Genomic DNA, 55492 nt, shown 5'->3' with positions numbered 1-55492 from the left:
AGCCGCAGGCCCACCGTCAGCATCGTCCGCCACGCGGACATCATCCCCGGCGCCGACGTGCTGCTCACGGGACTGGCGCCCCAGCAGTTCTCCTTCGCGCTGAGCGTGTCGGGCGAGGGGCGCCCGCTGCCCATCACCTTCCTGGGTCCCATCGGCCTTCGCTCCTCCGGGGGCTCCGAGCGGTGGCTCTGCGAGCTGAGGCCTGGCGCTGCCCTGCCCCGGCTGGCGGATGTGTACCCAGGCGCCGCCCATACTCCCTACGAGCCTCTGCCCGACGCGCCGAAGCGGGATCGGCTGCTGGAGGAGGGGGATGTGCACGGCCTGCTCGTCACACGCCGGGGTGGGCCGGGCCGGGAGCTCTATGAGGTCCACCGCTCGCACGCGGAGCTCGTGAGGGAGTGCCGGTTCGTGCTGGGGCCTCCAGAGGAGGTGGCGGCGCTCGTGCCGGAGGATCCGACGGTTTGGATGGTGGAGTGGGCCGTCAACGGCAACTACAACTACCTCGTGGGCCAACCGGGCAGCATCTCGTGTGTCTTCGGACGCTCCCTGCCGCCCATGCCGGGCGCCGCTCGGACGTATGAGCTGCTCCTGCATGGGCTCTCGGACTCGGATGCCAGCAACTGGCTGGAGCGGTTGGCCCACGTGGGGCTCACTCCTCGTGAGCGGCAGCCCATCCGGGCGCGCTGAATCGTGCTGCGAGCTGATGCGGCTGTGTCAGTCTCGGGGCCATGACGCCCTACGCCGTGCTCCCGCTGCCTGTGTTCGACTCCTACGCCGGTGGCGCGGGGGACACGGACGGAGCCGCGGGCGTCCAGCGTGTCCTCACGGAGCTGCGAGAGGACACGGCGCACGTGATGGCGCTCGCGGGAGCTACATCGGTGGCGGAGGTGACGGCGGAGCTCGTCTCGACGGAGCCCGGCAGGCCACGCGGGCGATCCGCATGAGCACTCCGCGCGAAGAATCGCCTGCCCAGCCCGGCGCTCAGCATCCCCTCGCCGAGGTGGCCCTCCTGTTCCTCCGGCTCGGCTTCACCGCCTTTGGCGGCCCGGCGGCCCACATCGCGATGATGGAGGACGAGGTGGTGCGGCGCCGGCAGTGGCTGCCGCGCGAGGAGTTCATCGATCTGCTCGGCGCCACCAACCTCATCCCCGGCCCGAACTCGACGGAGCTGGCCATCCACCTGGGACACCGCCGGGCTGGCTGGCCCGGGCTGCTCGTCGCGGGAGCCTGCTTCATCCTGCCGGCAGCGCTCATCGTTGGCACCATCGCCTGGGCCTATGTTCGCTTCGGAAGCCTCCCCGCGGCCGAGTCCCTGCTCTACGGAGTGAAGCCCGTCATTATCGCCATCGTCCTCCAGGCGCTGTGGGGCCTGGGCCGAGCGGCCATCAAGACACGGCCGCTGGCGGCGGTGGCCCTCGCGTCCGTGGGAGCCACCATCGCCGGGGTGCCGGAGCTGGCCGTCCTCTTCAGCGCGGGTGTGGCCATGGCGCTCGGGCGCTGGGCCCGGCGGCGAGCCCGAGCGGGAGGTGGCGGCAGCGCCTTGGGAGCAGCGCTCATGCTCGGGCCTCCCACCACCTGGCCGGCCCTGGCCACCGCCGCGGCGGGAGCGGCCGTGCCCTTCAGCCTCCAGGGACTGTTCCTCTTCTTCCTCAAGGTGGGCTCGGTCCTCTTCGGCAGCGGCTACGTGCTGCTCGCCTTCCTGCGCGCCGATCTGGTGACGCGGTGGGGCTGGCTCACCGAGGCGCAACTGCTGGACGCGGTGGCGGTGGGCCAGGTGACGCCGGGCCCCGTCTTCACCACGGCCACCTTCATCGGCTACGTCCTCGGAGGAGTCCCCGGCGCGGCGGCGGCCACCGTGGGCATCTTCCTTCCGGCCTTCTTCTTCGTGGCGGTGAGCGGCCCGCTCGTCCCGCGCCTGCGGCGCTCCTGGGTGGCGGGGGCCTTCCTCGATGGCGTCAACGTCGCCTCGCTCGCCCTCATGGCGGTGGTGACATGGGAGCTGGGACGCTCGGCGTTGGTGGACGTGTGGACCGTGGGCCTCGCCGTACTCAGCGCCGGGCTCCTGGTGCGCTACCGGCTCAACTCCGCGTGGCTGGTGCTCGGCGGCGGAGCGCTGGGGCTGGCGCTGAAGGCCGCCGGCCTCTCCTGACCGTCAGTCCCAGCCGCTGCCTCCCAGGGACACCTTCAAGGCCCCAGGCACCTTGGCGATGCCCTGGCCCAGCGTGGTGACGAAGTCTCGCACCGCCTTTACCCATGGCAGCTCCCCCAGCGCATCCAGCAGACCGCTGCGCTTCAGGTCCTCCCAGGCCACGGAGACGATGACGCGCCCGAGCCGCGCCCTGCCGACGATCTTCTGCATCCCCTCCGCGTCCGCCTGCTCGCACGCGCGCTGGAGAGACTCCACATCATCACGGGTGTCCTCCGAGAGGGCCTTGCGCTTCGCCAACGCCGCCAGCCGCGCCTTGCCCTTCTCCGGCAGCTTCGAGCTGCACTCCACGTAGGCGTGCAGGAGGTGGAGCTCCGGCTCATCGATGCCGGCCCGGTCCGCGGCCTCGAGGAACCGCCCCAGCGCCTGCTGGCCCTTCTCCCATGCCCCGCGCCCGAAGAAGCACAGCGCGAGCGAGCCCTGCGCGAGCACCTGCGTGGCCGCCTCGACCGAGCCGAGCTGCTCGGGTGAGAGCGACAGCTCCTTGCCCGTGAGCAGCTTCACTCCGGCAGCCGCCTGCGCCGGATCCGGCGCCAGGCCCAGCGCGTCGAGCCGCAGAGCCTCCTTCTCGGCCAGATCGCACATCCCGCTCATCGCCAGGGTGTAGGCCTTCAGCACGTAGAGCTCCGAGGTGAACCCCGGAATCTTCACCTGGGCCGGATCCATCCGCGAGCCCTCGTAGAGGATGAGCTCCGGAGGGATGGGGACTGGAGAATCCGGGTGCAGCTTCACCAGAGTCAGCGCCACGAAGAGCACCGCATGGTCCGTCGGGCGATCCAGGAGCGCCAGCAGCTCGGGCTCCACCCCGAGCGGCGTCAGCAACACTGGGAGTACGGGGGGCAGTGAATCCTTGTCCTCCTCGAGCAGCTGCTTGCCCACCGCGCGCATGTCCCAGAGCGCCTTGCCCAGCCCCGCCACGTCCTTGAGGGACAGCTTCGGCCCCTCCGGCGCCGCGCCCTCCTTGCCCTGCAACCCCTGCACCGTGTGCGTGGCTCCGGCCGCGACGGCGAGCAGCCGATCCTTCACCGCCTTCGCCTCCTCCGTGCCGGCCGTCTTCGTCACCGCCGCCTTCCCGGCCAGGTAGAGGTGGACCTTGAGGGAGTCCAGCGCGTCCTTCAGCTTCTCCTCGTCGGTCTTCTTCCCCCAGAACCCCAGGGCGACGGCGGGCAGGAGCAGCACCAGAAGAAGGGCCAGCGGCTTGCGGAGGGTCATCTCCCAGCCCATTCAACCACACCTGCCATGGCCGGCGCGGGCGGGCTCCCCAACCCTCCCCTGGGGGTCCGTCCCGCTCCCGGATCCTCCCTGGCAGGGGGGAGTTTGATTCCCAGCCCCATTGACTCCACTCGTCGTCCCCACAGACGATTCACTCCTGAACGGTCCAACCATCCGGGGGGACGTTCATCCAGCCAATCCGTGAAGAGGAAGACACCGAATGATGAGACGGGTGTTGATTTCGGGGTGCGCGCTCGCGCTCCTCTCATCCGAAGCGCTTGCCCAGGACTCGAGCACCGCGGTCCAGGCTCCCCAGACGCCTGCCGCCACGGCTCCCGCGCCTGAGACTCCCGCCACCGCGGCACCGGCCGAGGCCGCGCCCACTCCCCCCGCGGCTCCAGCGGCCGCACCCCCTGCGGCGCAGGCCTCCGCGGAGACAGTGAAGGCCGCCCCGGGCATGCGCATCCTGCGCGGCCGGACCTACGACAAGGCCTCCAACGAGCCCGTCCCGCTGGTGCGCGTCATCATCAAGGGCACGACGAAGGGCACCGAGACGGACCTGCAGGGCTACTTCACGCTGGAGATCCCCCAGGACACCGTGGTCCTCGACATCTCCAGCCAGGACTACAAGCAGCGCGACGTGCTGGTGCCCCCCTCGCAGAAGAGCGTCAACGTCCCCCTGGAGCCCAGCTTCACCGAGGAGATGGTCGTCGTTGGCCGCGCCTCCGAGGTGGCCCGCAAGAACCTGGCCAACTCCGTGGCCACGGTGAACGCCGAGTCCCTCAACCGCACCCCGGCCGCCACGGTGGACCAGGCCATCCAGGGCAAGGTGGCCGGCGCCAACATCCAGTCCAACTCGGGCGCGCCGGGCGGCGGCCTGCAGATGCGGATGCGCGGCGTGTCCACCATCAACGGGGAGTCCGCGCCGCTCTACGTCATTGACGGAGTGCTCGTCAGCGACGTGGCCATCGCCTCGGGCATCTTCGCCGTCACCGCGTCCACGGGCGGCTCCAACCCGCAGCCCACCCAGGACAACCAGGTCAACCGCGTCGCGGACCTGAACCCCAACGACATCGAGAGCATTGAGATCCTCAAGGGCGCCTCCGCCGCCGCCATCTACGGCTCCAAGGCCAGCAACGGCGTGGTGATCATCAACACCAAGCGCGGCAAGGCCGGCGACGGGCCGAAGGTCGACGTCACCCAGCGCGTGGGCATGTACACGCTGGCCAACAAGATCGGCTCGCGCCACTTCACCTCGGAGGACGAGGCGGTGGCGGTGTTCGGCGAGCGGGCGCGCCAGTACTACCAGGAGGGCAAGGTCTATGATCACGAGGCGGAGCTCTCCAGCCGCCGCAGCCCCTCCACGGAGACGGTGGCCACGGTGAGCGGCGCGTCCGGAGACACGCGCTACTTCGGCTCGGCGCTCATCAAGAACGACAACGGCATCATCTCCAACACCGGCTACCAGAAGCAGTCCTTCCGCCTCAACGTGGGGCAGAAGCTGGGCTCGCTGATCGACGTGAACGCCTCGGCCAACGTCATCCACACGCTGAGCGACCGCGGCCTCACCAACAACGACAACGCGGGCGTCACCTACCACATGGTGCTGCCCTTCACGCCCAACTTCTACAACCTGGAGCCCAACGCGGACGGCACCTACCCGGCCAACCCGTTCATCGGCAGCCTCGCCAACCCGCTGCAGACCGCGGCGCTGGTGAAGAACGACGAGAACGTGTGGCGCTTCATCGCCTCCGGGGACGCCACCCTCAACCTCTACAAGGACAAGAGCCGGGAGCTGAAGGTGCTGGCCAACTTCGGCATGGACCGGTTCCAGCAGCAGAACGACGTGCTCTTCCCGCCCGAGCTCGCCTTCGAGCCGGTGGATGACGGCCTGCCAGGCACGTCGCTGGCCGGCAGCAGCGAGGTGCGCAACCTCAACGGCGGCCTGAACGCCGTCTACAACCTCAGGCCCGAGGGCACCGGCATCACCGCCAACACCACGGCGGGCATCTCGCTCGAGGAGCGGAGCCTGGAGTCGCTCTACATCGTCAGCCGCAACCTCAACGCGGGCGAGCCCAACGTGGACTCGGGCACGCAGATCAACGTGCGGCAGAACCGCCAGCTGGTGCGCGACCGGGGCTACTACGTGCAGGAGGAGGCCATCCTCCTCAACGAGAAGCTGACGCTGATTGGCGCGCTGCGCGGCGAGCAGGGCAGCAACAACGGCGACCCCAACAAGCTGTTCATGTACCCGAAGCTGGCCACCGCCTACCGCGTGCCCTCGTTCAGCCCCGTGGTGGACGAGTTCAAGCTGCGCCTGGCCTACGGCGAGACGGGCAACCAGCCCAAGTACGGCCAGAAGTTCAGCCCGCTGCTGGCCACCAACAACATCGAAGGCTCCCCGGGCATCATCGGCAGCGGCATCACGGGTGATCCGAACATCCACCCCGAGCGCCAGCGCGAGGTGGAGGCCGGCCTGGACGCCATCTTCATGGGCGGCAACATCGTCACCGAGTTCTCCGTCTACCAGCGCAACATCAGCGACCTGCTGCTGCAGCGCGCCCTGGCGCCCTCCACGGGCTTCACCACCCAGTTCTTCAACGGCGGCTCCATGCGCAACCGCGGCGTGGAGCTGATGGTGCAGCTCAACCCGCTCAACGGCGGCGAGTTCGAGTGGGTCGCCAACACCACCTTCAGCCTCAACCGCAGCAAGATCACGGACCTGCCGGTGCCCTCGTTCCTCGTCGGCGGCTTCGGCACGGGCCTGGGCGCCTTCCGCATCGAGAAGGGCGCCAGCGCCACGCAGATCGTCGGCAACGCCGGCCTGAAGGAGGACGGCACCTGCTGCGTGGTGAAGAAGATCGGCGACAGCGAGCCGGACTTCCGCGTGGGCTTCTCCAACACCTTCCGCTACCGCGGCTGGAGCCTGTCCTTCCTGCTCGACTGGCAGCAGGGCAGCGACGTCATCAACCTGACGCGCTTCATCTATGATCTGGCGCAGAACTCGCCGGACTACGTGGGCGCGGGCGAGCAGCGGTTGAAGGACCAGGCCACCAACGCGGGGGTGTACGTGGAGGACGCCAGCTTCCTGAAGCTGCGCGAGATTACGCTCACCTACCAGCTGCCCGACTCGTGGGTGGCGCAGGTTCCCAAGGTGAAGAACGCGCGGCTGTCGTTCAGCGCTCGCAACGTGCTCACGCTCACCGGGTACTCGGGGCTGGATCCGGAGGTCAGCAACTTCGGCAACCAGGCCATCGCCCGCAACATCGATGTGGCTCCGTTCCCCCCGAGCCGCAGCTTCTGGACCTCCATCGACGTGGGGTTCTAACGCCATGAGGACTCGCTACATGAAGAAGACGCTGTTTGCGGCGCTCTGCGCCTCCACCCTGGGCCTCGGGGCGTGCGACCTCGGGGTGCCGGACCTGAACAACCCCAGCATCGACACACTCAAGGACCACCCCACGCCTTCGGGTGTGTACTCGGCCGCCACGGGGCTGCTGATTGGCGGCCGCAACGCCAAGGCCGCGCAGAACGGCTACGTGGCGCACCTGGGCATCCTCGGCCGCGAGTCGTACACCTTCGATGGCGCGGACCCGCGCTACGTGACGGAGATGCTGGCGGCGCCCTCGCTCGACCCGGGCAGCCCTGCGTTCGGGGGCAACCTCTGGGCGCAGCCCTACACCAACATCCGCAACGCCAACACGGTGCTGGCCGCGCTGGACAAGGTGGTGGGCGTGTCGGACGAGGACAAGAAGGCCATCCGCGGCTACGCCCTCACCCAGCAGGCGTTGGACTTCCTGGCCATCGTCTCCACGCGTGACGAGAACGGCGGCCCCATTGACGTGGGCGGGGACCCCAGCACCCTGGCGCCCATCGAGTCGAAGGAGCAGCTGCTGGCCCACATCGACGCGCTGCTCGACGAGGGGAAACCCCAGCTGGAGGGCGCCGGGGCGAAGTTCCCGTTCCCGCTCAGCAGCGGCTACGCGGGCTTCGACACGCCGAAGACCTTCCTCCAGTTCAACCGCGCGGTGAAGGCGCGGGTGGCCGTGTACCGCAAGGACTGGGCGGGGGCGCTGCAGGCCGTGAGCGAGTCGTTCCTGGACACCCAGAAGCCGCTCACGCTGGGCGTCTACTACGCCTACGGCACGGGCTCGGGCGACACCACCAACGGCCTGAACAGCCCCAACATCTACGCCCACCCCTCCATCGTCACGGACGCGGACAAGAAGGCGAACGGCGCGGTGGATGATCGGGTGACGCAGAAGATCCGGCAGGTGGACGCGCGCACGTACCAGGACCTCACGTCCAAGTACGCGTTCACCATGTACCAGACCAACTCGGCGCCGGTGCCCATCATCCGCAACGAGGAGCTGATCCTCCTGCGGGCCGAGGCGAACATCGGCCTGGGCAACGTCTCCGAGGCGGCGAAGGACATCAACTTCATCCGCACCACCTCGGGCGGGCTGGAGGCGCGCACGGACCTGGATGCGAACAACATCCTGGACGAGCTGCTCAAGCAGCGGCGCTACTCGCTGCTGTTCGAAGGCGGACACCGCTGGATCGACCTGCGCCGGTACGGGAAGCTGAACCAGCTGCCCCTCGATCTGCCGTCACACCACGTCCACGACATGTTCCCCATCCCCGTGGCGGAGACGGACGCGCGCCAGTAGCTCGAGGACCTGAGTCCTCTCCAGGGGCCCCCGCCGTGCCGCGCTCGCGGCCCGGTGTGGGGTCCCTTCTTTTTTGGGATTCAGCGGTGGCGCCGACACACGGATGAGCTTGCGCGAAGGAAGCGCCGCGTCACGGAGCCGCGAAACGCACACCCATGAAGGCGCTGGGGGCCAGTTGAGCCCGCGAGCGATCCACTGCTACGATGAAATGGAACTCATCTCGCAGGAGGTGTGAGGCGCGAACAGCTGTTTCGCGCCAGCTGGTCGCGCTCTGGTGTCAGCGAAGACAGCCCGAAGACGAGGCGCCACGCTCTCGTCGGATGTGTATCACCGGAACAGTGAAGCAAGTTGCTGTGAACCCCCCCACTCGAGCAACTGCGGATGAACCCTCGCGATTCCCGTGTCATCATCATCGATAACTACGACTCCTACGCCTACAACCTCTATCAAGCGTTTGGAGAGCTCACCGGCAATGCAGCCCTCGTGGTTCGTAACGACGCGATCACTGTCTCGCAATTGATCGCGCACCAGCCGACACATTTGATCCTCTCCCCCGGACCGGGCAACCCCGAGGATCCTGCCTACTTCGGCGTCTGCCGGGCCGCGCTCCTCGAGCTCGGCGCACGCATCCCGGTGCTGGGCGTCTGCCTGGGACACCAGGGCATCGGCGCCGCGTTCGGGGGCCGCATTGTCCGCGCGCCCCAGGCCATGCACGGCAAGGAGAGCCCCGTGTTTCACGACGGCTCGGCGCTGTTCACGGATATCTCCTCTCCGCTGGTGGCCATGCGCTACCACTCGCTGGTCATCGATCCGGCGACGGTCCCCGCGGTGCTCAAGGTGACCGCGCGGACCGAGGACGGAGTCATCATGGGCGTGGCGCACAAGACCTGGCCTGTCGTGGGGGTCCAGTTCCATCCGGAGTCGATCGGCACCGTCGAGGGCCTGCGGCTGCTGGGGAACTTCCTGCGCCACGGGGCCACCCGCAGCAGCTTCGCGGAGAGCGCGGCCCTGGTGGAGCACCCTCAAGCCGAGCGCGCGTACGCATGAAGCTCCTCATCGAGGTGGCTCGGACGCCACGGCAACTGGATGCCGCCTTCGCGCTGCGGTACCAGGTCTTCGTGGGCGAGGAGCACTACAATCTCGGCTCCGCACACTTGAACAACGAGCGCTACGTCGACGTCTGGGACACCCTGCCCACCACCTTCACCCTGGCGGCCAGCGTGGAGGGGAAGACCATTGGCACACTGCGCTGCGTGGTCGAGTCCGACCTGCCCATGCCGCACGGGGAGCATTACGTCTGGCATCGGGACAAGGTCCCCCCGGGCCGCGCGTGCCTGATGGGGCGGCTGGCCATCGACCCGGCCTTCCGCTCGCATGGGCTCGGCATCCTCCTGCAAGAGGTGGCGTGCAGCTACCTGCGCTCGCAGAACGTGCGGTACGTCTACGGCATCGCGAACCTGCGCTACAAGTCCTGGTGGGAGCGCCTGGGCTACGTGTGGATTGGCGAGCCCGTCCCCATGCCGGGAGTGGAGAAGATGGCCCTGCACGCGCACTACCTGGACCTGACGGGTCAGACGCCGGGGTTCTCCGCGCTGGACTACTGCGCGGCGCCCCAGGTGTTCACCGGCGAGCCCTCGTGGCTCCTGGCGGAGGAAGGCGATGTCCTCTGCGAGCAGGACGCGCCCGGTGACGCGGCGTGGGAGATCCTCGAGGGCGAGGTGGCCGTGCTGGACCGCTCCGGGAGCAAGGCGCGCGACCTCGCGCGGCTCTCGGTAGGCCAGGTGGTCGGCGAGCTGTCCCTGCTCTCCGGCGCTCCGCGCAGCGCCACGGTCCGTGTCGCGTCCAAGAAGCTGACCGCCGTACAGATCGACAAGAAGCGCTTGCAGGAGCGGCTCGCGGGCGATGCCTCGATGAGCAGCCGGCTGCTGCGCGACGTGGCCATGAAGCTGCGGCACTCCCCCCCGCGTGCCGAGGAACCCGCATGAGCGCCGCCCAGGAGTTCCGCGACGCTGTCCGTCGCTACGCGTTCGACTTCGAGCGCCCCGCGGGCGAGGACATGTGGTCGCCCCGGCTGGAGCAGATGGCGCGCCCGGAGCTGGAGCAGGTGCAGTCGCACAAGCTGGCGGCGGCGTACCGCTACCTGTACGAGAACAGCGCGTACTACCGGGAGCGGTTCCGCGCGGCGGGGCTGGGCCCCACCGACGTGCGGGGCCTGGCGGACCTGCGGCGGGTGCCCATCACCCGCAAGCACGACTGGATCCCCAGCATCGAGAGCCACCCGCCCTGGGGGACGTTCAGCCCCATCACGGACGAGCGGTGGGCCAGCGGCGCGGCGTGGATGATCTTCAGCACCTCGGGGACGACCCGCCGCCCGCGCGTGTTCCGGCACACCAGCTTCGACCGCGAGACGTGGAGCTGGATGTGCGCGCGCGCCCTGTGGTCCTACGGCGTCCGCCCGGGCCAGCTGGCGATGAACTGCTTCTATTACGGCTCCTCGGTGGCCGCGTGGGGCATGCACCACGGGCTGGAGCGGCTGGGCTGCGCGCTGGTGCCCGGCGGCCCGATGCCCACCGAGCGCAGGGCGTTCTTCATCGAGACGCTCCGGCCGCAGGTGCTGCTCGGCACGCCCTCGGGGCTGCTGTCCCTGGCCCGCCGGCTGACGGAGCTGCACGGCGATGCGCGGACCAAGGGCGTGCGCACGCTCGTCTGCGCGGGTGAGCCGGGCGCGGCGGTCCCAGCCACCCGGGCGCGCCTGGAGGAGGCCTGGGGCGCGGAGGTCCACGACGACTTTGGCTGCACCGAGGCCGCCCAGGCCCCGCTTGGCTTCACCTGCCGCCATGCCGTGCAGCCGGACGGGAAGATCGACGTGCACCTCATGGAGGACGCGCACATCGTCGAGGTGGTGGATCCAGTCACCTACGAGCCCGTCCCGGAGGGGCAGCGCGGCATCCTCGTGGTGTCGAACCTGTACTCCGAGGGCAGCCCGTACCTGCGCTTCGAGATCGGCGACTGGGTGGAGCTCACGCGGGCTCCGTGCCGCTGCGGACGCACGTTCGCGCGCGCGCGGGGCGGGCTGCTCGGGCGCGACGACCACTGCCTGAAGATCAAGGGCCTGCAGTTCTTCCCCGGGACCTTCGAGGACGTGCTGCGGGCGATCCCCGGCGTGGGAGACGAGTACCGCATCGAGGTCCTCACCGGGGATGGCGGCGCGGGTGGGCCGCCCGAGTCCTCCGTCCCCAACCACCGCCTCGAGCGGGATCACGTCCGGCTCGTCACCGAGCCGGCCTCGGGCGCCTCGTTGACCGTGGAGGAGATCACCGCGCGGCTCCGGGGGCTGCTGGGCATCCAGGTGGAGGTCCAGCTGCTGCCCACGGGCACCCTGCCGAGGACCGAGGGCAAGGGCCAGCGATTCTTCGACCGGCGAGCCGAGCGTACTCGCAAGGAGCAGTCATGAAGGGGGTAGAAGTAGTGGAGCTCGCCCGGCGCGTCGCGGAGGAGAGCCTGAAGCCTCGGGCCGCCGAGCACGACCGGACCGGAAACTTCCCCGTCGAGAACTTCCGCGATCTGGGGCGCTCGGGGCTGCTGGGCGTGTACGTGCCCACGGAGTACGGCGGCCTGGGGGCCTCGCACTACGACTTCGTCCGCGTCGTCGAGACGCTGGGCGCGGCGTGCGCGTCCACCGCCATGATGTACGTGATGCACCACAACCAGTACATCATGCTGGTGGAGCACGGCTCGAAGCAGCAGCGGGACTTCTTCCTGCCCAACATCGCGCGCGGCGAGTGCCTGGTGGGCTCGGCCACGACGGAGCCAGGGACGGGAGGCAACGCCGACCACTGCGTGAGCGCGCGGCGGCGCGACGGCGACTCGTTCGTGATCAACGCGACGAAGCCGGTGGTGTCCGGCTCGCGCTACGTGGACTGGGTCTTCCTGACCACGCGCGAGTCCGAGACGGCGCCGAGCAACTCCCTGTCCATGATGATCGTGCCGGGCGTGAAGGGCGAAGGCGTTGCGCCCTTCGGCGTCTGGGACTGCATCGGGATGCGGGCCACCGCCAGCTCGGGGCTCAAGTACGAGGGCTGCCGGGTGCCCGCGTGGCACCAGATCGGCGGCGACGTCTCGGATCTGCCGCGGGCCACGTCCATGGCCCCGGTGGCGGCCGTGGGCTTCTCCGCCGTCTGGCTCGGCATCGCGCGCGCGGCGTACGAAGTCACGGTCTCCCACCTCACGCAGCGGACGCATCAGTTCATCCGGGCCGACCGCTCCGACGTGCAGCAGACGCTGGCCCAGTACGACAGCGTGCAGCGCCAGGTGGCGGAGATGCGCACGAAGGTAGAGGCGGCCCGGGCGTTGATCCAGGCGGCGGCGCGGCGCATGGACGAGCTCAAGCCGGGCCCCCAGGCGCACATTCCGATCGAAAAGATGCCCGAGCTGCAGGACCTGCTCTGGAGCGCGCGCATCACCGCCAGCGAGGCGGCGGTGGATGTGTGCCGCGTGGGCCTGCGCGTGTGCGGGGTGTCGGGGCTGCGTGCAGGGCTCCTGCCGCTCGAGCGCCACATGCGTGACGCGCTCACGTCCCAGGTGATGGCGCCGGCCGAGGACCTGACCAAGCTGCTCCTGGGGCGCAAGTCGCTGGGAGTCCCGCTTCGCTAGGAGGGCGCATGGCACGCACCGCGGACGCGAAAGACCCGGCCGTGGCTCCGGCGCCCTCAGCGCCGGGAACGCCGGGGTGCGTCTGGCACAACGGGGTGTTCTCCGCGCCTGACGACGTCCGCGTCTCGCCCTTCGACTTCGGCTGGCTCTACGGCGACGGCCTCTTCGAGACGCTGCGGACCTATGGCCGCCGCCCGTTCCGGCTGGGCGCGCACCTGGCGCGGCTCGCGCGCTCCGCCGAGCAGCTGAGGTTCCCGCCGCTCCCGAGCGAGGCGGAGCTCGAGGCGGCGGTGCTCGGCGCCGTCGAGCGCGCCGGGCTCCCCGAGGCCTATCTCCGGATCACCGCGACGCGCGGCACGGGCAGCGCGGGCCTGGATCCGGCCGGGTGCAAGACGCCGACGGTGCTCGTCGCCGCGCTCACGCTGCGCACCTGGCCCGCCGCGCTCTACACGCAAGGCGCACGGCTGACCCTGCTCTGGCCGCGCGGCCACCAGGACTGGCCGCTGCCCACCATCAAGAGCACCAGCTACCAGCGCACGGTGATCGCCAAGGCGGAGCTGCGGCGGCGCGGCGTGGACGAGGGGATCTACCTCGACGAGGACGGCTGCGTGACCGAGGCCTCGGTCTCCAACCTCTTCATCGTGCGAGGAAAGACGGTGCTCACGCCTCCGGCCAGCCGCTGCCTGCCGGGCGTCACCCGGGCCGAGGTGCTCGACATTGCCCGCGAGGCGGGCCTGGATGCGCGCGAGGAACTCCTCCGGCCCGAGGATCTGCGCGCCGCCGATGAAGTCTTTCTCACCGGCTCCCTGGCGGAGCTCGTGCCCGCCGTGCAGCTCGACGGCCACGCCCTGGGCAGCGGACGGCCTGGGCCTGTGTGGGATCAACTGCGGAGCCTTTACCTCGCGCGCACGCGCATGTGACACTCACGGAGCATGGCCATGACTGATCTTCGCCGCGGATTCGTGATCGAAGAATTGCCGGACTTCGTCGAGCCGTGGAGCTTGCGCCATGTGTTCGACGGCGGCCCGATGGTGCTGCTGGAGAACCCTGGCGAACCGTCGACGCTCGGCCGCTACTCGTTCCTATGCGGGGATCCATTCCTCGTGTTCCAGGCCAAGCGCGCTCAGGTGCGTGTCGGCCCGCCGGGAGCGCTCCAGCCCGTCCCAGGCAACCCCCTGGACGTGCTCGGCGAGCTGATGCGCACGTACCGCGCCGAGCCGAACCCCCGCAGCTCCCAGCTGCCTCCGTTCCTCGGCGGCGCGGCGGGCTACCTGGGCTACGAGCTGCTCTACGCCGTCGAGCCCTCCGTGCCGGACCGGGGCGAGGACGATCTGGCCGTCCCGGACGCCTACCTGCTGTTCTGCACCAGCACGATCGCCGTGGATCTGATGAGGCAGCGCACGTGGCTGATCACCCAGGCGTTCGCGCCGACGGTGGAGCGGGCCCAGCAGCTCGCGGAGGAGGCCATGCGCTCGCTGTCGCAGCGGGCGAAGCAGCCTCCCCGCCCATCGGTCAATGCCCAAGAGGTGCGCCAGTGGGTGGCCGAGCGCCGCCGCAGCCGCTGGCGGCTCGACGAGGACGGGGTGCGCGCCGCGGGCTTCACGCCCTGCGTCACTCGCACGCAGTACCTCGAGAGCGTGCGCCGGGCGAAGGAGCACATCCTGGCCGGGGACATCTTCGAGATCTGCATGACCCAGCGCTTCGCGGCGCAGTGCGAGGGAGACGGCCAGCGGCTCTACGAGGTGCTGCGCTCCGTGAACCCGGCGCCCTTCGCCGCGTACCTACGCCTGCCCGAGCTCGAGGTGATGAGCGCGTCCATGGAGCGCTTCGTCTCGCTCAACCGTGAGGGCTGGGCGCAGACACGGCCCATCAAGGGCACGCGGCCTCGCGGAGCCACCCCGGAAGAGGATGCGCGGCTGCAGCGCGAGCTGGAGACCTCCATCAAGGATCGCGCCGAGAACGTGATGATCGTGGACCTGAGCCGCAACGATCTGGGCCGGGTCTGCCGCTTCGGCACCGTGCGCGCGCCGGAGCTGATGGCCGTCGAGCCGCACACGTTCACCTTCCAGCTCGTCTCCACGGTGGTGGGCCAGCTGAACCCGGGCCTGGGTCCGATTGATCTGATCCGGGCCGCGTTCCCAGGAGGCTCGATGACCGGCGCGCCCAAGGTCGAGGCGATGAAGATCATCGACTCGCTCGAGCCGGTGAAGCGCGGAGTGTACTCAGGTGCCATCGGCTACATCGACTTCGAGGGCGCCATGGACCTGAACATCGTGATCCGGACGTTCGTGAAGCGCGACGACGCGCTCACGTTCCACGTCGGCGGCGCGATCGTCACGGACTCCGATCCGGCGGAGGAGTACCAGGAGACGCTCGACAAGGCGCACGGGCTCATCACCGCATTCGAGATGGCCCAGCTGCTCACCTCGCGAGAGCAGTCTTCGAAGGCCGCCCGTCCCACCCCACCGTCCGCACCATTGATTGGCGAGAAGCCGGCCCTCGCCGCGTCCCCGTCCGGCAAGGAGTGACACCATGGGTAGTACCCGAGATCTGATCGCCAGCTTCCTCCAGGAGCGCGTGGACAAGCTGCTCCGCGCGGACATCCAGGTCGCCATCGACAATGGCACGGCGGACAAGGAGACCTACGCCGCGCTGCTGCGGCAGTTCTACATCTACGTCCGGGTCACCGTGCCCGCGCTGTACGTCACCTACTCGAAGCTGCCCGTGGACCACCCGAACGTCGAGAGCATGCGCGAGGCCGTGATGGGGGAGATCGGCCACGAGAAGCTGGTCCTGATGGACCTGGCGGCCATGGGGCTGCCGATGACTCCGAAGGAAGCGGACGCCATCGCCACGCCGGCCTCCCTGGCGATGGAGAGATTCCACATGATGGCGGCGGAGGCCGGGGTCATCCCGATGCGCTGCGTGGGGCTGCTGCTGGAGGCGTACTCCGCGCGGGGCAGCCCCAGCACCGTGAAGGGTATGGAGAAGGCGGGCATCCCCGTCTCGGCGCAGGAGTTCATGCGGCTGCACGCCGAGGAGGATGGCCCCCACACCGAGCGCGCCATTGATCTGCTCGCGGAGATGGCCACCACGCCGCAGGTGCTCCAGCAGATCTTCCACTGGCTGGACACCGAGGCGGTGCTCTTCGAGGCGTTCCTGCGGCAGGCCTGGGAGACCAGCCCCATGGGGCGCTCGAAGACGCGCTTGTAGCCGCCGCGGCGAGGTACCGGCCGCTGATGGCCGAGGACGCGGCACCGTGCGCGCCGCGTCCCGAGCCGAACCCGGCTAGCGCAGGTTGAACAAGGGAGGCAGCGGCGGCTCGCCCAGCGGCGGCGCCGTCGGGACGCCCTGGATCAGCTCGAACACCTGGTCGACGTCCTTGCGGATGAACGGGCCGTGGACCGACGCCAGGTTCTTGAAGCCCCGCTTCTGCAGCCCGGAGAAGGCCTCTCGGTAGAGGTTCTTGTCCAGCATCGGGATGGTGGTGAAGTTCGCCTGGTGCCACATGGTGAAGCCAGAGGCGAACGAGCCCGCGGGCTGCTCTTCGGAGAAGTTAGCGGGCGGGCCGAACTGCATCGCGCCAAACGTGTCGGACGCGAAGAGCGTCTTGGTCTTCTCGTCCGACAGCCAGAACGTCCAGGTGTCTTCGAGGAAGGCCTGCTCCGCGCGGAGCTTGCGGTCCCCCAGATCAATCTCCTGCCCCGGCCACACCACCGCGAAGCGCGGCGGCGCCAGGCTGTCCCACATGACGCCCTTGAGCATGTTGGTGAGGTTGCCCACGAGCTGCGCCTGCGGGGCCTCCTCCAGCATGAGCTTCAGCCCACCGTAGTGGTCGATGTCCATGTGGGTGATGAAGATGTAGTCGATGGTCTTCGGATCGATCACCGACTTGAGCGCCTTCAGCGCATCCTCGGCCTGCGGCGGAGCGCCGGTGTCGATGAGGATGGTCTTCTTGCTACCTTTGATCGCGTAGAAGTTGACCGGCAGCATGCCGATGCCGGCCTGATCATACGCGCCAGCGAAGTAGTAGGTCCCATCAGCTACCAGGTGCGGGGTGTACATTCATTCTCCTGAAGGAGGGGGAGGGGCGCATCATATACGTTTTCCGCTGGAACAACGGACGCAACGACGGCAGGGGTCGATCCTGACGATGGAAGGACGCAGCGCTGAAATCCTGGAGGCACGGGCCCTCGCGGAGGGCTCGCCCGTCATCGACGGAGACACGGCCACCTTCGTGTGGCGCGGGCGCAGGCCCGTCCTCGTCAACGGAGACTTCCATGACTGGCGCGGCGAGCCCCTCGGGCTGGAGCAGGTGTCACCCGGGCTGTGGGCTCGCACGCTGAGGCTGCCTCGGGAGGCCTATGTCGAGTACGCGCTCTTCGACTCGCAGGGACGGCGGGTGAAGGATCCGCTCAACCGCCGCCTCATCGACAACGGGGTTGGAGACTTCAACCACTTCTTCTCCATGCCCGAGCACAAGCCCACGCCGCTGGCTCGGCGGCCTCGGGACAAAGCCGCGCGGGGCCGCCTCTCTCGCCACCGGGTGGAGACCTCGGAGCTGGCCATCGGCGCTACGCGCGAGGTGGTGCTCTATGAGCCTCCCGTGGCCGGGCCTCACCCCCTGGTGGTGGTGTTCGACGGGACGGACTACCTGCGCCGCGCGAGCCTGGCCACGCTGCTGGACAACCTCATCCTCGAGCGCCGCATGCAGCCCGTGGCGCTGGCCATGGTGGCCAACGGCGGTCCGGCCCGGACCGTGGAGTACACCTGCAGCGAGGCCACGCTGGGCCTCCTGGTTGGCAAGGTGCTCCCGCTGGCCAGGCAGAAGCTGCAGCTCCAGGACGAGCGGTATAACCCCGGCGTTCATGGAGTGCTCGGCGCGTCCCTCGGCGGGCTGATGGCCCTCTACACCGGACTGCGCCTCCCCCAGATCTTCGGACGCGTGCTCAGCCAGTCCGGTGCCTTCGCCATCTCGGACAACGAGTTCGCCCTGGAGCACTACGAGTTCCCGGTGTTCGACCTGGCCCGGGGGGCCTCACGCCGGCAGCTCTCGGTGTGGATGGACTGCGGCGTCTTCGAGCGGCTGCTCGATGGCAACCGGCGCATGCTCCCCGTCCTCCAGGAGGCCGGGCACCGCGTCCACTATTGGGAGTACCCCGGCGGGCACAACTACTCGGCCTGGAGAGACGACGTGTGGCAGGGCCTCGAGTGGCTCTACCCGCCCACTTTCCAGCTTTAAGCTCCGCGGAGGGCCTGCTCGCGGACCGCGGGAGCGTGTACGCTGCGGGCTCGCTCCCGGGAGGCTCGATGGAACTGTCACCCTCGATGGTCGTGGAGGTGGCCAGCAACAGCGCCGCCGGGTTCGGCCTTCGCCTCGCGGCCCGTGTCATTGATCTGCTGTTCGGCGTGGGAGTCGTCGTGTCGGGTGGCGCGCTCGGCACCCTGGCGTTGCGAGTGCTCGCGGGCCACGGCTACCTCCAGGAGACGGTCCACGCCGTCCGCCTGACGAGCCCCGCGAGCATCGCGTGGAGCCTGCTCGGAGCGCTGCTGTGCTACGTGACGGCCGAGGCCGTGGGCGGCGCCACGGTCGGAAAGTCCCTGCTCCGGCTGCGCGTCACCTCGGAGGATCTCACCCCCTCCACCTTCAAGGGAGCGCTCCTGCGCAACGTGGCCCTCTGCGTGGACGCGCTGGGCGTGCCCGCGTACCGGGCGATGGCCCACTCGCTCATGAGCCAGCGCTACGGAGACAAGTGGGGACACACCGTCGTGCTCCACGCCAGCGCCGTGCCGCCGGACTCGCGCAAGGGCCGGGGGCTGCTCCTGCTGGGCCTCTTCAGCAGCAGCGTGCTCTGGGCGCTCTGGGTCGCGCTGTCGGTGGTGATCCGCGGGCTGTAGCGCCTCGCGCTCCGGCCCGGCGCTCAGCTCCCGGTGAGGCGGATCCACGCGGCCACGAGCCCCACCGCCACCGCCATCCCCACGTTCAGCCACCCGAGCACCACGCCCGCCCTGGCCCACTCGCGGCCGGTGCGCGGGCTGTCCCCCCGCTCGATGCTCCGCAGCTCCGCGTAGCCGAGCACCAGCCCGAGCACGCCCGGGACGAACGCGCAGCACAGGCCGAGGCCCCCCAGCAGACCGGAGGCCCTGGCACGCCGGGAGATCGGCCCCGAGCGCGAGTGCTCATCACACGTCCGGCACCACCCCCGTGAGCCGGACAGCGCCAGGCACGCCACGCACGTGAGGGTGCCGCAGCGGCGGCAGGGCGCCACCGACGTCTGCTCGGGATGCCAGGCGCACGAAGCCGACCGATTGTCCTGAACTTCAGGCATGAGGGACCCTCAGCACCCCTCGCACAGTAGCTCCAGGTTCACCCTTCGTGCATGTCCTGGGAAGACAGGTGACGCGTGGGGTAGGTTGGACACATGACGAGTGAGCGCATCATCCTGGTGACGGGAGCGACGTCGGGCATTGGCTTGCAGACGGCCCTGGAGCTGGTCCGGCTGGGCCAGCGCGTCATCGTGCACGGCCGCGGCGCGGCGAAGGTCGACGAGGCGCGGAGGACCCTCGAGAGAGCGGGGGGGCAGGCGGAGGGAGTGACCTTCGACTTGAGCTCCCTTCAGAGCGTGCGCCAGGGCGCGGAGGAGCTCGCGCGGCGCTTCCCCCGGCTGGAGGTGCTGATCAACAACGCGGGCGTCTTCATGAACGAGCGCGTGCTGACGGCGGACGGGCTGGAGACCACCTTCCAGGTGAACCACCTGGCGCCCTTCCTGCTCACGAACCTGCTGTTGAAGGGGCCGCTGGCGGGCCCGGGCGCACGCGTGGTGAACGTGAGCTCGATCGCGCACAGCCGGGGCCGCATGCGCTTCGAGGATCTCCAGTTCCAGCGTGGCTTCCAGGGCTACTCGGCCTACGCGCAGTCGAAGCTGGCCAACCTCCTCTTCACCTTCGAGCTCGCCGAGCGCCTGCCCGCCGAGCAAGCCACCGCCAACTGCCTGCACCCAGGCGTGGTGAGCACCAAGCTGCTGACCGAGGGCTTTGGCATGAGCGGCAGCGACACGGTGGAGGAAGGCGCCGAGACCTCCGTGTTCCTGGCCACCTCGCCCGAGCTCGAGGGGGTCACGGGCCGCTACTTCGCCCGCCAGCGCGAGGTGAACCCCGCCGCCCAGGCCCTGGACGTGAAGGCGCGCCAGCAGCTCTGGGAGCTCAGCGAGCAGCTCTGCGGACTGCGCTGAGCCACCCGAGAGATCCCTCCCTTTCGTGTAATCCCTCTTGCTAGCGCCCGCCTGCCAGCAGGGTGGGCCAAATCTTGTCCGCGGCGCGCTCACCCGAGTGGCGGCAGATCCGATCTTGGAGCAAGCTAGGGCCACCGTGTAATGAGCCAGGACGATCCAACATGGGATGCGCCCGCCGCCCGGAAGGGGGGCTCGGCCTCCGGGCTCGACTCGACGCTGCCAGGGCGCAGCTCCTCGGGCCAGTCGACGGCTGCCCTGGCGCTGCCTCAGGTCGAGGTGAACCGCTACGACATCTCGGGTGAGTTCGCCCACGGTGCCATCGGCCGCATCCTCCAGGCCCGGGATCGCCACCTGGGCCGGCCCGTGGCCATCAAGGAGCTGATCCACCGGGGCGGAGACGTGGAGGCCCGCTTCGTCGCCGAGGCGCTCATCACCGCCCGGCTCCAGCACCCCTCCATCGTCCCCGTCTACGAGGCCGGACGCTGGGCCACGGGCGAGCCCTTCTACGCGATGAAGTTCGTCTCCGGCCGCTCGCTGGCGGACGTCATCGCCGAGAAGAAGACCCTGCAGGAGCGGCTCGCGCTGCTGCCCCACGTGCTCGCGGTGGCCGAGGCCATCGCCTACTCCCACACCGAGCGCATCATCCACCGGGACTTGAAGCCCGCGAACGTGCTGGTGGGGGCCTTTGGCGAGACCGTCGTCATCGACTGGGGGCTGGCGAAGGATCTCGCCCACGCCTCTGGCGCCGAGCCCAGCCTGTCTCAGGCTCCGGCCAGCGGGGATGCGTCCCTCACCCATTTCGGCATGGTGGTGGGAACGCCGGCGTACATGCCTCCCGAGCAGGCCGCGGGACGCTCCGTGGACGAGCGCGCCGATGTGTACTCGCTCGGGGCCATCCTCTATCACCTGCTGGCGGGCACCCGGCCCTATGACACCGGCTCGTCCGCGCAAGTGATTGATCAGGTGGTGCGAGGCCCGCCGGTGCCGCTCCGCCAGCGCCAGCAGGGAATCCCGGCGGATCTGCTGGCCATCGTGGCCAAGGCCATGGCGCGCGACCCAGCCGAGCGCTACGCCACCGCGCGCGAGCTGGCCGAGGACCTGCGGCGCTTCCAGACGGGGCAGATCGTCGGCGCGCACGCGTACTCGCGGGGCGAGCGCATGGTGCGCTTCGTCCGGCGCCACCGGGCCGCCGTGGCGGTGACGGCGGTGGCGCTGTTGATCCTCATGGGCGTGGGAACGGTGAGCTTCCTCGGCATCCTGGCCGCGAGGGATCGCGCTGAGCGCAAGCAGGCCGAGGCCGAGGAGGCCCAGCGTGACGCGGAGCGCGCGCGGAAGCAGGCGCTGGACCGGGCGGACGAGCTCACCCTGCTGCACGCCCGCGCCGCGGTGGAGCAGAACCCGAACGAGGCCATCACCACGCTGAGCCGGCTCTCGCCGGGCTTCTCGCAGTGGTCGGCGGTGCGAACCATCGCGGCGGACGCTCGGGCGCGCGGCTTCGCCATCGTGCTGCGGGGCCACACGCAGAGCGTCGATGACGCGGCCTTCGCTCACGATGGCAAGCACCTGATCACCTGCAGCGATGACTACACGGTCCGCGTCTGGGACCTGGAGCACGGCGGCGCTCGCGTCTTCTCGGGCCACACCGACGAGGTCTGGCGCCTGGCGCTCTCACCGGACGGCAAGCTCTTCGCCAGCGCCAGCAAGGACCGGACGGTGCGCCTGTGGAACCTGGACACCGGCGAGAGCCGGGCCCTCACGGGCCACCCGGGGCCAGTGGACAGCGTCGCCTTCACTCCGGACGGCCGCCAGCTCGTCTCCACCAACCGTGGGGATGATCTGCTGCGCCTGTGGGATGTGGCCACCGGCAAGCTGCAGCGCACCTTCAAGAGCGGGCTGGGCCCGCTCGGCCTGCTCGTGCTCTCTCCCGAGGGACGGTACGCGCTCGTGCAGTCCCTCCAGGGCTCCCGCGCTCAGCTCGTGGACCTGGAGCAGGGTACCTCTTCCACGCTGGAGCACGACGGCCCGGTAACGGCGATCGCGTTCTCCCCTCGGGGAGGCCTGGCCGCCACGGGGTCCCTGGATCAAACCGTTCGCGTGTGGGATCCGCGGACCGGAAAGGGGCGGCTCCTCGGCGAGCAGCTCGGCGCCATCTCGTATCTGGCCTTCTCGCGAGATGGCGGGCAGCTGGCGGTAGGCACCGCGGAGGGACAGCTCCGGATGTGGACCCTGAGCACGGGCCGGAGCGAGCTGCTGGGCAGCCATGAGGGCCGCATCAATGAGGTCCTCTTCTCCCAGGACGGACACCTGCTGGCCACCAGCAGTGACGACCGCACCGCGCAGCTGTGGGACCTGACCACCGGCCACAGCCGGGTCCTTCGCGGACACCAGGGCGCGGCGTTCCCCATCGACTTCTCCCCGGATGGGCGGTGGCTCGCGGTCGGCAGCTATGACGGGACGGCTCGGCTGTTTGGCGTGAATGCGGATGCCAACCGGCTCCTGGCCAAGGTCCCCGTGTACCTCAATGGGCTGGTGGCGTCTCCCGACGGCCAGCACCTGGCCTCCATGGGTGGAAGCGGTGACGCGCTGCCGCGCCTGTTCGACATTGCCTCGGGGAACACCACGGTCCTCAACGCCCCCAGCGCCATCGAGTCAGGCCCGCTCGAGTTCTCACCCGATAGCCGGTGGCTGGCCACGGGAGCCAAGGACGCACAGGTGCGCCTGTGGGATTCCACCACGGGCCAGCTCGCGCGGCGGCTCGAGGGCCACAAGGGCGCCGTCACCGCGCTGCTCTTCCAGAGAGCTGACCACCGGCTCGCCACCGCGGATGCCACGGGCGAGGTGCGCGTATGGGAGCTCGAGTCGGGACAGTCGCGCCTGCTCGGCAGCCAGGGGCAAGCGATCCTCCGGTTGGCCTTCTCTCCGGACAACCGTCGCCTCGCCTCCGGGAGCAGCAAGGGGGAGATCCGCGTGTGGGATCTATTCACGGGGAGCGTCCAGGAGCTGCGAGGCCATGACGCCGAGGTGCTCAACCTGATCTTCTCGCCGGATGGCCAGCGGCTGGTCAGCGGGAGCATGGATCACACCCTGCGCATCTGGAACCTGGCGACCGGGGAGAGCCAGCGGGTGGTCGCGAGCGGCAACGGCGTGCAGAAGCTCATCATGTCCCATGACGGAGGGCTGCTGATCAGCTCCAACGTGAAGGACAGCGTCGTGCGGCTGTGGGATGGGCACACCGGCACCTCGCGGGGTGCGCTCCAGGGACACCAGGGTGACATCACCGATGTGGCGCTCTCGCCGGATGGGCGGCGGCTGGTCTCGGCGAGCATGGACCGCACCGTGCGGCTGTTCGATCTGGAGACGAACGAGAGCCGGGTGCTGCGAGGGCACTCCGCGCGCGCGACCGGGGTGGTGTTCCTGGACGATCAGCACCTGGCCTCGGTGGGATGGGATGGGACGGTGCGGCTCTGGCAGGATGATCTGCCCACCAGCCCGGCGGAGCTGCGCGCCTGGATGAGCACGGTCGGCAACATTCCCTGAGCTGTCTCGGCTCGGGGCTCCACGGGAGGAGGCGGACGCGCGTGGACCTCATCATCGAGAATGGCCTCGTCTTCGATGGGCTCGGCAGCCCGCCGCGCTCATGCCATGTCGGCATCCAGGGTGGCGCCGTCGCCGCGCTCTCCGAGGCGCCGCTGCCACGCACCCCGGCCACGCGAGTCATCGACGCACGCGGGCACTGGGTGATGCCTGGCTTCATCGACTTCCACACGCACTATGACGCCGAGGTGGAGCTGGCTCCGTCGCTCTCGGAGTCGGTGCGGCACGGGGTCACCACCGTCGTGCTCGGGAGCTGCTCGCTGAGCCTCGCCGTGGGCACGCCCGAGGATCTCGCGGACATGTTCTGCCGCGTGGAGGCCATCCCCTATGGCACCGTGCGCGCGCTGCTCGAGGAGCGCAAGAGCTGGGACACGCTGGGCGGGTACCTGGAGCACCTGGACTCGCTGCCGCTGGGGCCGCATGTGGCCTCGTTCCTGGGGCACTCCGCGCTGCGCGCGCACGTGATGGGGCTCCACCGCAGCTTGGACCGGCACGAGCGCCCCAGCGCCGAGGAGCTGTCCCGCATGGAGTCCCTGGTGCGCGAGGGCCTGGACCTGGGCTACCTGGGCCTGTCCATCCAGACGCTCAAGTGGGACAAGATGGGCGGCACCCGCGACATCCGCAGCCGGCCCCTGCCCTCCACCTTCGCCCGCTGGAGCGAGTACCGCCGCCTCACGCGCCTGCTGCGCGAGCGCGGCCGTGTCTTCCAGGGCGTGCCCAACATCAGCACCAAGGTGAACGTGCTGCTCTTCCTGCTGGAGAGCGTGGGCCTGCTGCGCAAGCCGCTGAAGACCACGGTCATCTCGATGATGGATCCGCGCGCCAACCGAGGCGTCCACCGGCTGGCCGGCGTGCTGTCGCGCACGTTCAACCGGCTGCTGGGCGCGGACTTCCGGTGGCAGGCGCTGCCCGAGGTGTTCGACTTGTGGGCGGATGGCATCGACGTGGTCGTCTTCGAGGAGTTCGGCGCGGGCGCCGCGGCCCTGCACCTCCAGGACGCCGCCTCGCGAGCCGGCCTGCTGCGAGAGCCCTCCTACCGCGAGCGCTTCCGGCGCCAGTGGACGAGCCGCTGGCTGCCCAAGGCCTTCCATCGCGACTTCAACCAATCCGAGATCCTCGACTGCCCGGAGGAGCGGCTGGTGGGCAAGTCCTTCGCGCAGGTGGCACAGGAGCAGGGCCGGCACGTGGTGGACGTGTTCCTGGAGCTGGTGGCCACGCATGGAGACAGGCTGCGGTGGTTCACGGTGATGGCCAATGACAGGCCCCAGGAGCTGGACTTCATCTGCCAGCACCCGGACGTGCTGATGGGCTTCTCGGATGCGGGGGCGCACCTGCGCAACATGGCCCACTACAACTTCCCGCTGCGGCTGCTGCGCCGCGTGCGCGAGGCCCAGCTCCGAGGCGCTCCCTTCATGAGCATGGAGCGCGCCGTGCATCGGGTCACCGGGGAGATTGGGCAGTGGATCGGACTGGACGCGGGCGTGCTGGCGCAGGGCAAGCGCGCGGACGTGGTGGTGGTGAACCCCGAGGGGTTGGACGAGCACCTCGAGGTGGCCACCGAGGCTCCCATGGAGAACTTCGACGGCTTCGTGCGGCTGGTGCGCCGCAATGACGCCGCCGTGAAGGCCGTGCTCATCTCCGGCCGGGAGGCCGTGCGGGACGGCGCGGTGACTTCCCAGCTCGGCCGGGAGCGGGGCTTTGGACGGGTGCTGCGAGCGACGTGACTACGGCCCCGCGGCGCGGGTGATGCGCACGGGGACTCCGCTGAACGCGGCGTTGCCGCAGAGCGCGTCCAACCGCTGATCATCCGTGAGATCATTGAGGCTCACGCCCGCATGCTTCTCCGCCTCGGACTGGCGCACGCCCTCGCGACGGTGGCCGTAGCCATGCGGCAGGCTCACCACGCCGCGCATCACCTCGTCCGTCACGTTCACGGGGACGGAGACCTGACCCACGCGTGAGGTGACGATGGCCTCGTCTCCCTCTCCCAGCCCGAGCGCCCGAGCGTCCTCCGGGTGCATCATCAGCGTGCAGCGCGGCTTGCCGCTCATGAGCATGGGCACGTTGTGCATCCACGAGTTGTTGTCGCGCAGGTGTCTCCGGCCAATCAGCAACAGCGCACCGTCAGCCGACGGGGCCGTGCCTTCCGGGAAGGCCTCGCGCAGGCGCTTCACGTCCTCCACGAAGGGCGTGGGCGCCAGCTGGATCCGCTTGTCCGGCGTGAACAGCCGCTGCGGCAAGCCCGGCTCCAGCGGCCCCAGGTCCACGCCATGGGGCGCTCGCTTCAGCGCCGAGAGGCTCAAGCTCTTCCGCAGCCCTCGTGCGCGCATTCCATAGGGTCCGGCCCGCAGGCCCACGTCGAGGATGCCCTCGGGCCCCAGCCGCTTCAGCGCCTCGTACTTCAGCCTCCCGCGCAGGCTGCGGCCCTTGCGGAGCACCTCCACCCGGTGCTGCAGCTCCAGGAGGATCCGCCACTCGTGCATCGCCCCGGGCGGAGGCTCGAACAGAGCCGGCGCATACCGAGCCGTGTTCCGGATCGCCAGCACGTGCAAGACCACGTCGTAGTGCGAGCGCTCCAGCGGCGTGGGCGGCGGCAGGATCAGGTGCGCGTGCCGCGTCGTCTCGTTGAGGTATGGGTCGATGGACACCATGAAGTCCAGCGACGCCAGGGCCTTGTCGAGCTGCCCTCCGTTGGGCGTGGAGAGCACCGGGTTGCCCGCGAAGGTGAGCAGCGCGCGGATCTGCCCCTGCCCTGGCGTGAGGATCTCCTCGGCCAGCGCCGCCACGGGCAGCTCCCCGGTGAACTCGGGCAGCCCTCGGACCCGGCTCTTCCAACGCCCGAATCCTCCCCGGCTGCTGGCCAGCGCCCGAGGCCCTCCCACGGTATCGAACGCCGGGCGGGTGAACATGGCGCCGCCCTCGCGATCCAGGTTGCCGCTCACCGCGTTGATGACGTTGATGAGCCACTGGCACAGCCCGCCGAACGCCTGCGTGGAGGTGCCCACGCGCCCGTAGCAGACCGCCGAGGGCGCCTCGGCGAACTCGCGGGCAATGCGGCGGATGCTCTCGGCGGGGACTCCGGTGGGGCCCGCGGCCCGCTCGGGGGTGAACTCGCGGGCCAGCTCGCGCACCGTCTCCAGCCCGTCGGTGAAAGCCGCCAGGCGCTCCAGCTTGGGGCGCTGGAGCAGCTCGTGAAGCAGCGCGAAGAGGAACAGGGCGTCCGTGCCCGGCCGGATGAACAGGTGCTCGTCCGCGATGCGGGCCGTCTCCGTGCGGCGCGGGTCCACCACCACCAGCCGGCCGCCGCGCTGCTGGATGGCTCGGAGCCGCGCCCGCACGTCCGGCGCCGTCATGATGCTGCCGTTGGAGGCCAGCGGGTTGGCTCCCAGCGCGAGCAGGTACCCGGTCCGGTCCAGATCCGGGATGGGCACCAGCAGCTGGTGCCCGAACATCAGGTGTGAGGCCAGCAGGTGCGGGAGCTGATCCACCGACGTCGCGCTGTAGCTGTTACGCGTGCGCAGCGTGCGCAGGAAGTGGGGGACGAAGAGCATCGCCCCCGCGTTGTGGACGGTGGGGTTGCCCAGGTAGACGGCCACCGCGTCCCGGCCCTGCGCGCTCTGGAGCTCGTGCAGCCGCCGCGCTGTCTCATCCAGCGCTTCCTCCCACGAGACAGGCTCCCAGCCACCCGCGGTGCGCCGCATGGGTTGGCGCAGCCGCTCCGGATCCTCGTGGAGATCCTTCAGCGCCACCGCCTTGGGACAGATGTGCCCGCGGCTGAAGGGATCCTCTTCATCCCCTCGAATGGAGGTGATTCGGCCACCCTCCACCTCGATGCGCAGGCCGCAGATGGCCTCGCAGAGGTTGCAGGTGCGGAAGTGGGTCTGGCTACCGGGCGCGGGAGAGGCCATGGCAGGGGACTATACCCACCTGGACGCTCCCGCCCCCGCCCGTGTTCAGCCGATGGCTCGGAGGGGCTCGTTGCCACGCTCGGGGACATCGCTCGGGCCCGGGACCTGCTCCGCCGGGGCTCCCACGTCGAGCGCCTCCTTCAGCTCCGGAGACAGCCCGTTCAGCAGCAGCAGCACCGACGCGTTCGTCCACGCGAAGCCCAGCGTCCGCTCGGCGCGAGGCGCCATGTACGGCCCCCGGTCCGCGCCCTGGTTGCCGTATTCGACTGGCACGTCCGCCGAGCACCGCACCACGTCGTACTTCTCCTTGATCAGCCCGTTGTGCTGCCCCGCGATGTCCATCACCATCGACAGCCAGCGGTAGGCCACTTGATCAGCCTCGGCGTGGAAGCCGTAGCGGCGCAGTCCCTCGACCGCGATGATCTGATGGGGCGCCCAGCCGAACGGCCAGTCCCACTGGAGATCCTCGCCTCCCGCCGCCTCGCGAGAGGCCCGGCTGCTGGAGGACAACCCTCCGGCCTGGAGGAAGCGCGGGAGCGCGGCGGCCACCGCGGCGGCCTCCTTGCGCGAGGCCCACCCCGTCCACAGCGGATAGAAGGTGGCCAGGGTCTCGTACCGCGAGCGGCGCCCGTTGACGAAGTCATGGTCGAAGAACAGGCCCCGCTCCTCGTCCCAGAAGCGCGCGCGCATGGTCCGCGCCCGAGTCTTCGCCGCCTTCTCATACGCGGCCGCGCGCAGCGAGTTCTCGCCCTCCAGCAGGCGCAGGATGCGCGCCAGATCCACCTCGTACTGGTACAGCAGCGAGTTCAGGCACAGCGGCTCATGCTGATGGAGGGTGGTGCCGAAGCGGTGGCACATGTCCCACCCGCTCTCCCGGATGGCCCGGTCGTGCCGGTGGAACTCGGGGTCGTTCGGGCGCTTCTCCTTGTAGAACTCGGTCACGTTCTCGGCGTCGGGGGCCTCCGCGTCGTCCTTGTAGCGGGAGAGCCCGCTCGGCGTGGCGCGAGGCCCGGTGCGGAAGACCGTCTCCAGCTCCCTCATGGTCGCCTTGGCCACCCGCTGCAGCAGGCGCTTGTCGGGCTGGACCGCGTGGAGCTCCAGCGCCAGCCTCGGCAGCATCGGCGGCTGCGTGCGAGACAGGTGGAAGCTCAGGTTGGAGTTGGGGATCTTCCCGTAGTGCTCGATGGCGTAGACATGGTTCTCCACCATGTCGCGGACCAGCTCCGGGCGGCCCGAGCTCAGCGCGCCGCGCCCGTTGAAGTAGCTGTCCCAGCCGAACATCTGCATGAACCGCCCGCCCGGGACGATGTAGGGCTTGGGCAGGTAGGCCATGCCCGGCTTGCGCATCAGCCGCTGCCAGTCCGCCTGATCGCGCGGCTGGCTCAAGGCCACCACCTCCCAGCCATGGCGCCCGGCCTGGGGGCGCAGCTTCTTCAGGGCCTGTTTGTCGCTGGCTGGCACGTACAGGCACCACTTCCCATCCACGCGCTTCACCCTCATGCCGCTCAGCGCCTCGTCGAGCTGATCGAACCGGTCCGTCTGGCGCACCAGCCCGTCCCAGCCCTGATCAATCAGCCGCCGCAGCGCCACGGTGCGGCGCTCCAGCATGCGCGCCACCGGCAGCCCGGGCACATCGCCGCGGCCCTCGAGGATCTCCTCGGCGAGCACATCCGCCACGTGCGCCAGCCGCTCGGGGCTCGTCAGCTCCACGCTCACGCCGGGGCCAAGCAGGAACTCCACCCCGAAGTGCAGGTTGCTGGCGCGGGCACGCTCGGCGTCGCGGGCGGTGAGGCACCCATCGCGATCGAGATCCAAGGCCATGAGCACCTCGTACGCGAGGCGCGCGGTGAAGGTGCTGGGAGAGAGCGGCCGTGGCGCGGCCAGCGTGTTCGGGAGCGGCGCACGCTCCGAGGCACGAGAAGGCAGGACCCCGGGACCGCGGGAAGAGACGGAGCGAGAGCGAGTGGAGAGGGACATCCGGGTAGGCACCTTCAGAGCGGAGCCAGCCGCGAAGGTACACGAGTTCACCCGGTGAGGATGGAGCGCGCCCCGCCTCTCATCTTGCCCGCCTGCTCCAATACTTTCAACTCAAATCATTTGAACCCAAATCGATTAAGCGTCAGTGCTGGGGGGCCTTAGCGCACCCTGGCTGAGCGGGAGGGCTCGTTCCCCCCGCCTATGCCCACCTGATGTGCGCCGCTAGAGTTCCTGTCCTCCTCGCGGGAGACGACACGTGAAGGATTTGGACGACATCCTCCGGGCGCGGGCTCGGATGCAGGGGCCGCTGGTGCTGGCCACGGTGGTGGCGGTGGCGGGCTCGGCCTACCGGCGGCCCGGGGCGCGCATGGTGATGGGCGACGAGGGCTGGCTCGCCGGAGGTGTGAGCGGTGGGTGCCTGGAGGGCGACATCATCCGCAAGGCCTTCTTCTGGACGGCCAGTGGCCCGCGCGTGCTGCGCTACGACTCCACCGGAGACAACGCCGACGAGGAGGACGCGCTGTCCTTCGCGCTGGGCTGCAATGGCGTGGTGGACGTGCTGCTCGAGCGCTGGGAGCCCGGGCCGTTGGATCCGCTCGCGTTCGCCGCCGAGGCCCGGAAGCTATCGCGGCGCGCGGTGCTGGCGACGGTGTACCGCGGCCCGAGCCACGCCGTGGGCTCGCGGCTGCTGCTGAGGGATGACGGGGTGGAGGCGAGCAACCTCTCCGGCGCGCTGAAGGACGCGGTGCGCGCGGCGGCGGACGAGGCGCTCGTGGTGGGGCTCACCTGGAGCGGCCCGTGTGGCGGCGCGGAGGTGCTGGTGGAGGTGGTGGATCCGCCCACGCCGCTGGTGCTGTTCGGCGGCGGCTTCGACGTGGCGCCGGTGGTGGCGCAGGCGGTGGCGCTCGGGTGGCACGTCACGGTGGTCGCGGACAAGGCCATCGAGACGCTGCGGCGGCGCTTCCCTCGCGCCCATGCCGTGGTGTCCGCCAAGGCCCGCGAGGTGCCCGAGAAGGTGGCGCTCTCGGCCCGGACGATGGCGGTGGTGATGACGCACAGCCTGCCGCAGGACCGCGAGCTGCTGCCCCGGCTGTTGCCGCTGCCCCTGCGCTACCTGGGGCTGCTCGGTCCGCGCTCGCGCACGGAGCGGCTGCTCTCGGAGATGTCCCCCGCGCCCGTGCCGGCGCAGCTCGACAAGCTGCACGCCCCGGTGGGGTTGGACCTGGGCGCCGAGGGCGCGGACGAGGTGGCCCTGTCCATCGTGGCCGAGCTTCGCGCCGTCCTGGCCGATCGTGAAGGCGGCAAGCTGCGCTACCGGGAAGCGCCCATCTATGCCTCGGCGCCCCCGGCGGCTCGGAGGCTGGCGTGAAGGTGGGGGTGGTGCTGCTGGCCGCGGGAGGATCCGCGCGGCTGGGGCGCCCCAAGCAGCTGCTCGTGCACAGAGGGAAGACGCTGGTACGGCGCGCGGCCGAGGCTGCTGTCCTGGCCGGGTGTGGGCCCGTGGTGGCGGTGCTCGGAGCGCAGACCGAGGCGGTGGAGGCGCAGCTGGCGGAGCTTCCCGTGCACACGGTGCGCAACGAGGCCTGGGAGACGGGATTGGGCAGCTCGCTGCGAGTGGGCCTGCGGGCGCTCGAAGCAGCAGGGCCTGCGGGAACGAGCGGGGGCGTGGAGGCCGCGCTGATCATGCTGTGTGATCAGCTCCGGGTGGATGCCGGTCACCTGCGCGCCCTGGTGAAGGCCTTCCAGCGGACCCAGGCGTCCATCGTGGCCTCGGGGTACGACGGGACGCGCGGTGTGCCCGCGCTGTTCTCCCGAGCGATCTTCCCGGAGCTGGAGGCGCTCGCGCCAGACGAGGGTGCGAGAGGAGTGATTGCCCGCAAGCCCTCACGCGTGGTGGAGGTGGCGCTGGAGGGCGGCGGCGAGGATGTCGATACCCAGGCGGATCTCCGCCGCCTCTCCTGAGCGCGGCCCGGGCGGCGGCCTCCCGGCTGATGAGGAGCTGAGCGCCTGCCCGCGCGATCTCCCGCACAGCCCCACTTGCTGGCCCCAGCAGCCAGGCTGACACGCGCCCCTCCGCCGCCGCGTGGGTTGACTTGGAGTGCGTATTGCTGCCTCATGCCCCGAGGAACACGTCACCCGTACCAGTTGTCCGGGTTTCACTCCAGGTGACCATTGCGACGCGAAGGCGCATCCCCTCATCCTCTTCAAGGCACTGCTTCGACAGGCCTCACTCCGGGCTTCAAGTTCTTCAGCCGACGCGACTTCGTACGCGAACGCTTTGGTGAGGCCGCCTGGGAGGCCGTGCTCTCGCGCCTGTCTCCCGAGGAGCGCGAACGGCTCAGCAACATTGATCCAGGAGCCTGGTACGACGTACGGCTGATGGGGCAGGTGATGGACACCATCGCCCAGGAGTTCCAGGCCGATGAGGCCCTGATGATGGAGATCGGCCGGTACGACGCGGACCGCGAGCTGTCCGGGGTGCACCGGTGGTTCATGCGGCTGATGCGCCCCTCATTCGCCATCCGCCATATGAACCTGTACTGGCGGCGCTCCCATGACACGGGGACGTGGCGCTCGTGGCAGCAGGACTCGGAGGTCTCCGCCGAGCTTCGAGACTGGGCGATCGCCAGCCGCCCCATGTGCGTCACGGTGCTGGGCTACCTGGGGCGCATGCTGGAGCTGTTCGGTGGGAAGCTCGGCCCGCTCGAGCACCCCGAGTGCCGCGCCCAGGGAGCCCCCGCGTGCGTGTTCCGCACCCACCTGGAGCTGTCCACGGACGAGCCTCGGCCGGGGCGCCGGCCGACGCGGGCGGATGTCTGCGCCGTGGCCCGCGAGCTGGCGCAGTACCCGGACCCTGGGTCGCTCGTCGAGGCGGTGTTGACGCTGCTGCGGTTCCAGTTCGGCTGCGGCTGGGTGGAGCTGTGGAGCAACGGCCCGGAGGATCGGATGCAGCTGCTGGGCGCCTCCGGCGAGCAGGCCTCGGGAGAGCGGCGCCGCTTCGTGCTGGAGCTCGCGGGCCGCACCGTGGGGCGCCTGGAGGTGGAGCTGCCGCGCGGCCTCCGGCAGGGCTCCGTGGACGAGGTGCTCAACGAGCTGGTGCCGTGGTTCGCCGTGGCCTTGGAGGTCGCGCGCAAACCCCAGGGCGAGCCGCCGGAGCTCCAGGAGAAGGAGAGCGAGCTGAAGCGCCGGCTGCGCCGGGCCCGTGACATCGCCCAACTGACGCCCCGGCAGGTCGAGGTGCTGGAGCTGGTGGCCCGAGGCAAGACCAACAAGGAGGTCGCCGCGGTGCTGGGCCGGAGCGAGGGGACGGTGGAGGTCCACGTCACCAACCTCCTGCGCAAGTACGGGGCCAGCAACCGCGCCGGGCTCGTCGCCATGTTCTGGGGCGAGCTGTAGCCGGCGCGAGCCGGACTATGCCGGGCGGCGGCGGTGCTCCAGCCCCTGCGGGCCGACGATGATCAGCTCGGTGGCCAGATCAATGAAGAGCCCGTGCTCCACCAACCCCGCCCGCGCCTCCAGCCTCCTGGCCAGCTCGGCCGGGTGCTCGATGGGGCCGAAGGCGCAGTCGAGGATGAAGTTGCCCTGATCCGTGCGGTAGGCAGCCCCGTCGCGCCCCTCGCGCCGCGTGACACGCGCGCCCAGCCGCTCCAGGAACAGGGCCTGGGAGCGCCAGCCGAAGGGCAGCACCTCCACCGGCACCGGCCAGCGCGTCCCGAGCCGCGGTGACAGCTTGCTGGCGTCCACCACGATGAGCTCCCGCCGGCTCGCCTGCGCGACGATCTTCTCCCGCAGCAGCGCGCCCCCACCGCCCTTGATCAGGCACAGCTGCGGATCCGCCTCGTCCGCCCCGTCGATGGTGAGATCCACCTCCGGGCGCTCCTCCAGCGTGGTGAGGGGCACTCCCAGCGAGCGCGCCAGGGCCTCCGTCTCCACCGACGTGGGCACCCCCACCACGTCCATCAGCCGGCCCTCCCCGCGCAGGGCGGCCAGCCGCTGCACCACGAAGGCCGCGGTGCTCCCGGACCCGAGCCCCACCACCATGCCGGGCTGGATGAACTCCACCGCGCGCTCGGCGGCCTGGCGCTTGAAACGGGCGATCTCGCTCTGCTCGGGAGAGGACATGGCACGGCTTCTCCGGGGTGGCTCAGCGCGCGTCCGGGCGATGGACTCCCAGAGCCTCGCTCTTGTCGGCCAGCAGCGCCATGAGAGAGTTCCAGGACTTCGCGAAGGAGTCGGCTCCCTCACGCTGGAGCTGCTCGGCGAGCGCCTCCACGTCCACTCCCGCGGCGACGAACTCGTCGATCACCTTCTCGCAGTCTCCGCCATCCCGCGGCAGCATCCGCCCCACCTTCCCATGGTCGGCGAAGGCCAGCAGGGTGCCCTCCGGCATGGTGTTGATGGTGTCCGGCGCGGCGAGCGCCTCCACGTACAGCGTGTCCGGCGCGTTCGGATCCTTGGTGCCGGTGCTGGCCCACAGCAGCTTCTGCATGGCGGCGCCCTCGGCCTCCAGGTGCCTGACGCGCTTGCTCTCCCTCAGCGCGCAGTAGGCTCGATACGTCCGCTGCCCCACGGCGATCCCCAGCCGGCTTCGCAGCGCTGGCGGCACCTTGCCCTCCACCGCCTTGTCCCACCGGCTGATGAAGAGCGAGGCCACCGAGGGCACATCCGGCGAGAGCCCATCCTCCAGCCGCCGCTCGATGCCCCGCATATAGGCGTTGGCCGCGGCCAGGTACTGCTCGGGCGAGAAGAGGAGCGTCACATTGATGGGCACCCCCGCGAAGATGGCCTCCTCGATGGCTCGCAGGCAGGGGTGCGTGCCCGGAATCTTGATGAACAGGTTGGGCAGGCTGGCGCGAGCGTGCAGGGTGAGCACCTGCTCGAGCGTGGGCACCGGCTGCCAGGCCAGCAGCGGAGACACCTCCAGGGACACCCAGCCATCCTCGCCCCCGCTGTGCTGGTGGATGGGTTGGAAGAGCGCCGCCGCACCGGTGAGATCCTCCAGGGCGAGCTGGAAGAAGAGCGCCTCTCCCCTCAGCCCCCGCGCCACACCGGCGCGGATGGAGTCGTCGTAGCCCTCGCCCCGTTGGATGGCCTGGTAGAAGATGGTGGGGTTGGACGTGAGTCCGGTGACCGCCAAGTCGTTGATGTAGTGCCGCAGGGTGCCCTGGACGAGCAGCTCGCGGGTGATGTGGTCCAACCAGAGGCTCTGGCCAGCCTCGTGCAGCGCCTGGGTCGAGATCATCCCCGTGGCCTCCTTCTTCGGGCGACGCGAGCACCCGCGTCCCTCTCCTCAGACGAAGGTGTGCACCGCGCCTCGGGTCTGCTCGAAGATCCCTCCTGGCTGCTCTCCCAGCCCGCCTGAGCCTCCCACACCCCGGCCTCAAGGCTGGCCGGCGTGCTCCAGGTAGGCGTTGAGGCCCTCCCAGGACTGGAGCACCGCGCGATCATTGGCGAGCGCGCTCTGGTACGTGTCGCCCTGGAAGGTATGCAGCCGCAGGTGCCAGCGCCCCTTGTGCGCGGGGATGCGCTCGGCCTGGGTGAGCTCCAGCCGGGACACCGTGACGGTGTGCGCGGGGAACAGGTAGTGCAGGCGCACCTCGCCATCGAGCAGCTCTACCCGGTAGAAGCCCTGGAGCGTGGTGGCGTACAGCCCCCCGAACAGCAGCGCGAACACCGCCGTGCTGAGCAGCGCCGCGAAGGGCACCTGGATGGCGGAGGTGTCCGGGAACGTCGAGCGGCGCGGAGCCCGGCGCACGAGCACCGCGTAGACGACCATGGAGATCCCCAGCGAGAGCACCAGGAACGCGACGAACGCCATCGTGGCGCGCGAGGGATTGCCCAGCTCGTAGCTCGTCATCATGTCCATCAGTTCAGGTAGTCCGGCAGCATGGGCAGCCCGTGGAAGAAGCCTCGCCCGTTCTCGAAGCGGCGCAGGAAGGTGGCTCGGTCATGCAGGAACAGCTCCGCCATCTCCGCCTCGCCATAGGTGCGGAAGAAGACCGCCCGCGCCTCGTCACACGCCATCTCGTACTGGCGATTGAGCGCCTCCCACTCCTCGGGGGCCTCGCCGGGCGCCCAGGACTTCTCCTCCGGCAGCCCGTAGTCGCGCTCCATCACCTCCAGCTCGCGGCCCAGCGCGCGCACCTTCGAGTCATCCGGGAGCGCCTCGTCCGCCATGGCCAGGAGGATGTGGGCCACCAGGAAGAAGCCCGCGTCCGCCGGCACCGTGCCGTTGTCCCGCGCCTCGCGGAACGTCACCAGCAGCTGCGCGTCCAGCGCGTCCGCGTCCAGATCCGCCAACCGTCGAGCCAGCTCCCTCACCTTGTCCTCCTTGCCACCCGGCGCCACAGGGTCCGGGTTGGACTTGCCATGTCGTGGCTTCTTCACGGTCTCTCCCGCGCTCGCACCCCTGAAGCGTCTCATGTGGGTCTGACGCTTCGGCCCCTCGGCGCTGACGCTCGGAGGGGGGCCTGTATTCCGTGGGGTGTCCAACTCAGGACGTCGGGTCGCCGCTCTGTCCGAAGGTGGGTGAAGCCCTGGCCTAAAGTAGGCAGGCCCGTGTCCCACCTGCTCTCCCTGCGCTCCGTCAGCCCTGCGGATGACGCTTTCCTCTTCGAGCTGTACGCCAGCACCCGCCCGGACATTGCATCCCTGGGCCTCGCTGGCGCGCAGCGCGACATGCTCCTGCGAGTGCGTGGCGCGGGACAACCCGGCACGGCGGCTCTACGCGCGGCTCGGCTTCACGCCGGTGGCGGGCGCGGGCACGGGCACGCAGCCGTACCTCGCGCTCGAGTGGAGGCCCGGGCCGCGCGAGGGGTGAGGACACCTCGCGCGATCGCCTCCAGGCACGAGGGGCCGGGCCCGCAGTGCCAGGCTCGGCCCTCGTGGCGAGGAACTACAGCAACAGGTTCTCCGGCGTCACGGAGACGGTCGTGATGACGTAACCAGTCGAGCCGGCGCTGACTGTGGTCGTGGTCGAACCACCGCTGCCACCGTTGCCACCGCAGGCACCGCCGCCGCCGCCCGCATTGATGGTGGCACTGGCACCCGCGTTAGCGCCAGCAGCGCCGGGGGAGACCTGCATCGTGCCCGAGACGCTGGGAGTAGCGGAGGCGATCAGCTGGATGATGCCACCACCACCGCCACCACCACCGCCCTCGGCATTGCCGCCGTTTCCATCGAAGCCGGATGCGCCGTTGCCCCCATTGGCCTGGATCGTCCCGGCCATGGTGAGAGTGCCCTTGGCCAGCAGCACGATGACTCCACCCGCACCGCCGCCGCCGCGCCGCGGGTGGCAGTCAGCCGCACGACAACATGCAGCCGTACCTGTGCGTGAGCTTCATCATCGCGCTCGAGGGCATCTTCCCCTCGCGCGACTGACGTGCCGGCGGGCCTCGGAAAATTTCCGGGCCTCGGGCCGCTCCCTCTCAAGCGACCCGAGGCCTCGGTCCCTTCGACCAGACGAGGTTGTGACTGGCCAAGGGATGGGTGGCCACTGGGCCACCTCCGTCGTGCCCGAATACTGGATGGGCCTCACTGCTTCCTTGTCGCGAGCCGCTTGGGCTGGATCTCGCCGATCTCGGATTTCGCGAAGAACCTACACACCTACATTCACCGACGCGACAGTGGGACAGCCCCGCCGTTGAACTGTGGACGTGGCGAAGCGAGCGGCCAACCTGCTCGCGCCCCCGCCGGGTTGCCCGCCCGCCCAAGCAGACGCATCGGTGAGTGCAGGGCGGAGCGGCGTGGCGGAGGCACGGTGGCGACAACGGGCGATTTGACGGGCTGGCGGCGGTCCCAGGTGACACCCAAGACGGTGTTCACCGTGGGGTTCTCGCTGCTGGCGGTGGTGGTGCTGGCGGTGCTGGTGGTGAAGACGCGGGTGGCGCTCACGCTGACGGGCGTGGCGCTGCTGCTGACGCTGGCGCTCGAGCATGGCGTGGCCCGGCTGGAGCGCGCGGGCCTGAAGCGGTGGATGGCCATCGCCCTGGTGCTCATTACTGGCGCGCTGCTGGTGACGTTGCTCGGGCTGCTGGTCATCCCGGCGGCCATCTCCCAGGGCGGAGAGCTGTTCTCCCAGTTCCCGAAGCTGATGCAGCAGATCCGCTCCCAGCGCATGTTCCGGCTGGCGAGCAGCCACATGTCCACCCTGACGCAGCTCTTCGGGGGGCAGAAGTCCTCCGAGGCGCCCTCGGCCGGGGCGATTGGCGAGATGGCGGTGCCGCCGCTGCTGCACGCCATTGGCGGAGCGGTGAGCCTGCTGGGCAGCGTCATCACCGTGTTCTTCCTGGTGGTGTTCATGCTGGTGTTCGGCGGGGGGCTGCTGCAGCGGCTCCTGGAGCTGCTGCCGTCCGAGCACCGCGAGCGCTACGAGCGGGTGATGAAGAAGACCTATCACGCCACCGGCGGCTACCTGTCCGGGCTGACGCTCATCTGCACCATCAACGCCACGCTCACCACCACCATGCTCGCGGTGCTGGGCATGCCCTTCTTCCTGCCGCTGGGCATCCTCAGCGGCTTCTCCAGCATGATCCCCTATGCGGGGCCCGTGGTGGCCGGCGGCCTCATCACCCTGCTCACCTGGGCGACGGGCGGCAGCGTCAAGGCGCTGGCGATGCTCATCTACTTCATCATCTACGGGCAGCTGGAGGGCAACGTGCTGGCGCCGCTGGTGTTCCGCCGCACCGTGCACGTGAACCCGCTGCTGACGCTGCTCGGGGTGCTGTTCTGCGCGGAGCTGGCGGGCGTCATCGGCGCGGTGGTGGCCGTGCCCGTGGTGGCCACGCTGCAGATCATCGTCCGCGAGCTGCTCCAGCTCCGGCGGGACAGAACCCTGGCCCAGCCGCCCATCGTGAAGGCCGAGTAGCGCCATGGGCGGCCACGGCCTGCTCGGCTTCCTGCTCTCGCATGGCTCGTACGCGCTGCTGTTCGCGGCGCTGGTGGCGGGGGGCATGGGGCTGCCGCTGCCCGAGGACATCGTCCTGCTCACGGGCGGAGCGCTGGCCCACATGGGGGTGGTGCGGCTGGCGTTGATCATCCCGGCCTGCATGGCCGGCGTGCTCTGCGGAGACCTGCTGCTGTTCCACACCGCGCGCAAGCTGGGGCCCAAGGTGTACGAGCACCGGTGGATCCGCGAGCTGCTCACGCCCGAGCGCCGCGAGCGCATCTCCCGGCTCTATGCGCGGTACGGAGGGCGGGTCGTCTTCTTCGGGCGGTACATGTCCGTGATGCGGGTGCTCGTCTTCGCGATGGCCGCGGTGCAGGGCGTGCGCACCCGGACGTTCCTGCTCTGGGACGCGCTGGCCCTGAGCCTGAGCGCGCCGCTGCTGGTGACCATCGGCTACCTCTTCGCCCGAAGCATTGACCGCGTGGCGGCGGGGTTCGGGCACGCGGAGCACCTGCTGGCGATCGCCGGGGTGAGCGCGTTCGCGCTCGTGCTGCTGGGCCGGACGCTGATGGTGCGGCGGCGGCGGGCCTGAGAGCCGCGGCCCCGCGCCTGGCTCAGGCGGGCGGGCTCCAGTTCGCGAAGAAGCGCTGCTGGAAGCGCTCGACGTAGCGGACCAGGTTCTTCTGCTCCAGCGTGAACCGCCGGAACGGCGAGTCCACCGGGAACACGGTGATGCTCACGATGAACGCGTAGAGCGCCGCGTCGAACGAGGAGGGGTTGTCGCCCAGCAGGAAGGGCTTGTCTCCGAGCAGCGCCGCCACGGCGGAGATGTCCGCCTTGCCCATCTCGAGGATCTCCTCGGGCCCGTGGCGCCCCAGGCCCTGGGCATAGAGCCCCTGGCGCACCTTCCGGCGAATCATGGACGGGACGACCTTGCCCACCACGGGAGGGAAGAGGGTCTCAATGATTGGCCGGTAGACCCGCCAGCCCTCCTCGGTGACCCAGCGCTCGTAGACGATGTTCCAGTAGGTGCTCTCCTCCAACATGCGCCGCACGAGGTGGCCCTGGGCCTTGTCCGCCGCGCTGAGCTTCGCGTCCAGCGCGTCGCCGTGCTTCTTCTGGAGGTGCTCGATGATGAGCTGGGAGTCGCCCAGGAACTGTCCGTCCTCTTCGATGAAGGGGATCTTCGCCTTGGGTGCCTTGCGGAAGTCCGCCGCCCTCGCCGTGTAGGGCAGGCCGGCCATGCGGAGATAGCTCTCGAGCTTCAGGCAGAACGGACTGATGTTACCGACGCCCCATGCCGCGGGGCCTTGATGCAGGACGATCATGTCTTCCCCTTCATGGCTCAGCTCCCGGCGACTTCGTGCAGCGAGTCCTCGACTCCGTGGAGCAGCTCGTCCAGGGCCTCGTCCGGGATGTTCAGCGCGGGCGAGATGTAGACCGTGTCGCCCAGCGGCCTCAAGTAGAGACCACGCCGGCGGGCCGCCTCGTACACGCGCCAGCCTCCGTTCGCGAGGTATCCCCCGCCCCCCAGGTCCACCGCGCCCACCATGCCGAGGGCCCGAGGCCGCACCAGGCCTGGGATGCGCTCCGCCATGCGCTCGAAGGCGGCCCTCACCCGAGGCGCCTTGCGCGCCACCTGGCCCAGCACGTCCTCGTCCCGGTACACCGCGAGCACCTCGCGCGCCACCGCCGTGCCCAGCGGGTTTCCGCAGTACGAGTGCCCGTAGTACAGCGCCCGGCTCTTGGCTCCCAGGAAGCCCGAGAACACCCGCTCCGTCGCCAGCGTGGTGCCAAAGGGCAACAGCCCCCCGCTCAGCGCCTTCGCCAGACACAGCAGGTCCGGCACCACGCCCGCCAGCTCGCACGCGAAGCGCGCCCCCGTGCGCCCCAGGCCCGTAAACACCTCGTCCGCGATGAGGAACGTGTCCGCCGCCCGAGTGGCCTCGCGCACGGCTCGCACGAAGTCGGGCGAGTAGATCTGCATCCCCGTGGCGCCCTGAATCACGGGCTCGAGGATGACGCCCGCCACCGAGTCCCCCTGCTCTCGCAGCGCCCGCTCCACCTGCGCGAAGGCCCGCTCCCAGCCGCCCTCCTCCGCGGGCGAGGGCACGTGCACCACGTCGAACAGCAGCGGCCCGAACACCTCGCGGAACAGCGGGACTCCGCCCACGCTCGTGGCCCCCACCGTCTCTCCGTGGAAGGCGCCCGAGAGGGTGATGAAGCGCGTGCGCGCCGGGCGTCCGTTCTGCGCCCAGTACTGCGCGGCCATCTTGATGGCCACCTCCACCGCCGTGCTCCCGTTGTCCGAGTAGAAGACGCGCGTCAGCCGGTGCTCCGCTGGGAGCCGGGCCTGCTCCGCGCCCGGAGCGAGCGCCACCAGCTCCGCCGCCAGCCGCGCCGCGGGCTCATGGGTGATACCCGCCAGCGCCGTGTGCGCCAGCGTGGAGGCCTGCTCCACCAACGCGCGCACCAGGCGCGGGTGCCGGTGCCCCAGCGTGGACACCCACCACGAGCCGTTCGCGTCCAGATACCTTCGCCCGTCCGCGTCGTAGAGGTAGGGCCCCTCGGCCCGGACCACCACGAGCGGATCCGTCTCGGCGATATAGGCCTCCATCGCGGTGTACGGATGCCAGACGTGCCGCTTGTCCAACGTGACGATTCCCTCTCGCTCCACGCTCGCTCCTCCCGAGGACCTGCCCTTCAGGACAGGCCCGTGAGGCCCATATCACCACGAGGCGCGTTCCGCTGGACTGGGACCGACTCGCACCTTGCTTCGTTACTGGGTGACAGGGATTGAAGTGGCCTCGCATGTTTCGGGCCACCCATTTTGAGGCTTTCCAGCACGACTCCACCGCAGGAGCACGGCTTGAAGCAGAGGAATCGGAAGCGCGGCCTGACCCGTCACTCAAGGCTCACGCAAACTCTTGGGAGGCGCGCGATGCTGGCGAATCTCGTTAAAGATTCGGTCCATTTCTTGAGCGAGCAACAACGGGCGTGCACGAGGCTCCGCAGGCACCGCCACCCCAAGCGCTTGTTGCCTCTCGCATATATCGAGCCGCCGCTTGAAGTCATCCACCCACGTGAAGTCATTCGAGTTTCGTGCATATGACCGAAGCAAGGGGAACAGGTAGCTCATGGAACAGGACAGCAGCCTCGAAACCACAGAGGGATCCTGGTTCGGATTATCCTTCTGTGCCTCCAACGCCTCGGCCCAACCCTTCAATGGCTTCAACTGCTCAGGGTGAAGGCCGGTCTCCTCATGAACTTGGGCCATCTCCGCTGTGTCGTGGACGTACATGGCAGCGGCGGCGGCTTCAAGCGCACCCGCAGCAGCCACGTAATCCTTTTCTTTCAAGCACCGCTGACCACGAGTCATCTCGGCTTCCCAATCAGGCCGAGGATGGCCATCGAACTGAGCAGCGAGCACCTCAAGAAGGCTGTGCCTCCAGTAGTTCCATGTATTCACTTGTCTAGCCATGTATCATCTCCCTTGAGACCTCCACAGGTCTCAAGAGGAAGATTGCCTCGTGATTTCTGGCTCCCCAGGACAGCCCCTGCGGGCATGGAGCCGAACACAAAGGCCCAGCCGTACCCTTGGCTGCCGGCCGACTACGGCTGGACGGACAGGATACGCCACTGCATCACATCCACTGCGTATGTGGCTCCCATGTCCAGGATGGGTGGTCCGTTCATGTCGCAGACCCCATCCCTGACGGTAAAGCGCACGAACATGATGCCCTCGGGCCCTGGTGCTGCCGTCGCGTCATAGGATTCACGCTGATACAGGCAGACCTCTCTTGGAGAGGCATCCTTGTGGGGCTGGATGTCCCAGGGCAGGAAGTCATCCATGGCGAGTTGAATCGCCTTCAGCATAGGCCCCGTGATGACCTGCCGTCCTTCCGCAGGTGGATCAAACCGGGGCATCTCCACCTTGGCCGCCTCTTCGGGTGGCGCATGAACTGGCCGTGGGTAGTGACGCAGCAGTACACAGCCGGGCAGTGTCAGGCAGCACAGCAAAACCCAGGTACGCTTCATGATTGTCCTCAGCGACGACCAGCCCACTGGCGAGCCCTCATTCGTTACCCTCCACAGGAGTGACAAAGCCCGTGCCCTTGTCCGCAGGCTTGATGATGCCTACCAACTTCCACGTCTTTCCTCGGCGCTCGTACACCTCGCCTGGACGATCCTCATGGGCGTAGGGAACGAGTTTCTGGAGGGTACATTTCAAGTCGAACTGGATGCGGATGGACCAACGCTGAGTGCTGGCACGTCTGTCCTTGTCAGACATGGAGGAAGGAGTCCACGGGTGGCTGTGATAGTCGGCGAGCAGGGGATGCCTGACCCCGTGTATCCCGCACGCTGCTGGGGGTATAACAACTCTTGCGCTTCGCCGGGCCCACCAGTCGTGTGTCACCTAGTGGAGACGGTCTGCTCGCGAAGTACTCTCCGTTGCCCAGGCTGTAGATCAACCCACAGTACTCCTGTCCATAATCTCCGAGCGTGGCTAGGGGAAGCGCCATGATGGCGGGGCACAACTGGTCGATCACCTCATCCACATCGGGGAAGGCCTGATCGCCTCCCACGGCCCACGGACCCATACGAAGCGGGACTTTCCCTCAAAGCCATAATCCTGCATCTCCGACGCGAGGGGCGGGGCGCTGGCGCACCCCGACATCCACGTCTCCAGCAGTATCAAGAGAGACACCCACCGCATGGATCCCACCATGAGGCTCCGCTGGCCTCGCTGAAAGCCTCAGTCTACCTGGAATCTCGTTCTCAGCTGGGCGATTGCCCTCCAGGACGGGTCACCGCGGCCTCACCCCAGGCGCGAGCGTTCTGCCTGGGCTGGCTCCCGGCTGCAACCTCTCTGATCAGACCCCAGGGCACCCGGGCGGAGTTGATCTCGGCCTCGCTCTCGGTGCGATAATGACCGCCCTGTCCTCAGGAGCCCTGTGTCGCCATGACGCACATGAACGCGGCCGCGACCTCCACCCTGAGCCGGGTGGAGTCCGAGTACGAGCGCCGCATTGCCCTGGCCACCCCCGCCGATACGGCCCGTGGCCTGTTCTTCAACGGCATCCTGTCCGCCGTCATCAGCTTCGGCGGCGAGCTGGCCCTGAAGCGGTGCCACACGCTGCTCAACGACAGGCGCTTCGAGCGGCGCTTCATCGACTTCTCCAGCTATCCGGTGTCGGACTTCCTGCGGGTGGCGCTCGCGGCGACCCGGGTGCTGAGCGCCCAGCTCGGCGGCGCCGACTCCACCCAGCGCCAGTTGGGCATGCAGGCCACGCGTGACTTCCTCCGCTCCATGGCGGGCCGCACGCTGCTGATCCTCTCGGGGGAGTCGCCCAAGCGCGTCATCGGCAACCTGGCCTCGGGCTACCGCTCAGCGGTGAGCTACGGCGAGCGCTCGGTGACGCTCCTCGGCGACACGGGCGCCCGCGTCGCCGTCTCACGCGACTTCATGCTCCCGCTCTACAATGAGGGCGTCCTGCTGGCGGTGCTCGAGTCCGTCCACGCCCGAAACCCCCAGGTCCGCGCCACGCCCCGGGGAATCCTGGACTGCGAGTACGAGTTGTCCTGGGAGTAGCCCCCCGTCCGCCCGCCTCCCCCCGTGAGGCCCCTCCCTCGGCGGCCGGAGATTCGGCGCGGGCCTGGACTCCGCGTTAGAACTGTCCCCGTGCTCGACCCCTCCATCCGCGTCCAGGTGCTCGACTCCATTACCGATATCCCCGCCGCGCAGTGGGATGCGCTGGCCGGACCGGCAGCCCCGCCCTTCGTGAGGCACGCGTGGCTGGCCGCCATGGAGGAGAGCGGCAGCGCCCAGCAGGACACGGGCTGGGGGCCGCACCACCTGACGCTCTGGCGTGGGCAGAAGCTCGTGGCCGCCTCACCCGCCTATCGCAAGTACCACAGCATGGGCGAGTACATTTACGACTTCGCCTGGGCGCAGGCCGCCGCGCGCATAGGCGTGGAGTACTACCCCAAGCTCGTCATCGGCGCGCCCCTGTCTCCGGCCACCGCGCCGCGCTTCCTGGTGGCCGCGGGCGAGGACGTGCGCGAGGTGCGCCACGCGCTCCTGGAGGCCGCCATCGAGAGCGCCCGCGAGGAGGGCTGCTCCTCCATCCACGTCCTCTACCCCACCGAGGACGAGGCGGACTTCCTGGAGCAGTCGGGCATGGCCCGGCGGATGACGCTGCAATACCACTGGAAGAACCCGGGCTACCGCACCTACGAGGACTACCTGGGGCGCTTCAGCTCCAAGCGCCGTCATCAGCTCCGGCGCGAGCGCGGCGCCGCCGAGGAGCAGGGAATCCTTCTGCGCACGGTGCCCGGCGAGGAGCTGGGGCCCGAGCACGCGCGGCGCGCCCACGGCTTCTACGCGGCCACCTGCGAGCGCCACTCCTGGGGCCAGGTGCAGCTCACCCCGGACTTCTTCGCCCGCATCTTCCGCACCATGCCCGAGTCCATGGAGATGGTGGAGGCGGTGCGCGGCAAGAAGATCATCGCCGGCGCGTTCAACGCGAAGACGGCCGAGCGGCTCTACGGGCGCTACTGGGGGTGCTTCGAGGAGCACCCCTTCCTGCACTTCCACGTGTGCCTGTACCACTCGGTGGAGGAGTGCATCCGCGCGGGGCGCAAGGTGTTCGAGCCCGGCGCGGGCGGCGAGCACAAGGTGTCTCGCGGCTTCGAGCCCACGGCGGTGCACAGCGCGCACCTCATCTTTGATCCGCAACTGGACCGGGCGGTGCGCGACTTCCTGCGCCGTGAGCGGGCGCACCTGACCCCCGCGGTGGAGGAGGCCGAGCGCCTCGCGGGCCTCAAGCCCTGGCCGCTGACGGGCTAGTAGTTCACCTTGAGCGTGGGCAGCATCAGGCGCTGCTCCTGGCCCTCGGACAGCAGCGACTTGCCCACGTCCAGCAGCAGCACCGCCCGGCCGCGCTGGGAGAGCGAGTCCACCGGCGCCTCGAAGCTCACCGGCGCCACCTGCGTGTCCAGCGCGCCAGCCTTCTTCCCCTGCTCCCAGCCGCCGAAGTCATCGAAGGTCAGCTTCACCCGGACCGAGCTCACACCCTCGGGGACGAAGAACTGGCCCACCAGGTACGCTTGCTCCTGCACGGTCAGGTCCACCGTGCGCGCCACCATCCGCGCCTGGAGCGGCGCTCCCGTGGGCGTGGTCACCTCCAGCGAGCGGAGGGGCACCAGCACGGAGTCATAGCCCTGGGCGTTCGTTCCCCGCAGGCGCAGCTCGAAGGTCCGGCCCGCGGGCGCATCGTCCTGCGTGCGCGTGGTGGTGAGCTCGGGCGGCTCGGGGGTGGAAGACGCGGGGGGCTCGGAGCTCCCGCAGGCGGACAGGGCGAGCGCGGTGAGGCTCAGCGCGGACAGCAGCAGCTTCTTCATGGCGTGTTCTCCTCGAAGTGGGTGGAAGGTCCGCGGCTCACTGGCCGGGCGCGCAGCGCTGTCCGCTGGGCTGGGTGAAGTCCTCGGCGATGCTCTGGGCGTGGGCCGGCGTGGCCTGGCCCGGCTCGAAGTCCGCTGGCAGATCGAACTCGCGGCCCTCGACGTTCATCTCCCGGAGCTCGCCCCGGAGCGCCCCCAGCTCCCGGCACTGGATGCCGGACAAGGCGGCCCGCCCGCTCTCCAGGAGATCCGCGGGGAGCGGGAAGGAGCCGAAGAGGTAGGCGTTGCAGTGCGCCACGAGGACCTGGCGCGCCAGCATCAGCCGGGCGGTGTCGAGCGGCGTGCGCGGCTCGCCATTGCGATACAGCGTGGGGCTGGCCCAGAGCACTCCCAGCGCCTGCTCCAGCGTGGACACCGTGCCCACGCTCCCCAGCTCGATGGGGAACAGGTCCACACACTGCTGGAGCGCGGACTCGTGGACCTTGAAGAAGCCCTCGTCCCGCGTCACCCGGGGCTCGGGGCAGTCGTTGGTCGCATGGCAGTCATAGGGCGGGGGCGGCTCGTAGGGCCGATCGCACACGAGCCGCGCGGCGCACTGGTCCTCGCCCAACGGCCACACGACCCGGAAGGTGGAGTCGAAGGCGCCGTCGTCCGAGCCATCCCGAGCGGCCAGCGCCCGGCACTCCTCGTAGCTGTGGATTTGCAGCAGGAAGCTCGAGTCCGCCGAGCCGCCCACCGGCACCGCCAGGGGCAGGGCGTACTGGAAGCTCCAGCCGGAGCGGGTCAGCCCCGGATCCTCCGCCCGGAGGGCCAGGGAGGGCGCCGTCGGGTGGATGTTGATGAGCTTGTCGTCGAAGCGTACCGTCACCGGGTACTCGTCGATGTGGGCCACCGGCTGGCCATCGACGTGCTTCTCACACCGGAACTCGTGTGCGCTCGCGGCTCCCCCCACTCCCAGCGCCGCGGCGACGACCGCGGCCCTCCATCCCCTCTGCATGTGGACCTCCCCCTGGCGAACGTGGGGCCCACCCTGGCCGGGCCCGTACCTACCCGGCCTCTTCATGTTCCGTACCGCGCCCCTATCGGCTCCCCGGTGTCCACAAAAGGTCACCCTTGGGAGCGCGGACCGGACCCGGAGGGTCGCTCGGTGTCCTGCCCTGGGAAGAAGGGCTGCCCAGCGTGGGTAAACGGTTTCCCACCTTGCGGGCGACCAGCTCATTTACGAAGTTGTGAAACTGAATAGGACCTTTAGAGTCGTGCCCATGAAAGTGCCCGAGACGGCTGAGGACTTCGTCCAGTGGTACGAGGACTGCTGGGCCGACCGCGACGAGGTGGAGTACCCCAAGCTCTTCGGAGCCATCAGCGATGACGTCTTCACGCTGGATCAAACCGACGCCTTGCAGGCCTGGCTCGAGAGTGATCTGGCGCAGGTGGAGGAGCTGGATCCGAACTGGGGCCCCCTGGGCGTGCGCGTGGCCCCGCCCAGCGAACAGTTCCCCTACTGGTCCTACGTGACGAGTGGGCTATCCAACCCCTTCACCGTGGCGCCCGGCGCCGAGCTGGCCGAGGGCGTCCCCAGCGGCATCGGCTACGAGATGGTCATCCACACGCCCGAGGAGGCGCAGTGGCCGGTGCTCCGGCTGCTGGACATGATGGCCTACAACCTGGTGTGCCTGCGCGCCTTCGCCATGGGCCACCGCTATCCGGTGGAGGGCTCGCTCACGGGCGGAGAGACGAAGCTGGGCGGCGTCGTGTTCGTCAGAGACCCTTCGCGCCCCGCCGAGTTCACCCTGCCCTCGGGCAAGGTCCAGCTGCTGACGCTGGTGGGCGTGACGAAGAACGAGATGGCCTTCAGCCGCTCCAACGGCACCGACAAGCTGATGGGCAAGCTCGTCGAGGCGGGCACCGGCTACATCACCCACCCGAACCGGGATGAGGTGAAGTTGTAGTCCTGACGCTGGGGAGCGCTCACGCCTGGGCTGTTCAGCCACGGACGGGCCATCTGCCCGCCCGCGGTCATCTGTCTTGGACCTCAGGCACACTGGAGGCTGGCCGCCCTCCGACTCAGCTTCTCGGGCCGCGGAATCTCCCGCGAGTACCAGGAGCAGAACCGAATGGCGGTCATGGACCAGCAGCGGATGGTGGAACGCCTCAATGATCTCATCGCGCTCGATCACGACGCGGTGGGGGCCTACGAGGCGGCGATCAACCGCATCGAAGTCGAAGCCCTGCGCATGAGCCTGCGGGAGTTCCAGAATGATCACCTGCGCCACATCCAGGATCTGTCGCGCGTGGTGCTGGGCCTGGGCGGCACGCCTCGTCAGAAGCCGGACGTGAAGGGGTTCCTGCTCAAGGGCTTCACCGCCATCACGTCGATGATGGGCAACGAGGCGGCGCTCAAGGCCATGCAGGGCAACGAGAAGCTCACCAACCGCACGTACGAGCAGGCGCTGAAGGAGAGCTGGACGGAGGAGGTGCGCACCATCATCGAGCGCAACTTCCGCGACGAGCAGCGGCACCTGGCCTTCATCGAGAACTCGCTGCGCATGCGGAGCTGGGAGCAGCCCGGCGCGCAGGTGTGAGGCGTGAGGTGAAGCGCCCGGCGTGAGCCTCCCGCCCGAGGCGCCTCAGGACAGCCGGCCGAACACCCGGCCCCGGAGGTCCATCCCCAGGCCGTATGGGCCCGCGACGTCCGCGTGCGGGCCCACCTCCGGCTTCTGACAGCCAGCCGCGGATGCGAGACCGCCTCACGCCACCGCTCAGGAGAGGCGGGCGCTCGGCAGCGGCAGCCGCGGCAGCTCCAGCCGCGGCAGCTTGAGGCTCTTGCGGAACTCGGCCACCGCCTGCCCCAGCTGCTCTACCGCCTTGCCGCCCCGCGCCACGTCCTCCGGCTTCAGCCGGCCAATGGTGTCGGCGATCTGCTTCACGCCGTCCTTACCCAGCAGCTCGCGCAGCTCCGGGGTGGTGGCCAGCTTCACCTGATCCTGCGCCGGCAGGTTCAGCAGGCCCGCGTGCACGCACGCCCCGGTGAGCGCATCCGTGGCGAACTTCTTGAAGGCCTCGGGATCCTTCTCCAGCTGCGCGAAGGCCGCCGGATCCGCCGCGCGCTTCAGCTCCACGGCGTCCTGCAGGCCCTTCACGGCGCGGTCGCGCCAGGCCAGCCCCGCCGGCTGCAGCTCCTTGGCGCCCAGGCCGGAGAGCTTCTCCAGCGCGCGCTGGCCCTGGCCCTGGTACAGCTCCGGCAGCGCAGCGCCCGGGTTGCGGCGCGAGAAGTCATCGGCGCGCTGGCGGAAGTAGTCCGCGCTGGGGGTCCGCACCTCGGCGGGCAGGGGCCGAGCGGCGCCCGAGCCCGAAGCCCGGCCCGCGCCACCGGCACCACCGGCTCGCGAAGCGGACTCGAAACCATCACCCGTCACTGAGGACTGCCGCGTCTCGGGATTCCGCGAGGGGACGAACTGCGGAAACTCCTTGGTGGTTGCAGGCTTGGATGTCTCCGTTGTCTCTGCCTGCTTGGGGCGGAATGGGCCCCCTGAGCCGTTGACGCGCATGACACTACTCCTCAATGTGGTTCGGCCCACCTCTGAAGGCATGGGCGGTTGATCCTCGAATCCATTGTCGCACCAGTCCGGTGGAAGTTGCTCGCGATCAGCGGCGAAAATTTCCCCAAGTGTCCAGGCACCAAACCTCTTGCATGTACAACAATGTAGGATAGAACCCTGGCCCGAAGGGAAATCCGTACGAAAGAGGGAGGCGGAAGGCGCCTCTCCTTGCGGCCCGGGGCTCTGGAGGTGGACCCTGTGCCTGGCAAGCTCTCAATGGGGGCGGTGTGCAACGGGTGCTCGTGCTCGAGGACGACGACGACCTGAGGAGCCTGCTGTGCGACTTGCTGGTGGGCTCGGGGGCGCAAGCTTGCGTGAGCGCGGGCTCGTTCGACGCGATGGTGCGCCAGAAGGAGCAAGTGCTCGGTTGCGGGCTGGCCCTGCTGGATGTGAACCTGGGCTCGCGCGTGCCCAGCGGGCTGGACGCCTACCGGTGGCTGCGGGAGAACGGCTTCAGCGGGCGCATCGTCTTCCTCACGGGCCACGCCCGCTACCACCCGCTGGTGCGCCAGGCGCATGAGCTGGGCCACACCCAGGTGCTCTCCAAGCCCGTGGACGCGAAGGTGCTGATGGCGCTCGTGAGGGAGACCGATGGCTCGCGCGAGTCCTGAGCCCGCACCGCTCGGGGTGACGGACGAGCAGCGTGCGCGCGCATGGTGGGGGGCCTTCTTCGCCACCTTCCTGACATTGCTGGGAGAGGTGGCCTACATCTTCATCGACTGGCAGGTGCACCCCGGCTACCTCGTGCTGCCCGCGCTCCGGGCGCTGCACGTGCTGGAGTCGGTGGGCCTGCTGGCGCTGCTCTTTGCCCGGCGGAGCACCTCGAGCCCCCGGCTGAGCGAGGGCGTCTTCACCGCCGTGGCGCTGCCCCACCTGGTCATCTTCGCCGTGGCGGAGGTGGCCATGGCCGCGTCGGGCCGGGTGTGGCAGCCGCTGACGGGCCACCGGCTGTTGATGCTGGGCATCGGCCTGCTGGCGCCCATGGGGCCGGCGCTGGGCGTGGGCCTCGTCAGTGCCTTCGCGCTGGAGGCGGTGCTCCTCTGGTACGGCCTGGGGCTGAACACCCGGCTGCAGATGCCGTGGGAGCCGTGGATCACCCTCGTCTGGGGAGGCACGGCGTGCGGGCTGCTGGCCTTCCGCCTGCGGACCCAGCGCATCGAGCAGCGGCTGCAGAAGGCCCGCGCCGAGACCGAGTCGCTGGAGCGGGTGGCGCGGCTGCTGCTGGCGATGCGCGACGCCGCCAACACGCCCTTGCAGTCGCTGGAGGTGGGCGTGAGCCTGCTGCGACAGCGCTCGGAGCCCGGCAACGCCGCCCTGCTGGCTCCCATGGAGCGCGCGCTGAACCGGCTGCGCTCGCTCACCCAGCGCATGTCCATTGCGGATCCGCTGGTGAATTGGGACTCCCACGAGGAGTCCATCGACGCCGAAGAGGTCCTCCGCGGGCTGGAGGAATCGCTCCAGCGGGAGCTGGAGCGGCGGCGCCATTAACAACGAAGAGCACAAGGAGCCGTGATGGATTTCGAGCCGAGCGCCAGGACGAAGGACTACCTCGAGCGGGTGCGGCGCTTCATGAGCGAGCACATCATTCCGGTGGAGGCCCGGTACTGGGAGGAGGTGCGGGCCACCAACCCTGGGGGGAACTGGCGGCAGTGGAGGATCCACCCGCTCATGGAGGAGCTGAAGCAGCGCGCTCGGGCCGAGGGACTCTGGAACCTGTTCCTGCCGGATCCGAAGCTGGGCGCGGGGCTGTCGACGCTGGAGTACGCGCCGCTGGCCGAGGAGATGGGGCGCAGCTTCATGGCGCCCGAGGTCTTCAACTGCAACGCCCCCGACACCGGCAACATGGAGGTGCTCTGGAGGTACGGCTCCGAGGAGCAGAAGCAGCGCTGGCTCACGCCGCTGCTGGCGGGGGAGATCCGCTCGGTCTTCTGCATGACCGAGCCGGATGTGGCCTCGTCGGACGCGACGAACATGCAGGCCACGGCCGTGGTCGAGGGCGACGAGGTGGTGCTGAACGGGAAGAAGTGGTGGACCAGCGGCCTGGGAGATCCACGGGCCCGGGTGGCCATCTTCATGGCTCGCACGCCGGACGCCAACGCGGGCCGCCACAGTCAGCACTCGATGGTCCTGGTGCCGCTGGATGCGCCGGGCGTGGAGATCCGCCGCATGTTGTCGCTGTACGGCGACCACGACGCGCCGCACGGGCACGGCGAGGTGCACTTCCAGCAGGTGCGGGTGCCGCGCTCGAACCTCATCGCCGGGCCTGGGATGGGGTTCGAGATTGCACAGGGGCGGCTCGGTCCCGGGCGCATCCACCACTGCATGCGCTGCATCGGCGCGGCCGAGCGGGCGCTGGAGCTGATGATCGACCGTGGCATGCAGCGTCAGGCGTTCGGGAAGGCGCTGCTCAACCTGGGCGGCAACCGCGAGCGCGTCGCCGAGGCCCGCATCGCCATTGATCAGGCGCGGCTGCTCACGCTGTATGCGGCGTGGAAGCTCGACGAGGTGGGAGCGCTCGGGGCGATGACGGAGATCTCCGCCATCAAAGTGGTCGCGCCCAACATGCTCCAGAAGGTGGTGGACGACGCGATCCAGATCCACGGAGGTGCGGGAGTCTCCAGCGACACGCCGCTCGCCACGTTCTTCGCTCAGGCGCGCAGCCTGCGCCTGGCCGATGGTCCGGACGAGGTGCACAAGGGCCTCATCGCCCGCATCGAGCTGGGCAAGCGCGGGTTCTCCCGAAGCTCGTCCTGACGTCGCGCTGGCTCTTCCGCTACCCGCCCGCCGTGCCCACGAGCACGTCCAGCGAGACGGCTCCAGGGCACTGGTCGATGCTGCGCGCCCGCCAACGGCCCTTGAGGCTGGAGTCCTCGAAGTTGGCCTCCGCCTCATCTGACTCCGACTCGCCTCCACTCTGCCGGTAGCCCGCCTCGGGCAAGGCCTTGTCGAAGAAGACCGCCACGTCTCGAATCCCCGAGGGGACGAACGTGTGGAGGATGATCCGTCCGCCGCTGCGCCGCTCCTCGGAGGCAATCACCGCTCCGGGAGGCAGCGGGAAGCGGGCCGGGAAGTCCGCCGGCCGCTCGATGCGCGTGCTGGCTCCCGCACACCCGGGCAGTGTGCCCGGGGCCGAGGACTTGGAAGCAGCCGCGGGTGACTCCGCGGCGCTCCGAGCGGACGGAGCCGCGCACCCCGTCACGCACGCCACGAGCAAGGCCGCGCGCCGCAACGTTCGATGCCAGGATGAGGACTCCGTCATGGGTGCAAGGCTCCTGGAGGGAGAGGACACGAACCGTCAGGGCACCGGCCGGGGCGTGCGGAACAGCGGCTGGCCGCTCGACTGCCGGGCGATGCTCGCGTACGCGCTGAACGAGTTGGGAGCGCTCTGCACGCACGCCCCCGTGCAGCCGTCGGCGTAGCCCACCAGCACGCGGCCCTCGCGGTCCACCGTCACGTCCATGAAGTCCAGCAGGTTGCGATCATTGCCGCACGTGGTGCCGCCCGTGCAGATGGAGCCGCGCTGCACCGGATCCTCCGGCGTGGCATCCGCGGTCACCCAGCTCTTCCCGCCGTCATACGTGTGGGCGATGTAGAGGTGCCACACGCCCTGGAAGTTCGTCGCGTCCTGATAGTTGCCGCCCGTGGTCGTCCCGAGGAAGGCGAACGCCGCCCGGTCCCCATCGCCCGCCACCACCGCCGGGAACACCACGTTCTTGATGCCCAGCGCCGCGCCCACGTCCTGGTCATCCTTCCAGGTCAGGCCCTTGTCGTGGGACACCGCCACGTGCGGGTGCCCATCCGCGTTCTGGTAGCCGAAGTACACCGTGCCATCCGAGCCGATGCCCACGGACGGATCACTGTCCGCCGACTGGCTGGTGGGCACGGGACGCACGGACCAGGTCAGCCCGTTGTCCGTGGTCACCGCCACGGCCTGATTACCGTTGCAGCCCTTGTTGGGCACGTAGGCGGTGCCGTCCGGAGCGACCTTGATGTGCCCGTGCAGGCCGCCGCACGTGAGCAGCGAGTACATGGGCACGGCCACGCCGAAGGTCAGTCCGCCATCGCGGCTGACCGCGCAGCTGGCGTCCGCGATGTCCTGCGAGCAGTAGTACACAGCGCGCGGATACAGCCCCAGGCCGCCCAGCCCGCTGCCGAACGGGCCACCGCCCACCGTCTGGTGATCCACGCCCGAGTTGATGCCGGAGCCCATGCTGGGCGTCCAGTTCTCCCCGTCGTCATCGGTATAGGACATGAGGCTCGCCTTGCCCGCGAGCTGAGACGAGAAGGTGCGCCCGGTGGTCGAGTCGGTGAAGAGGATCGGATCCAGAGAGATGACGGCGTTGGCGGGGCTCTTGTCGGCCCAGGTGGCCGTGGCCGGCGACACCGTGTCATCGAAGCGCACGCGGTACATGGTGAGGTTCGACTGGTAGAGCACCGCGCCGCTCTTCCAGTTGACGCCGATGGAGGGCTCGCCCGCCTCGTTGGCTCGGGGCAGCTCCGCCGGCGCGACATAGGCGCGGTAGACCGGGGCCGGCTCGGTGGAGGGCGGCGGCGGCAGAGGCACTGACTGAATGCTCACCTTGCCGGTGATGCTCTGGCCCAGCGGCGCGAAGGGGACGACTCGGACGGTGTACGTGCCCGAGACGGCGGGGAGGACAGCCGTCTCTGGGTTGCCGTTGGAGGCGGCCGTGGCGACGACGGCCCCCGCGGCGTTGAGGACATAGACATCGAAGTCGGCGGTGCTGTTCGCCCAGCCCACCTGGATGGCCACCGTATGATCCGTGTCATACCCGGCGGGCACCGAGAGGTTCAGCGTGTAGTTGTCGCAGGGCAGCAAGGCGTTGCAGGTCACCGCTCCCGCCGTGCCGGAGGGGTTCGGCACCAGGAAGGGCCCCGCGCTGAAGCTCGCCGAGGGGTGGGCCGTATCCACGCTGCCCGAGACAGGGGTGGCTGCCAGGGCGGCCGGGGCCAACCCCAGGAGCGCCACGGCGGACAGGAGGGAGAGACGGGGCCTGAAGAGCCCATGAAGCGGATGTTCTGAACGGTGGGACATGGGGTCGCGCCTTGCTCGACAGAGGTGGAACGTCTTTCCACCCTTGTTGAGCGAATGGCGCCGCGTTGGATCGCCGCAGGTAAAAAAAGCCTGACCGGAAAAACCAGCCTGGCAGTGAAGAGCAGGATCCAGAGCCAGGGGACCGCGCCAATAAGGGCCAACCGGCCGCACTTCCCGCTGTTCGGAGGCGCAGCGCCATCCCCCGGAGCCTTATGAAGATCCGCGCTTCTGTCCCTGCTTCGCTGTTGATGATGCTCTCCGCAGCCTGTGGCAATCCCTCCATGGATGCCGGTCCCCCGTCCGCTGGCACTGAACCGTCCCGGCAGGAGCTGCTCGGCCTGAATGTGTTGACCGTGACGCAGAACGTGCTGCCCGGCCTGGTGAACGCCACGGACCTGGGAACTGCGAGCCCCTCCGCGCCGGTGCGCTTCGTGGTGACGCTGCAGCGCCCGGATCCCGCCGGCGAGAAGGCGATGCTGGACGCCGTGCATAACCCTTCGAGCGCCTCGTTCGGCCACTTCCTGACTCCCAGCGCCTTCGCGACGCGCTTTGGCGTGCCCAGCTCCCAGCTCGATCAGGTGAGGTCCTGGCTCACCGGCGGCGGGCTCGTCGTCGATCAGGTCTCCACGGCGCGCGATCAGCTCGCCGTGCACGGTGACGTGGCGCATGTGGACGCCCTGCTCGGCACGGCGACCCACCGGTTCGCCCTCGCTCAGAGCCAGTTCATCGCCAACACCTCGGCGCCCGTGGTGCCGCTGGCGCTGGGCATCCGCAACATCGTTGGCCTCAACACGTTGCAGCGCTTCTCCCTGCCCGCGCGCACGCCCAGCCAGGACACCTGCGTGGGCGGCGTATGCACTGGCACCACCACGCCGCAGGACATGTGGTCCGTCTACGAGCAGCCCGCGCAGCACGTGGGCCAGGGCCAGAAGATCGGCATCTTCGGCGAGGGCCGCACCGATGACGTCATCAGCGACCTGCGCATCTTCGAGGCGAAGTTCGGCCTGCCCACCGTGCCGGTGACGGTGGTGCACCCGGCGGGCGAGACGGACTTCAGCGATGACTCGGGCCTGGTGGAGTGGGACATGGACACCCAG

The 55492-nt window shown here is 69.5% G+C and carries 51 protein-coding genes (1 of these 51 cut by a window edge); 31 read left to right on the top strand and 20 right to left on the bottom strand.

Going from position 1 to position 55492, the window contains the following annotated elements:
- The 3 genes in view from ACJ8AT_RS26810 to chrA are tightly spaced (at most 41 nt apart) and all read left to right on the top strand, a layout consistent with a single transcriptional unit that may run on beyond the window.
- Positions 1-687: the 3' portion of a hypothetical protein gene (locus ACJ8AT_RS26810; protein ID WP_407740716.1), read on the top strand. 414 nt of this gene lie to the left of the window's left edge; the window shows 687 of its 1101 coding nt (coding positions 415-1101); its start codon lies beyond the left edge, outside the window; the stop codon is at positions 685-687.
- 41 nt (positions 688-728) lie between these two features.
- Positions 729-944: an alpha-hydroxy-acid oxidizing protein gene (locus tag ACJ8AT_RS26805; RefSeq protein WP_407740715.1), complete on the top strand. Its 216-nt coding sequence runs from the start codon at positions 729-731 to the stop codon at positions 942-944.
- A complete protein-coding gene (gene chrA / locus ACJ8AT_RS26800) occupies positions 941-2149 on the top strand; it encodes a chromate efflux transporter (RefSeq protein WP_407740714.1) in 1209 nt (402 codons plus the stop codon). The genes ACJ8AT_RS26805 and chrA overlap by 4 nt, the downstream gene beginning before the upstream one ends.
- 3 nt (positions 2150-2152) lie before the next feature.
- On the opposite strand, the gene ACJ8AT_RS26795 is transcribed toward chrA, so the two are convergent.
- Positions 2153-3430: a hypothetical protein gene (locus ACJ8AT_RS26795; RefSeq protein WP_407740713.1), complete on the bottom strand. Its 1278-nt coding sequence runs from the start codon at positions 3428-3430 to the stop codon at positions 2153-2155.
- 208 nt (positions 3431-3638) lie between these two features.
- Here ACJ8AT_RS26795 and ACJ8AT_RS26790 point away from each other — a divergent pair, with 208 nt between their 5' ends.
- The 9 genes from ACJ8AT_RS26790 to ACJ8AT_RS26750 all read left to right on the top strand — a co-directional run bounded on the left by ACJ8AT_RS26790 (position 3639) and on the right by ACJ8AT_RS26750 (position 15954).
- The gene (locus ACJ8AT_RS26790) at positions 3639-6746 is read left to right on the top strand and encodes a SusC/RagA family TonB-linked outer membrane protein (RefSeq protein WP_407740712.1); all 3108 of its coding nucleotides are present in this window, start codon (positions 3639-3641) and stop codon (positions 6744-6746) included.
- Between the two features lie 19 nt (positions 6747-6765).
- Positions 6766-8088: a RagB/SusD family nutrient uptake outer membrane protein gene (locus ACJ8AT_RS26785; RefSeq protein WP_407740711.1), complete on the top strand. Its 1323-nt coding sequence runs from the start codon at positions 6766-6768 to the stop codon at positions 8086-8088.
- A 381-nt stretch (positions 8089-8469) separates the two neighbouring features.
- Positions 8470-9135: an anthranilate synthase component II gene (locus tag ACJ8AT_RS26780; RefSeq protein ID WP_407740710.1), complete on the top strand. Its 666-nt coding sequence runs from the start codon at positions 8470-8472 to the stop codon at positions 9133-9135.
- Complete coding sequence (locus ACJ8AT_RS26775) at positions 9132-10073, top strand: GNAT family N-acetyltransferase (RefSeq protein WP_407740709.1); 942 nt, start codon at positions 9132-9134, stop codon at positions 10071-10073. The genes ACJ8AT_RS26780 and ACJ8AT_RS26775 overlap by 4 nt, the downstream gene beginning before the upstream one ends.
- Positions 10070-11542 carry a phenylacetate--CoA ligase family protein gene (locus ACJ8AT_RS26770; RefSeq protein WP_407740708.1) on the top strand — a complete coding sequence of 491 codons (1473 nt, stop codon included), beginning with the start codon at positions 10070-10072 and terminating at the stop codon, positions 11540-11542. The genes ACJ8AT_RS26775 and ACJ8AT_RS26770 overlap by 4 nt, the downstream gene beginning before the upstream one ends.
- Positions 11539-12741 (top strand): acyl-CoA dehydrogenase family protein, encoded by a 1203-nt coding sequence (locus tag ACJ8AT_RS26765; protein ID WP_407740707.1) that lies wholly within the window; start codon positions 11539-11541, stop codon positions 12739-12741. The genes ACJ8AT_RS26770 and ACJ8AT_RS26765 overlap by 4 nt, the downstream gene beginning before the upstream one ends.
- An 8-nt stretch (positions 12742-12749) precedes the next feature.
- Positions 12750-13661 (top strand): aminotransferase class IV, encoded by a 912-nt coding sequence (locus ACJ8AT_RS26760; RefSeq protein ID WP_407740706.1) that lies wholly within the window; start codon positions 12750-12752, stop codon positions 13659-13661.
- 18 nt (positions 13662-13679) lie between these two features.
- Positions 13680-15269 (top strand): aminodeoxychorismate synthase component I, encoded by a 1590-nt coding sequence (pabB, locus tag ACJ8AT_RS26755; protein WP_407740705.1) that lies wholly within the window; start codon positions 13680-13682, stop codon positions 15267-15269.
- 4 nt (positions 15270-15273) lie between these two features.
- On the top strand, positions 15274-15954 hold the full coding sequence (locus tag ACJ8AT_RS26750) for an iron-containing redox enzyme family protein (RefSeq protein ID WP_407740704.1): 681 nt from the start codon (positions 15274-15276) through the stop codon (positions 15952-15954).
- 75 nt (positions 15955-16029) lie between these two features.
- On the opposite strand, the gene ACJ8AT_RS26745 is transcribed toward ACJ8AT_RS26750, so the two are convergent.
- Positions 16030-16806 (bottom strand): MBL fold metallo-hydrolase, encoded by a 777-nt coding sequence (locus ACJ8AT_RS26745; protein ID WP_407740703.1) that lies wholly within the window; start codon positions 16804-16806, stop codon positions 16030-16032.
- A gap of 88 nt (positions 16807-16894) precedes the next feature.
- On the opposite strand from ACJ8AT_RS26745, the gene ACJ8AT_RS26740 reads away from it, so the two are divergent.
- Positions 16895-17983 carry an alpha/beta hydrolase gene (locus ACJ8AT_RS26740; RefSeq protein WP_407740702.1) on the top strand — a complete coding sequence of 363 codons (1089 nt, stop codon included), beginning with the start codon at positions 16895-16897 and terminating at the stop codon, positions 17981-17983.
- A gap of 68 nt (positions 17984-18051) precedes the next feature.
- Positions 18052-18639 carry an RDD family protein gene (locus tag ACJ8AT_RS26735; RefSeq protein ID WP_407740701.1) on the top strand — a complete coding sequence of 196 codons (588 nt, stop codon included), beginning with the start codon at positions 18052-18054 and terminating at the stop codon, positions 18637-18639.
- A 23-nt stretch (positions 18640-18662) separates the two neighbouring features.
- Here ACJ8AT_RS26735 and ACJ8AT_RS26730 read toward each other — a convergent pair whose 3' ends face one another.
- Positions 18663-19070, bottom strand: coding sequence for a DUF4190 domain-containing protein (locus ACJ8AT_RS26730; RefSeq protein ID WP_407740700.1), 408 nt, complete (start codon positions 19068-19070; stop codon positions 18663-18665).
- Positions 19071-19163: 93 nt separating this feature from the next.
- On the opposite strand from ACJ8AT_RS26730, the gene ACJ8AT_RS26725 reads away from it, so the two are divergent.
- The 3 genes from ACJ8AT_RS26725 to ACJ8AT_RS26715 all read left to right on the top strand — a co-directional run bounded on the left by ACJ8AT_RS26725 (position 19164) and on the right by ACJ8AT_RS26715 (position 25291).
- Positions 19164-19973 (top strand): SDR family oxidoreductase, encoded by an 810-nt coding sequence (locus ACJ8AT_RS26725; protein WP_407740699.1) that lies wholly within the window; start codon positions 19164-19166, stop codon positions 19971-19973.
- A 141-nt stretch (positions 19974-20114) separates the two neighbouring features.
- Complete coding sequence (locus ACJ8AT_RS26720; protein WP_407740698.1) at positions 20115-23510, top strand: protein kinase domain-containing protein; 3396 nt, start codon at positions 20115-20117, stop codon at positions 23508-23510.
- 41 nt (positions 23511-23551) lie between these two features.
- The gene (locus ACJ8AT_RS26715) at positions 23552-25291 is read left to right on the top strand and encodes an N-acyl-D-amino-acid deacylase family protein (RefSeq protein WP_407740697.1); all 1740 of its coding nucleotides are present in this window, start codon (positions 23552-23554) and stop codon (positions 25289-25291) included.
- On the opposite strand, the gene ACJ8AT_RS26710 is transcribed toward ACJ8AT_RS26715, so the two are convergent.
- Both ACJ8AT_RS26710 and ACJ8AT_RS26705 read right to left on the bottom strand, forming a co-directional pair.
- A complete protein-coding gene (locus ACJ8AT_RS26710; protein WP_407740696.1) occupies positions 25292-27475 on the bottom strand; it encodes a molybdopterin oxidoreductase family protein in 2184 nt (727 codons plus the stop codon).
- Positions 27476-27520: 45 nt separating this feature from the next.
- A complete protein-coding gene (locus ACJ8AT_RS26705; RefSeq protein ID WP_407740695.1) occupies positions 27521-29452 on the bottom strand; it encodes a trehalase family glycosidase in 1932 nt (643 codons plus the stop codon).
- A gap of 256 nt (positions 29453-29708) precedes the next feature.
- On the opposite strand from ACJ8AT_RS26705, the gene ACJ8AT_RS26700 reads away from it, so the two are divergent.
- The 3 genes from ACJ8AT_RS26700 to ACJ8AT_RS26690 all read left to right on the top strand — a co-directional run bounded on the left by ACJ8AT_RS26700 (position 29709) and on the right by ACJ8AT_RS26690 (position 32848).
- The gene (locus tag ACJ8AT_RS26700; RefSeq protein WP_407740694.1) at positions 29709-30821 is read left to right on the top strand and encodes an XdhC family protein; all 1113 of its coding nucleotides are present in this window, start codon (positions 29709-29711) and stop codon (positions 30819-30821) included.
- Positions 30818-31414, top strand: a complete 597-nt coding sequence (locus tag ACJ8AT_RS26695; protein ID WP_407740693.1) for an NTP transferase domain-containing protein — start codon at positions 30818-30820, stop codon at positions 31412-31414. Before ACJ8AT_RS26700 ends, ACJ8AT_RS26695 begins: the two co-directional genes overlap by 4 nt.
- Positions 31415-31753: 339 nt before the next feature.
- Positions 31754-32848: a LuxR C-terminal-related transcriptional regulator gene (locus tag ACJ8AT_RS26690; RefSeq protein ID WP_407740692.1), complete on the top strand. Its 1095-nt coding sequence runs from the start codon at positions 31754-31756 to the stop codon at positions 32846-32848.
- 15 nt (positions 32849-32863) lie between these two features.
- On the opposite strand, the gene rpiA is transcribed toward ACJ8AT_RS26690, so the two are convergent.
- The 4 genes from rpiA to ACJ8AT_RS26670 form a co-directional block, all read right to left on the bottom strand.
- The gene (gene rpiA / locus ACJ8AT_RS26685) at positions 32864-33574 is read right to left on the bottom strand and encodes a ribose-5-phosphate isomerase RpiA (protein WP_407740691.1); all 711 of its coding nucleotides are present in this window, start codon (positions 33572-33574) and stop codon (positions 32864-32866) included.
- 22 nt (positions 33575-33596) lie between these two features.
- The gene (tal, locus tag ACJ8AT_RS26680) at positions 33597-34694 is read right to left on the bottom strand and encodes a transaldolase (protein ID WP_407740690.1); all 1098 of its coding nucleotides are present in this window, start codon (positions 34692-34694) and stop codon (positions 33597-33599) included.
- 138 nt (positions 34695-34832) lie between these two features.
- Positions 34833-35312, bottom strand: coding sequence for a hypothetical protein (locus ACJ8AT_RS26675; RefSeq protein ID WP_407740689.1), 480 nt, complete (start codon positions 35310-35312; stop codon positions 34833-34835).
- A gap of 5 nt (positions 35313-35317) precedes the next feature.
- Positions 35318-35839, bottom strand: a complete 522-nt coding sequence (locus tag ACJ8AT_RS26670; RefSeq protein WP_407740688.1) for a hypothetical protein — start codon at positions 35837-35839, stop codon at positions 35318-35320.
- Positions 35840-36095: 256 nt separating this feature from the next.
- On the opposite strand from ACJ8AT_RS26670, the gene ACJ8AT_RS26665 reads away from it, so the two are divergent.
- The gene (locus tag ACJ8AT_RS26665) at positions 36096-36272 is read left to right on the top strand and encodes a hypothetical protein (RefSeq protein WP_407740687.1); all 177 of its coding nucleotides are present in this window, start codon (positions 36096-36098) and stop codon (positions 36270-36272) included.
- Positions 36273-36347: 75 nt separating this feature from the next.
- On the opposite strand, the gene ACJ8AT_RS26660 is transcribed toward ACJ8AT_RS26665, so the two are convergent.
- On the bottom strand, positions 36348-36707 hold the full coding sequence (locus tag ACJ8AT_RS26660; protein WP_407740686.1) for a hypothetical protein: 360 nt from the start codon (positions 36705-36707) through the stop codon (positions 36348-36350).
- A gap of 504 nt (positions 36708-37211) precedes the next feature.
- Between ACJ8AT_RS26660 and ACJ8AT_RS26655 the strand changes: the two genes are divergently transcribed.
- The gene (locus tag ACJ8AT_RS26655) at positions 37212-38318 is read left to right on the top strand and encodes an AI-2E family transporter (RefSeq protein WP_407740685.1); all 1107 of its coding nucleotides are present in this window, start codon (positions 37212-37214) and stop codon (positions 38316-38318) included.
- A 4-nt stretch (positions 38319-38322) separates the two neighbouring features.
- On the top strand, positions 38323-38931 hold the full coding sequence (locus ACJ8AT_RS26650; protein ID WP_407740684.1) for a DedA family protein: 609 nt from the start codon (positions 38323-38325) through the stop codon (positions 38929-38931).
- A gap of 22 nt (positions 38932-38953) precedes the next feature.
- On the opposite strand, the gene ACJ8AT_RS26645 is transcribed toward ACJ8AT_RS26650, so the two are convergent.
- From ACJ8AT_RS26645 to ACJ8AT_RS26625, 5 genes are all read right to left on the bottom strand, one after another.
- On the bottom strand, positions 38954-39667 hold the full coding sequence (locus tag ACJ8AT_RS26645; protein WP_407740683.1) for a glutathione S-transferase family protein: 714 nt from the start codon (positions 39665-39667) through the stop codon (positions 38954-38956).
- A gap of 17 nt (positions 39668-39684) precedes the next feature.
- Positions 39685-41016: an adenosylmethionine--8-amino-7-oxononanoate transaminase gene (bioA, locus tag ACJ8AT_RS26640; RefSeq protein WP_407740682.1), complete on the bottom strand. Its 1332-nt coding sequence runs from the start codon at positions 41014-41016 to the stop codon at positions 39685-39687.
- 231 nt (positions 41017-41247) lie between these two features.
- On the bottom strand, positions 41248-41820 hold the full coding sequence (locus tag ACJ8AT_RS26635; protein WP_407740681.1) for a hypothetical protein: 573 nt from the start codon (positions 41818-41820) through the stop codon (positions 41248-41250).
- Positions 41821-41951: 131 nt separating this feature from the next.
- Positions 41952-42377: a hypothetical protein gene (locus ACJ8AT_RS26630; RefSeq protein ID WP_407740680.1), complete on the bottom strand. Its 426-nt coding sequence runs from the start codon at positions 42375-42377 to the stop codon at positions 41952-41954.
- Positions 42378-42414: 37 nt separating this feature from the next.
- Entirely contained in the window at positions 42415-42630 is a 216-nt protein-coding gene (locus ACJ8AT_RS26625) for a hypothetical protein (protein WP_407740679.1), read from the bottom strand.
- 672 nt (positions 42631-43302) lie between these two features.
- Here ACJ8AT_RS26625 and ACJ8AT_RS26620 point away from each other — a divergent pair.
- Both ACJ8AT_RS26620 and ACJ8AT_RS26615 read left to right on the top strand, forming a co-directional pair.
- Positions 43303-43932, top strand: coding sequence for a DUF2378 family protein (locus ACJ8AT_RS26620; RefSeq protein ID WP_407740678.1), 630 nt, complete (start codon positions 43303-43305; stop codon positions 43930-43932).
- Positions 43933-44022: 90 nt separating this feature from the next.
- The gene (locus tag ACJ8AT_RS26615) at positions 44023-45189 is read left to right on the top strand and encodes a GNAT family N-acetyltransferase (protein ID WP_407740677.1); all 1167 of its coding nucleotides are present in this window, start codon (positions 44023-44025) and stop codon (positions 45187-45189) included.
- Here the strand turns inward: ACJ8AT_RS26615 and ACJ8AT_RS26610 are convergent.
- A complete protein-coding gene (locus tag ACJ8AT_RS26610; RefSeq protein WP_407740676.1) occupies positions 45186-45743 on the bottom strand; it encodes a hypothetical protein in 558 nt (185 codons plus the stop codon). The genes ACJ8AT_RS26615 and ACJ8AT_RS26610 overlap by 4 nt on opposite strands.
- 37 nt (positions 45744-45780) lie before the next feature.
- On the bottom strand, positions 45781-46740 hold the full coding sequence (locus ACJ8AT_RS26605) for a hypothetical protein (protein WP_407740675.1): 960 nt from the start codon (positions 46738-46740) through the stop codon (positions 45781-45783).
- A 265-nt stretch (positions 46741-47005) separates the two neighbouring features.
- Between ACJ8AT_RS26605 and ACJ8AT_RS26600 the strand changes: the two genes are divergently transcribed.
- Positions 47006-47692, top strand: a complete 687-nt coding sequence (locus ACJ8AT_RS26600; RefSeq protein ID WP_407740674.1) for a suppressor of fused domain protein — start codon at positions 47006-47008, stop codon at positions 47690-47692.
- A 165-nt stretch (positions 47693-47857) separates the two neighbouring features.
- Positions 47858-48325 carry a ferritin-like domain-containing protein gene (locus ACJ8AT_RS26595; RefSeq protein ID WP_407740673.1) on the top strand — a complete coding sequence of 156 codons (468 nt, stop codon included), beginning with the start codon at positions 47858-47860 and terminating at the stop codon, positions 48323-48325.
- A gap of 177 nt (positions 48326-48502) precedes the next feature.
- Here ACJ8AT_RS26595 and ACJ8AT_RS26590 read toward each other — a convergent pair whose 3' ends face one another.
- A complete protein-coding gene (locus tag ACJ8AT_RS26590) occupies positions 48503-49291 on the bottom strand; it encodes a hypothetical protein (RefSeq protein WP_407740672.1) in 789 nt (262 codons plus the stop codon).
- 278 nt (positions 49292-49569) lie between these two features.
- On the opposite strand from ACJ8AT_RS26590, the gene ACJ8AT_RS26585 reads away from it, so the two are divergent.
- Genes ACJ8AT_RS26585 through ACJ8AT_RS26575 form a run of 3 tightly spaced genes read left to right on the top strand, consistent with a single transcriptional unit; the run spans position 49570 to position 52096 of the window.
- On the top strand, positions 49570-49953 hold the full coding sequence (locus tag ACJ8AT_RS26585; protein ID WP_407740671.1) for a response regulator: 384 nt from the start codon (positions 49570-49572) through the stop codon (positions 49951-49953).
- A complete protein-coding gene (locus ACJ8AT_RS26580; RefSeq protein ID WP_407740670.1) occupies positions 49934-50830 on the top strand; it encodes a hypothetical protein in 897 nt (298 codons plus the stop codon). The genes ACJ8AT_RS26585 and ACJ8AT_RS26580 overlap by 20 nt, the downstream gene beginning before the upstream one ends.
- A 24-nt stretch (positions 50831-50854) precedes the next feature.
- Complete coding sequence (locus ACJ8AT_RS26575; RefSeq protein ID WP_407740669.1) at positions 50855-52096, top strand: acyl-CoA dehydrogenase family protein; 1242 nt, start codon at positions 50855-50857, stop codon at positions 52094-52096.
- A gap of 19 nt (positions 52097-52115) precedes the next feature.
- Here the strand turns inward: ACJ8AT_RS26575 and ACJ8AT_RS26570 are convergent, their stop codons facing one another.
- Together ACJ8AT_RS26570 and ACJ8AT_RS26565 are read right to left on the bottom strand one after the other, a co-directional pair.
- Positions 52116-52601, bottom strand: a complete 486-nt coding sequence (locus ACJ8AT_RS26570; protein ID WP_407740668.1) for a hypothetical protein — start codon at positions 52599-52601, stop codon at positions 52116-52118.
- Between the two features lie 36 nt (positions 52602-52637).
- Positions 52638-54329, bottom strand: coding sequence for a sialidase family protein (locus ACJ8AT_RS26565; protein ID WP_407740667.1), 1692 nt, complete (start codon positions 54327-54329; stop codon positions 52638-52640).
- 278 nt (positions 54330-54607) lie between these two features.
- Between ACJ8AT_RS26565 and ACJ8AT_RS26560 the strand changes: the two genes are divergently transcribed.
- Positions 54608-55492: protease pro-enzyme activation domain-containing protein (locus ACJ8AT_RS26560; protein WP_407740666.1), on the top strand; the 885-nt coding region annotated here is incomplete at its 3' end.

The sequence above is a fragment of the Hyalangium sp. genome, from assembly GCF_045802625.1.
In the GTDB taxonomy this organism is placed as follows: Bacteria; Myxococcota; Myxococcia; order Myxococcales; family Myxococcaceae; genus Hyalangium.
Note: the sequence above shows the minus strand (reverse complement) of the source record. Positions and strands in the feature narration are given on the sequence as shown.

What these genes read in the sequence shown, in the direction of transcription:
- ACJ8AT_RS26740 (WP_407740702.1), top strand. Translation starts at nt 16,895, where the DNA reads ATGGAAGGACGCAGCGCTGAAATCCTGGAGGCACGGGCCCTCGCGGAG.
- ACJ8AT_RS26595 (WP_407740673.1), top strand. Translation starts at nt 47,858, where the DNA reads ATGGCGGTCATGGACCAGCAGCGGATGGTGGAACGCCTCAATGATCTC.
- ACJ8AT_RS26570 (WP_407740668.1), bottom strand. Translation starts at nt 52,601, where the DNA reads ATGACGGAGTCCTCATCCTGGCATCGAACGTTGCGGCGCGCGGCCTTG.
- ACJ8AT_RS26720 (WP_407740698.1), top strand. Translation starts at nt 20,115, where the DNA reads ATGAGCCAGGACGATCCAACATGGGATGCGCCCGCCGCCCGGAAGGGG.
- ACJ8AT_RS26580 (WP_407740670.1), top strand. Translation starts at nt 49,934, where the DNA reads ATGGCTCGCGCGAGTCCTGAGCCCGCACCGCTCGGGGTGACGGACGAG.
- ACJ8AT_RS26645 (WP_407740683.1), bottom strand. Translation starts at nt 39,667, where the DNA reads ATGATCGTCCTGCATCAAGGCCCCGCGGCATGGGGCGTCGGTAACATC.
- rpiA (WP_407740691.1), bottom strand. Translation starts at nt 33,574, where the DNA reads ATGTCCTCTCCCGAGCAGAGCGAGATCGCCCGTTTCAAGCGCCAGGCC.
- ACJ8AT_RS26775 (WP_407740709.1), top strand. Translation starts at nt 9,132, where the DNA reads ATGAAGCTCCTCATCGAGGTGGCTCGGACGCCACGGCAACTGGATGCC.
- ACJ8AT_RS26735 (WP_407740701.1), top strand. Translation starts at nt 18,052, where the DNA reads ATGGAACTGTCACCCTCGATGGTCGTGGAGGTGGCCAGCAACAGCGCC.
- ACJ8AT_RS26675 (WP_407740689.1), bottom strand. Translation starts at nt 35,312, where the DNA reads ATGATGACGAGCTACGAGCTGGGCAATCCCTCGCGCGCCACGATGGCG.
- ACJ8AT_RS26650 (WP_407740684.1), top strand. Translation starts at nt 38,323, where the DNA reads ATGGGCGGCCACGGCCTGCTCGGCTTCCTGCTCTCGCATGGCTCGTAC.
- ACJ8AT_RS26630 (WP_407740680.1), bottom strand. Translation starts at nt 42,377, where the DNA reads ATGAAGCGTACCTGGGTTTTGCTGTGCTGCCTGACACTGCCCGGCTGT.
- ACJ8AT_RS26770 (WP_407740708.1), top strand. Translation starts at nt 10,070, where the DNA reads ATGAGCGCCGCCCAGGAGTTCCGCGACGCTGTCCGTCGCTACGCGTTC.
- ACJ8AT_RS26765 (WP_407740707.1), top strand. Translation starts at nt 11,539, where the DNA reads ATGAAGGGGGTAGAAGTAGTGGAGCTCGCCCGGCGCGTCGCGGAGGAG.
- ACJ8AT_RS26805 (WP_407740715.1), top strand. Translation starts at nt 729, where the DNA reads ATGACGCCCTACGCCGTGCTCCCGCTGCCTGTGTTCGACTCCTACGCC.
- ACJ8AT_RS26575 (WP_407740669.1), top strand. Translation starts at nt 50,855, where the DNA reads ATGGATTTCGAGCCGAGCGCCAGGACGAAGGACTACCTCGAGCGGGTG.
- ACJ8AT_RS26605 (WP_407740675.1), bottom strand. Translation starts at nt 46,740, where the DNA reads ATGCAGAGGGGATGGAGGGCCGCGGTCGTCGCCGCGGCGCTGGGAGTG.
- ACJ8AT_RS26785 (WP_407740711.1), top strand. Translation starts at nt 6,766, where the DNA reads ATGAAGAAGACGCTGTTTGCGGCGCTCTGCGCCTCCACCCTGGGCCTC.
- ACJ8AT_RS26600 (WP_407740674.1), top strand. Translation starts at nt 47,006, where the DNA reads ATGAAAGTGCCCGAGACGGCTGAGGACTTCGTCCAGTGGTACGAGGAC.
- chrA (WP_407740714.1), top strand. Translation starts at nt 941, where the DNA reads ATGAGCACTCCGCGCGAAGAATCGCCTGCCCAGCCCGGCGCTCAGCAT.
- ACJ8AT_RS26620 (WP_407740678.1), top strand. Translation starts at nt 43,303, where the DNA reads ATGACGCACATGAACGCGGCCGCGACCTCCACCCTGAGCCGGGTGGAG.
- ACJ8AT_RS26730 (WP_407740700.1), bottom strand. Translation starts at nt 19,070, where the DNA reads ATGCCTGAAGTTCAGGACAATCGGTCGGCTTCGTGCGCCTGGCATCCC.
- pabB (WP_407740705.1), top strand. Translation starts at nt 13,680, where the DNA reads ATGACTGATCTTCGCCGCGGATTCGTGATCGAAGAATTGCCGGACTTC.
- ACJ8AT_RS26760 (WP_407740706.1), top strand. Translation starts at nt 12,750, where the DNA reads ATGGCACGCACCGCGGACGCGAAAGACCCGGCCGTGGCTCCGGCGCCC.
- ACJ8AT_RS26725 (WP_407740699.1), top strand. Translation starts at nt 19,164, where the DNA reads ATGACGAGTGAGCGCATCATCCTGGTGACGGGAGCGACGTCGGGCATT.
- ACJ8AT_RS26625 (WP_407740679.1), bottom strand. Translation starts at nt 42,630, where the DNA reads ATGTCTGACAAGGACAGACGTGCCAGCACTCAGCGTTGGTCCATCCGC.
- ACJ8AT_RS26635 (WP_407740681.1), bottom strand. Translation starts at nt 41,820, where the DNA reads ATGGCTAGACAAGTGAATACATGGAACTACTGGAGGCACAGCCTTCTT.
- ACJ8AT_RS26795 (WP_407740713.1), bottom strand. Translation starts at nt 3,430, where the DNA reads ATGGGCTGGGAGATGACCCTCCGCAAGCCGCTGGCCCTTCTTCTGGTG.
- ACJ8AT_RS26750 (WP_407740704.1), top strand. Translation starts at nt 15,274, where the DNA reads ATGGGTAGTACCCGAGATCTGATCGCCAGCTTCCTCCAGGAGCGCGTG.
- ACJ8AT_RS26705 (WP_407740695.1), bottom strand. Translation starts at nt 29,452, where the DNA reads ATGTCCCTCTCCACTCGCTCTCGCTCCGTCTCTTCCCGCGGTCCCGGG.
- tal (WP_407740690.1), bottom strand. Translation starts at nt 34,694, where the DNA reads ATGATCTCGACCCAGGCGCTGCACGAGGCTGGCCAGAGCCTCTGGTTG.
- ACJ8AT_RS26790 (WP_407740712.1), top strand. Translation starts at nt 3,639, where the DNA reads ATGATGAGACGGGTGTTGATTTCGGGGTGCGCGCTCGCGCTCCTCTCA.
- ACJ8AT_RS26610 (WP_407740676.1), bottom strand. Translation starts at nt 45,743, where the DNA reads ATGAAGAAGCTGCTGCTGTCCGCGCTGAGCCTCACCGCGCTCGCCCTG.
- ACJ8AT_RS26780 (WP_407740710.1), top strand. Translation starts at nt 8,470, where the DNA reads ATGAACCCTCGCGATTCCCGTGTCATCATCATCGATAACTACGACTCC.
- ACJ8AT_RS26710 (WP_407740696.1), bottom strand. Translation starts at nt 27,475, where the DNA reads ATGGCCTCTCCCGCGCCCGGTAGCCAGACCCACTTCCGCACCTGCAAC.
- ACJ8AT_RS26745 (WP_407740703.1), bottom strand. Translation starts at nt 16,806, where the DNA reads ATGTACACCCCGCACCTGGTAGCTGATGGGACCTACTACTTCGCTGGC.
- ACJ8AT_RS26590 (WP_407740672.1), bottom strand. Translation starts at nt 49,291, where the DNA reads ATGCGCGTCAACGGCTCAGGGGGCCCATTCCGCCCCAAGCAGGCAGAG.